Genomic DNA, 57,671 nt, shown 5'->3' with positions numbered 1-57,671 from the left:
GTTTTAGCAGCAGTGTTAATAATTGTAGGTTTTAAATTAGCAAAGCCATCTTTATTTAAAAAGATGTTTAATTTAGGTTGGACACAATTTGTACCTTTTATTGTGACAGTTGCAGTGATTATTTTTACAAATCTATTAATTGGAATTTTTACTGGACTAGCCATTGGTGTAATAGTTATTTTAGTTAAAAGTTATCAGAATTCATTGTTTTTACATAAAAAAGAGTCTGGTGATCATAAAATTATTGAAATGACTTTTGCAGAAGAGATAACTTTCTTAAATAAAGCATCCATTCAGAAAGAGTTATTTAGTATACCAGAAAATTCTCGTTTAGAATTAGATATTAGAAAAACAATTTTTCTTGATTATGATATTGTGGAAATATTAGAAGATTTTGTAATACAGGCAAGGAATAAAAACATTTTTATACATTTAAAATCGGAAAGAGGTGTAGTAGATAACCCTACAAGTTTTATTGAATTTTTTAAACTAAAAAAACAATCTAGATAACTAGATATAAATTTATTAAGTCATGGCAGAATTTTATAAAAAGATAATTGAAAACAATAAAAAATGGGTTGAAGAAAAACTTCAAATAAGCCCAGATTTCTTTAATAATTTAGCTGAAGGTCAAAATCCACCTTTGTTATGGATTGGATGTTCAGATAGTCGTGTTCCTGCAAACGAAATAATAGGAGCTGAACCAGGTGAAGTGTTTGTACATAGAAATATTGCAAATATGGTTGTACATAGCGATATGAACATGTTAAGTGTACTTGATTATGCTGTAAATGCTTTAAAAGTAAAACATGTAATCGTTTGTGGACATTATGGTTGTGGAGGTGTAAAAGCAGCTATGGGAAATAGTTCTATAGGGATAATTGATAATTGGATTAGACACATTAAAGATGTGTATCGATTTCACCATAAAGAATTAGATGCTATAGAAGACGAGAAATTACGTTTTAATAGGTTTGTAGAATTAAATGTTAAAGAACAAGTTCTAGACTTGGCTAAAACATCTATAGTACAATCTGCATGGAAAAACGGTCAAGAATTAAGTATTCATGGATGGGTCTATGGCTTAAATTCAGGTTATGTAACAGATTTAGATGTTAACTTAAGGAATAACAGTGATTTAGATAATGTCTACCAATTAATATTTTAAAAATTAGAAAATTGAAAAAGGGTAGTGTAAATTTATTCTTCTAAGTTTTCATTAAAAGCTGAAGGTAATAATTGTGGAATATATTTTACCAAGATGGGTAATAAAATTCCACCACCAGGAAGTAAGAAAATAGTTAGCGATGGTATTGTTTTACAAATATCTAGTAGCTGTTTTTTTACTTTCTTTTTTTCTTCTTTATCTAACTCCCTTGAGGTTGATTGTGCTAATAGAATCATTAATTCCTTGCTTTCAGATATTTCTTTAACTAATCTTTTTTTATTTCTAGTAATTAGTTTATAAACCGTTTTGTTAGTTTGGTCATAAAAATGTTTCACTGGATTTGAAAAATTAAAGTACGGAATTTCACTTTTATGATTTATGATAAAATTAGTTATAGCACTACTGCTTTCTAATAATTCATCAGAAGAAATAACTAACTTTTCTGCAATTTTGTGTAAAAAAGATATTTCATTTTGTTCTAATTTTTCATCGCTCCATAATGCCATTTCTGTAATATCAAGTAAATATAATTTTTCAACTTCAAAAGTAATTGGAGCTAATGAAATAGTTTCAATAGTTGTTGTTTCTATCTTTTCAAATTTGGTATAACGAAGAGAATTTTCAAATAGTTTAATTAGTAATTCATCATATTTTGATTTTTTCTCTTTAATTTGAAAAGCCAGTGCAACAATCTTTATACAATTTAATTCAAAATCTTTTAGATATTCATTAGATAATTTGCCATTTTGCAAATAGGAGTGAAAAGCTAAAACATCAATAAATAGTAAAGCATTAGTAATTATATGCGAGAAATTTTTGCTAAAAAAATTAGTATTAGTTTGAATTCGATTATCAATTACAGCTTCTAATTTTGAAACATCTGATTCAGAAGGTAAAATTGTTTTAAGAAAATTATAATTTTCCTTTTGTATAGATTTATAAAAACTTTTTGCTTCATCAATAAAAGCTTTAGTATTATTAGTTTTTTTTACTAATCTATAAGTTGAAAATAAAGCATTTAATAAAGCAATTTTAGTAATTTCATCTTGAGATAAACCACCAAAGGAAGTAGGTTCTTTTAGAGGAACAGCAACGGTATAACCATACACAAAACCAGATTGACGCATTTCTTTATAAAATTGTCTATAATTACCTTTGTAATCAATAAAATTAGAGTTGTTTTTATTGAAAAATTTGTCTATCCATCCGTATGTAGAAGGGTTTATCATTTTAAAAAAATATTGGAGTAAAGGTAAAAATTTCTTATTTCTATAATGTTAAATTTACAAAGTATTTATATCTTGCTAAAAAATATTCTTGTATGAATTTTGCTATAATTATAACTATTTCTGTTTTACTTCTGTTAGCCTATGCTTTTACGATAAGCTCTTCAAAAACAAAAATACCTTCAGTTATTTTATTATTACTTTTGGGTTGGGTTGTAAAGCAGATTACAGATGTTTTGAAAATAGTTATACCAGATTTAAATTCTTTATTACCATTTTTGGGAACGCTAGGATTAGTATTAATAGTTTTAGAAGGTTCACTCGAGTTAGAATTGAATCGAACCAAAATACCGTTTGTTGGAAAAACATTGGTAACAGCAGTAATACCTTTATTTGTAACCACTTTTGTAATTGGACATTTTTTTTATTACTTCTTAGATTCGAGTTATAAAGATGGTTTAATTAATGCTGTTCCATTATGTATTATAAGTAGTGCAATTGCAATTTCAAGTGTTGGACACTTGAATGTTTTTAATAAAGAGTTTGCAATATATGAAAGCAGTCTTTCTGATATATTAGGTGTTTTATTTTTTAATTTTTTAGCTTTAAATTCTGTTATTAATTTAGATTCTTTAGGAAGTTTTGGTTTGCAAATTTTATTAATGTTATTAATTTCTTTCATAGCAACGGCTTTTTTAGCTTTTCTATTGAGTAGAATTGACCATCATATTAAGTTTGCTCCAATTGTTCTTCTTATTATATTAATATTTGCTATTTCAGAAATTTATCATTTACCTGCTTTAATATTTATTATGTTATTTGGTCTGTTCATTGGTAATTTTGACGAATTAGAACGATTTAAAGTAATTCAATTCTTAAAACCAAGATCTTTAGACAAAGAGGTTAAAAAATTTAAAGAGTTGATTATTGAAGCTGCTTTTTTAGTACGTTCTTTATTTTTCTTATTATTTGGTTTTTTAATGAAAACAGAAGACATTTTAAACCCAAATACTTTTGAATTAGCAATAGGAATTGTAGTTTTAATTTATTTAGTTAGAGCAATACAATTAAAAGTATTTAAAGTTAAATTTATGCCTTTATTATATATTGCTCCAAGAGGATTAATAACAATTCTATTGTTTTTAAGTATCCCTGAAGAAAGTAAAATACCACTTGTAAGCAAGGCTTTAATTATTCAAGTTATTGTTTTAACAGCTTTAATAATGATGTTTGGGTTAATCTTTAATAAGCAAGATGATAATAAAGTAGAAAAAAAAGAAGATGAAAATCTTACAATAGATATTGATGTTCCTTTATAATAGAACTAATTGTTTCTTTATATGTCAAAAAGAAAAGTTATAATTATTTTCAATAAAAAATCCACTTGTTCACCAAGTGGATTTTTAAACAAACTAAACCAAAAAATCACAAAGGTTTATTAATTAGTAACAATATTTATTTTCACTAATTAATTTTGCTGCAATTTTTTCTCGTAAACCGATAACGTTAGGCATATTGGTATATTTTGTAAACCTTTTTAATCCCATTAACATCATGCGTTGTTCATCACCTTCAGCAAAAGAAACAATTCCTTCTTTTCCTTTTTGGTTAATAATATCAACGGCTTTATATAAATAAAGTTGAGCCATTGCAATTTGTTCTTGCACCTTATCAGCTCCTTCTTTTTTAGCTAGCTTTTCAACTCTTAAAACTGTGCTTTCTGCCATATAAATTTCGATTAAAATATCAGCTGCAGCCATTAATAATTGTTGGTGATCTTCCAATTGAGGTCCAAATTTTTGAACAGCTGCTCCAGAAACCATTAAGAAAACTTTTTTCAGTTTAGCAATCATTTCTTTTTCTTCTGCAAATAATTCAGAATAATCTGGAGTGTCGAAAGATGGAATTCCCATTAATTCTTCACCTACAGCCATCGCTGGTCCTAATAAATCAACGTGACCTTTCATTGCTTTTTTAACCAACATTCCCACAGAAAGCATTCTGTTGATTTCGTTAGTTCCTTCATATATTCTAGAAATACGAGCATCTCTCCAAGCACTTTCCATTGGTGCATCTTCTGAGAATCCCATTCCACCAAAAATTTGAATTCCTTCGTCAGTACAAGCTTGTACATCTTCAGAAACAGCTACTTTTAAAATAGAACATTCGATTGCAAATTCTTCTACACCTTTTAATTCTGCTTCTTGATGTGAATTTCCTTCTTCAACTCTAATATTAATTCTATTTTCAATATCATGTGCGGCTCTATAAGTTGCACTTTCTCCTGCATAAGAATTAGTTGCCATTTCAGCAATTTTAGATTGTATAGCACCAAAACTAGAAATAGGAACATTAAATTGCATTCTTTCATTAGCATATTGAACAGCAGTAGAAATAGTTCTACGTTGCGCTTCTAAACAAGCAGCGGCTAATTTAATACGTCCAACGTTTAAGGCATTCATGGCAATTTTAAATCCTTCACCGCGACCAGCTAACATATTTTCTACTGGCACTTTTGTTTCATTAAAGAAAACTTGTCGAGTAGAAGAGGAGCGAATACCTAATTTGTGCTCTTCATCACCTAATGAAATTCCGTTTGACGGGTCATTTTCTACTATAAAGCCTGTGATATTTTTATCATCACCAATTCTAGCAAAAACAATAAACACTTGACAAAAACCAGCATTTGAAATCCACATTTTTCCACCAGTGATGCTATAATATTTTCCATCTTCTGATAAAACAGCTTTAGTTTTTCCTGAATTGGCATCTGAACCTGCACCAGGCTCGGTTAAGCAGTATGCACCAAACCATTCTCCAGAAGCTAATTTTGGTACATATTTTTGTTTTTGTTCTTCTGTTCCATATAACGTAATTGGCATTGTTCCAATTCCAGTATGAGCACCAAAAGCGGTTGAAAATGATCCTGTTGCTCCAGAAATATAATCACAAACTAAAACTGTATTTGTAAAGCCCATTCCCATTCCACCATAAGCTTCTGGAACAGCTATACTTAGGTAACCTAAATCACCTGCTTTTTTCATTACTTCTTCAGTAAGCGCATAATCTTTCTTTTCAAAGCGTTCTTTGTTTGGCCAAAGTTCTTTGTCTACGAATTCGATAACCGAATCACGCATCATAATTTGCTCTTCATTAAAATCTTCTGGTGTGAAGATGTCTTCGCATTTTGTTTCTTTTACAAGGAATTGTCCTCCTCTGATGATATCTGCCATATTTTATTTTTTTTAGAGAAAAGAAAACAGAGAATAGAAAAGAGACTTTTCAGATTTCTATATTTTCATTTTCGGTTAATCTATACTCTATTTTCTTTGTTCTATATTCTTATTTCAAAAATTCATAAATTCCTGCTGTTCCTTGTCCTGTTCCTACGCACATGGTGACCATTCCGTATTTTGCGTTGCCACGTTTTCTCATTTCGTCAAATAACTGAACTGAAAGTTTTGCTCCAGTACAACCTAGTGGGTGACCTAATGCAATGGCTCCACCATTTACATTAACAATATCAGGATTTAACCCTAATTCACGGATAACAGCTAATGATTGTGATGCAAAAGCTTCGTTAAGTTCGATTAAATCGATATCTGATTGTTTTAAACCAGCTTGCTTTAAGGCTTTTGGAATAGCTTTTACAGGTCCTATTCCCATGATTCTTGGTTCAACACCTGCAGAAGCAAAGTTTACTAAACGTGCAATCGGTTCCAAGTTTAATTCTTTTACCATTTCTTCACTCATAACTAAAACGAATGCAGCACCATCGCTCATTTGCGAAGAGTTACCCGCTGTTACACTACCATCAGCAGCAAATACTGGACGTAAATTTGCTAAAGCGGCAACAGAAGTTCCTGCTCTTGGCCCTTCATCTTTAGTTACAATGTATGAACGAGTTTCTTTTTTACCATTTTCGTTAACGAAAGTTTCTTCTACTGTAATAGGAACAATTTGAGCATCAAATTTACCTTCAGCTTGTGCTTTTAATGCTTTCATGTGTGAATGGTAAGCAAATTCATCTTGATCCTCACGAGAAACATTGAATTGTTTGGCAACTGCTTCAGCTGTTAAACCCATTCCCCAATAGTAATCTTCGTGACCTTCTTTTGATAATTTATAATCAGGAGTTGGTTTGTAACCACCCATTGGAATATAACTCATGCTTTCTGCACCACCAGCGATGATACAATCTGCCATTCCAGCTTGAATTTTTGCTGTTGCCATTCCGATTGTTTCAATTCCTGAAGCACAATATCTGTTTACTGTAACACCAGGTACGTCTTCTACTTTTAATCCCATTAATGAAATTAAACGTGCAACATTTAATCCTTGTTCTGCTTCTGGCATTGCATTACCAACCATGACATCATCGATACGAGTTTTGTCGAAGTTTGGCAATTCTTTCATCATGTGTTCAATGGTTTCAGCAGCCAGTTCATCTGGTCTTTTGAAACGAAAAACGCCTTTTGGTGCTTTGCCAACTGCCGTTCTGTATGCTTTTACTATATATGCTGTTTTACTCATCTTTTTTGTTATTTAGTATATTGTAATTTGTATGATGTATATTGAATTATTTTTTGTCAATTGTATTTTGTAATTTGATAATCATATTTTGAATATGTTGTATTTCAGATTCTAAAAATTTAAAATCACTTTCTAATATATAACCTAAATTTTTACAAATTATAAGCTGTGTTTCAAACTCAAATGCTGAGCCCAATGAAATTCCTAGAAAATTACTAAAATCTTTATCTGTTTTTCTGCCACATCCTTCTGCAATATTTGATGGAATTGATACAGCACATCTTCTAATTTGAGAAGCTAAACCATAAATTTCTTCTTTAGGAAACGATTGTGTTTTAAAATAAATTTCAGTAACTAATTCAATTGCTTTTTGCCAAACTTTCAATTCTTTAAAATAATTCATTACTTGATTTTACATTAAACAATTTACAAAATACATTATACAATTAATTTCTCAACGGTTTCCCTTTAGTTAACATGTGTTGGATTCTTTCTAAAGATTTTTTCTCACCTGTTAGTGATAAAAAGGCTTCTCTTTCTAAGTCTAATAAGTATTGTTCGGTTACTAATGTTGGTTCAGATAAGTCACCACCAGCCATTACATAAGCTAATTTGTTAGCAATTTTCTTATCGTGTTCCGAAATATATTTACCAGCTTCCATACTGTCAGTTCCCACTAGGAACATACCTAAAGCTTGTTTTCCTAAAACTTTGATATCTTTTCTTTTTGGTGCTTGAGTATAGCCTTGTTCAGCCATTTGTAAAGCTACTTGTTTAGCAGTAGCAATTTGACGGTCTTTGTTTACCACAACCATATCTCTTCCTTTTAGAAGTACTCCTGTATCAAAACCTTCATAAGCTGAAGTAGCTACTTTTGCCATACCTACTGTTAAGAAATATTCTTGTAATACGTTTAATTCTACGTCATTTTTACGAAATAAGTCAGATGCTCTTAAAGCCATTTCTTTAGAACCACCACCACCAGGAATTACACCAACTCCAAATTCAACTAAACCAATGTATGTTTCGGCAGCAGCTACAGCTCTATCTGCGTGCATTGTTAATTCACAGCCACCACCAAGTGTCATCCCATGTGGAGCTGCAATTACTGGAATTGCTGAATAACGACAACGCATCATTGTGTCTTGGAACATTTTGATAGCCATGTTTAATTCATCATATTCTTGCTCCACAGCCATCATGAAAATCATCCCTAAATTAGCTCCTACAGAGAAATTAGCTCCTTGATTTCCGATGACTAAACCATTGTATTCTTTTTCTGCAATATCAATTGCTTTGTTGATACCTTGTAAAACACCAGCTCCAATTGAATTCATTTTTGAAGTAAATTCTAAATTGATAATTCCATCACCTAAATCGGTAATAATAGAATCGCTGTTATTCCAAACTTTTTTGCTTTCTCGAATATTGTTTAAGATGATGAATGCATCTTGACCTGGAATTTTTTCTACTTTTTTGTTTGTAATAGAGTAGAAGTAAGTTGCTCCATCTTTTATAGTATAAAAAGAAGTACCACCAGAAGCTACCATTTCATTTACCCATGCTGCTGGTTCATAACCTTCAGCTTTCATTAATTCGATTCCTTTTTCAACTCCGATTGCATCCCAAATTTCGAATGGGCCATTTTCCCAACCGAAACCAGCTTTCATAGCATCGTCAATTTTGTAAAAATCTTCTGTTATTTCTGGAATACGATTTGAACAGTATTGAAACATTGAAGCAAAATTCTTTCTATAGAATTCACCTGCTTTATCTTTTCCTTTTACTAATACTTTAAATCTATCAATTGGTTTATCAATAGTTTTGGTTAACTCTAAAGTTGCAAATGAGGCTTTTTTACCTGTTCTATATTCTAATGTATCTAAATCTAAAGTTAGAATGTCTTTCCCTTCTTTTTTGTAAAATCCTTGTCCCGTTTTGCTTCCTAACCATTTGTTTTCCATCATTTTGTTTACAAATTCTGGAAGTTTGAATAATTCATGAGATTCGTCATTTGGACAATTCTCATAAATTCCGTTAGCAACATGAACTAATGTATCTAATCCAACTACATCAACGGTTCTAAAGGTAGCCGATTTTGGACGACCAATAACTGGACCTGTCAATTTATCTACTTCTTCAACTGTTAATCCCATTTCTTTTACTTGGTGGAATAAACTTTGGATTCCGAAGATTCCAATTCTATTTCCAATAAAAGCGGGTGTATCTTTTGCAACAACTGAAGTTTTTCCTAAGAATTTTTCACCATATCCATTTAAGAAATCTAATACTTCTTGAGATGTTTTTGGACCAGGAATGATTTCGAATAATTTTAAGTAACGAGCAGGGTTGAAGAAATGTGTTCCGCAGAAGTGTTTTTGGAAATCTTCACTTCTACCTTCACTCATGAAATGAATTGGAATACCAGAGGTATTAGAAGTGATTAAAGTTCCTGGTTTTCTGTATTTTTCAACTTGCTCAAAAACTAATTTTTTAATATCAAGTCTTTCTACAACAACTTCTATAATCCAATCTACCTCTGCTATTTTTTTCATATCATCTGTAGTGTTACCAGTAGTAATTCTATTGGCAAAACTTGGGTGATAAATAGGAGATGGTTTCGATTTTAATGCATTCGTTAGATGCTCGTTAACCAAACGATTTCTAACAACTTTACTTTCTAAGGTTAATCCTTTTTTCTGTTCTGCTTCTGTTAATTCTTTTGGAACAATATCTAGAAGTAAGACCTCTACACCAATGTTTGCAAAATGACAAGCAATTCCGCTTCCCATAATTCCAGAACCAATAACAGCAACTTTTTTAATATTACGTTTCATATATCGGGTTATAATTTGTTTTCAAATTCGTTCTCTGTGTAAATTTTTTTATCAGCTATCAATTCATTAATAATTTCAGCAACTTCCATAAAATGAACTAATTTCTCCTCAGAAACATGTTCTTTTATAGTTTCATTAAATTTTAATACCGTGTTTTTTGATAATTCTCTTTTTTCTTGACCGTCTTTGGTTAATTGAATAATGACACCTCTACCATCTGTAGGATTTTTTTTTCGGCTTATTAGTCCTTTTTCCTCCATAGATTTTAAGGTTCTAGTAAGACTTGTTGCTTCCATTCCCATTTTTGGACCAAGCATGGTAGATGGAGTGCCTTTTTCTTTATCTATACTAAGTAAAGTAAACCCTGTAGCCATAGTTGCCCCGTACTTTGAAGCTTCTTCATTATACATTCTTGCGACAGCTTGCCAGGTTGCTCTTAGTATATAATCTATTGTTTTATCTTTCATAAGATGAATATAATTTCAAAGGTAATAAAAAAATACTATGCATGCATAGTATTTTATAAATTTTTTAAACATTTTTTTGTTAAATATGATAATGTATAAAAAAAGCCCACGATTAAGTAGGCTTTTTGATATTATCCGTAAATTTTTGTATATAAATTTCTATATTTCTCAACAATAATTTTTCTTTTTAATTTCATTGTAGGTGTCAAATGACCACCTTCGATAGACCAAATATCTGGTGTTAATTGAAAACGTTTTACTTTTTCCCAGTTTCCAAATTTTTCATTGGCTTCGTCAACTTCTTCTTGAATTCTATCAATTACACTTTGATTTACAGCAATTTCTTCATTTGTATTACCAATTGAAATATTTTTACGATTTGCCCAATCTTTAATAAAATCAAAATTGGGTTGTATAAAAGCAGCAGGCATTTTTTCTCCATCACCTATTACCATTATTTGTTCTATAAATCGGGATTGCTTAAAAGTGTTTTCTAAAATTTGAGGAGCAACATATTTTCCACCTGAGGTTTTAAACATTTCTTTTTTGCGGTCTGTAATTTTTAAGAAACCATCTGCATCTATTTCACCGATGTCTCCTGTATGGAAATAACCATTATTTAATACTTCTTTGGTTTTTTCTTCATCTTTATAATAACCTAGCATTACGTTTGGTCCTTTACAAAGAATTTCTCCATCTTCAGCAATTTTTACATCGATACCTTCTAAAACCTTACCAACACTACCAATCCTAAAACCAAAATTTTTCATGACATTTACGGAAATCACTGGAGATGTTTCTGTTAAACCATATCCTTCCATTACTGGAATATTAGCTGCACAAAAAACTTTTGAAAGCCTAGTTTGTAAAGCTGCACTTCCACATACCAGTAATTCTAATTGTCCACCTAAACCTTCTTGCCATTTGGAAAATATTAATTTTCTAGCTATTTTTAATTTGAATTCATACCAAAATCCGTTTTCTCCATAAGGTTTATAATTCATTCCTAAATCTAAAGCCCAGAAAAATAATTTCTTTTTAATTCCTGTTAAATCAGTTCCTTTAGCATATATTTTATCATATACTTTTTCAAGTAATCTTGGTACTACTGTCATTACATGAGGTTTAACTTCTTTTAAGTTATCACTCATTTTTTCAATACTTTCAGCAAAATAGACTGAGATACCATGATATTGGTATAGATATAAAAGCATTCTTTCGAAAATATGACAAATTGGTAAGAAGCTTAGAGCAATAGAATCACCATCACGTAATGGAACTCTTGGAGAACTCATTAAAACGTTTGATACTATGTTTTCATGTGACAACATAACTCCTTTTGGTCTTCCAGTTGTTCCTGATGTATAAATTATAGTTGCTAAATCTGTAGTTGCAACATTATTTTTTCGATCATCTACAACATCTTGATTGGATTCATCTTTACCTAATTCTAAAATTTCTTTCCAACTTTTACATCCATCTATGTCATTAAAAGAATAAACTTCTTTTAATGTAGGTACGTTTTTTCTAATTGAGTTTAATTTATCAAAAACTTCTTGGTCTGAAACAAAACAATATGAAGATTCTGAATGGTTTAAAATATACTCATAATCTTCTCCAGAAATTGTTGGATAAATAGGAACATTTTGAGCTCCTGTTTGTAAAATACCTATATCACAGATATTCCATTCGGTTCTGTTGTTTGATGAAATAAGGGCAATTTTATCGTTTTTCTGAACTCCTAATCTAATTAAAGCTCTAGAAACTGTATTAGCTTTTTCTAAATATTCTTTAGTAGAAGTCTTAATCCATTCATTACCATATTTGGTAACTAAAGCATCAGATAAATTGTATTTCTCTAATTGATAATATGGGAAATCAAAGAGCCGAGTAATTGTAGACATAAATTTACTTTTTTAATAGTATGCAAATTATAAAATAATTATTAATTAACCAATTATTTATGAATATGTTAAAACTTATTATTAATTATTTGATAATTAATATATTATGCGTGCATAATATATTAATTTTAAGTTTGTATTTTTAAAAAAGCTTGAGAGAAAAGCTTATTTTGCGTGAAGGTTTTGTTTTTTTAGTTGATTTTTATGAAAATAACAGCAATCTTTTTAAATAACAATTGATGGCAAAAAGCAACTTTGAAGTAGAATTTGAATATTTTAATTGATAAAAAATGAAATAGAATGTTAAAAGTTAACTTCCCTTCATATTATTGTTATTTTTGCATAAAAATTAAGAAGGACAAATTAATGAAATCATTTTTTAGATTAGAAGAGTATAAAGTTTTATTATATAGAGTTTTACTGGTTTATTTTTTTTATTTTATTGCTAGAGTTTTATTTTATTTTTATAATTCAGACATAGTTGAAGTTGATTCTGTTTTAGAATTTTTTAAAATCGCTTATCATGGTCTAGCATTCGATACTACGGCTATTTTATATATAAATGGACTTTTTATATTGTTGTCAATTTTGCCATTTTTTGTAAATACTAGAGCTGTTTATCAAAATTTTTTATTTTGGTTTTATTTCATAACTAATTTGATTTTTTACGCATTAAATTTTGTAGATTTTATTTACTATAAGTATAATTTTTCGCGATTAACTTTAGCTGCATGGGATATTATTAAGCATGAAGAATCAAAGGTAGGAATGCTTTTTCGTTTTTTATTGACTTATTGGCATGTATTTTTATTGTATGTTTTAGTTTCTGCTTTATGGATATATTTATATAAAAGTGTAAAAGTTAAACACAACCTAAGAGAAGATTCTCATTTAAAATATATACTGAAATCGGTTATAGGTGTGTTATTGATAGCTACTTTAAGTGTAGGAGGAATAAGAGGAGATTTTAAAAAGAGCACAAGACCTATTAATTTAGTAGATGCAAATAGACATGTAAAAAAAGTCAAACAAGCTGATTTAGTTTTAAATTCTCCCTTTACTTTTTTAAGAACAATTCGAGTAAAATCATTTAAAAAGCAAGAATTTAATATTTCTAAAGAAGTAATTAAAGAAAATTTTAATCCTATTAAGCATTACAGTTCTAATAATCCGTCTAAACCTAATATTGTTTTAATTATAACGGAGAGTATGGGCAGAGAATATTGTGGTGCATTTAATAAAAATGCAGGAATTAAAGATTATGTGAGTTATACTCCTTTTTTAGACTCTTTAGCCCAATATAGTATGATTTATACTAATGCTTATTCAAATGGCTATAAATCGATACATGGAATGTCTTCTATTATTTCAGGAATTCCTTCTTTTAAAGATGCTTTTACATCCTCTCCTTATGCACAGCAACAGATTGAATCTATGGTATCTTGTTTAAATAGTAAAGGGTATGATACGTCTTTCTTTCACGGAGCACCAAATGGTTCCATGGGTTTTTTAGGATATAGTAATATATTAGGTTTCGATCATTATTATGGTAAAACAGAATATGGAAATGATGCTGATTTTGATGGTTCTTGGGGAATTTGGGACGAACCGTTTTTACAATTTATGAATACTACTATTAGTAAAAAACAACAGCCTTTTTTTAGTACAGTTTTTACAGTTACTTCTCATGAACCTTATGTTATACCTAAAGAGTATGAGGGAAAGTTTCCAAAAGGAAATGTTCAAATGCACCAATGTGTAGGTTATACTGATTATGCTTTTAAGAAATTTTTTGAAGCTGCTAAAAAAGAACCTTGGTTTTCTAATACGATTTTTATAATTACTTCTGATCATTGTAATCAGGTAAGTTATAAGGAACATTTCTATGATAATATCATGAATAGAAATGCAATTCCAATCTTAATTTATAAACCTAATAGTGATATAATAGGTGAAAATAATGACATTGCTCAGCACATTGATATTTATCCAACTGTTATGGATATGATTGGATATGATAAACCTTTTAGAAGTTGGGGAAGAAGTTTATTAACTAAGGAAAAAGATATAGAGCCTTATTTAATTAATTATAATTCCAATATCTATTATTTTATGAAAGATAACTATATTTGCCTGTTTGATGGAACAAAAGCAATTGGTTTTTATGATGTTAAAGATGTAACATTATCTCATAATTTAATTGGCAATAGAAATCAAAAAATGAACAATCTGGAACTTCAATGTAAAGGATTTATTCAAGATTATTTTGATCGGATTTTAGATAAAAACCTTACGACAATTAAATAAAAATGAAAAAAAAAATAGTAATAATTGTTATTGTAATAGCTGCCATCTTTGGAGGTAAACATTATTATGATATGAATATCAATCATAATTTTGAAACTATTACTGAAGGAAAGGTCTATAAAAGTGGAGTTATTCCTCCTGAAGAATTACCCGACTATATAAAAGAATATAATATTAAAAGTGTAATTGATTTACGCTTTCCAGGAACTGGTGATGATGTAAACAATCCTGAAATTCCTATTGAATTAACTCAAGAGAAAGAAGCTATAGCTAAATTAAAGGGAGTAAATTATTTTAATAATGGTTCAGATCAAGTGCCACAAGAACATAATTTAAAGATGTTTTTTGAGATTATGGATAATCCTGAAAATTATCCTGTTTTAATCCATTGCTATCATGGTGTTGGAAGAGCAGAAATGTATTCGGCTTTATATAAAATTGAATATGAAGGAATGGATCCAAATGAAGCTAGGCAAAGTACTCGTTTTTTGACTAAGTTTAGTTCGTTTGATCTAGGTAAACCAAAAGGAGATTATCTATTTAATTATAAAAAGAGAAAAGATAGTTTATTTTAAACTATCTTTTCGAAATCTTATTATTGGTAATTTGTCTTTGTAATTTACATTTAAATCTTCCTTCAGAAAAAGAACGTAACTTTTCATGCTTAGTTTTTCTATTAGTGACTCTTTTTCTCCATAATTCATAACTGGAACGTTTTAATTTCTTCCGCATTATTATTTTGGTTTCCATTTCTGAAATTCCAAATTGAAACGAAATAGCTTCAAATGGAGTTCTATCTTCCCAAGCCATTTCAATTACTCTGTCAATTTGTTCAGCTGTTAAACTGTGATCCATAATTAATATTTAAATAGTGTTCTTTTAAACCTAAAACTTTAGTTATAAAGTTGTTATTCTTTTGTACATATTGGTTATTCCTTAATTTGATGAACATACCTTCTGCATGAATACTTAATGTTTCTGATTGAAACAGCACTAATTTATAATAGGGAATAATCCATGAATAACTTTGTAAACCTTTGTTAATATGGAAAATAATTCCTTTAGGCCTTAATTCAATATTAGCATAGTTAATATCTGAATTAGTATTTAATACATTTCTAAAATGTGGACTTACTTCTTGTATCATCATTCTGTGTGAACCAGTTCCTTTCATTTGAATGGCTTTTATAAAAGAGTAGGGTTTACCCAAAATAGAATTGATTTCTCGGGTAACTTCATTATCCACATAAGTTGTATTAAATAACATAATTAGTAATTAAGAAAATTATTTATTTTTATGTCTTTTGCTTTAATATCATGCATTAAGTTATATAGCCCAAAGAAAGTTCTGTTAATATATATAAAGTGTTTAGAACCTCTATTTCCGTTCATGTTTCTTATTTCTGTGCTTTTTGAATAACGTTCTCCAAGTTCGGCTATTTTACCAAAAAACGTTTCATCTGAAAAATCAAAAGCTTCGTTGTGAAATGGTTGGGTAAACAAACTTAACATTTCATGAAATAATTTAGAAAAGAATATTTTTTCTTCTTTTGTATCTTCTGGTTTTAAGATTTCTAATTCGTATAATTTCTCTTCAAAAAATACAGGATTATTAATGTTTTCTTTTTTTGCTAAATCAAAATAAGGTACATAAAAATCATCTGGTACTTCTTTCATACAACCAAAATCTAGTACAATTAATTTGCCTTCATCAGAAACTAAAAAGTTACCAGGATGTGGATCAGCATGCACTTTTTTAATAGTATGCATTTGGTACATATAAAAATCCCATAATCCTTGACCGATTGTGTTTGCTAATTCTTGATTGTTATTTACTGCTGTAAATTCAGATAAATGTTTACCAATCATCCAATCCATTGTAATAATGCGTTCAGATGACCATTCTTCATAGTAATTAGGAAATAATAAATTAGGTAAATGTTTGCAAGCTTGAACTACTTCTTTGCTTTGTTTCACTTCATTTATATAATCAGTTTCTTCAATTAATTTATATTCGACTTCTTTAAAATATTTATCGGAATCTTTCCCTTTAATATTAAACATTTTAATGGCTATTGGTTTAACCAAAGCTAAATCTGAAGAAATACTATCTGCTACACCAGGATATTGAATTTTAACAGCTAGTTTTTTGCCATTTAATTCAGCTTGATGTACTTGACCAATACTTGCAGCATTTATGGATTCTAGATTAAATGTATCAAAAATTTCATTTGGGTTTTTACCAAAATATTTTTTGAAAGTTTTTAGTACTAATGGTGCCGAAAGTGGCGGAACAGAAAATTGTGATAATGAAAATTTTTCTACATAAGCTCTTGGTAAAATACTTTTTTCCATGCTTAACATTTGTGCTACTTTCAAAGCACTACCTTTCATTTGTTTTAAACCATCATAAATATCTTCTGCATTTGATAGGTTTAAGCTTTCTTTTGCTTCTTCTTCTGTTTTAGTAAGCTTATCACCATAATATTTTAAATAATTCACACCCACTTTTGCACCAGTTTGAATTAATTTAGAAGCACGTTGTATTTTAGAGGTAGGAATACTATCAAGTGATTTCATATGTATAATTTTAATAGTATTACATTTTTACTTTTTCATTCCAAAGGAATTTCCCGAAATCAATAATATTTTTTAAAGGAGTCAGATCGATTAAATCGAAACTAGCATGTACTGATTTTTCGATAAACAGATCTGTTTTTTCAAATGAGGGAGAAGTATCATCTATCCAAAATTTTAAAGTCATTAGAAATTGAATCCAAGCCAATTCTGAAATACTTTTTTGTTGGATTTTTTCAATAGTTTCTTGAGGAATTTTTATAGGTTCAATTTCTAGAGAATCGATATAACCTTTAAATAATGTTCTTAAACTACTTAATTTTTTAAGGTTTTTTAATTGATTTTTGTCTTCATGAAGTAAATGAATTACAAAGCTTCTATTTGCAGTCATTTGTTCAAAGAAAGTGAAGTAAAAACTTAGTATTTGTGTTTTTGCATCATAAGTTGGATATTCTTCACTTTGTGAAAGTAATTTTACAGTATTTTCGAAGAAAGTGGTAAAAACACTTGCTTCAATTTGTTCAAAACTACTGAAATATTGATAAAATTCAGTTTCTCCTACTTTTATATGTTGACAAAAAGCGTAGATTGAATTAGGTTTTTTTCCTTCAGTTAGTACAAATTTTGAATATTCTGAAAGGATAACTTCTTTATTGAGATTTATTTTCTTTGCCATAGCAACTTATTTTATCTCAAAGATACTGATTATTTGTTTAGGTAATTTTTAAAATTAGTTAAACAAAATATAATTTTTAGATATTGAATTTTAAAAAAAACTCTGAGTAGTTTCTCAGAGTTTTTAGTATATATGAATTAATTCTATTCTGCACTTTCTTGCATTGTGTGATATACATTCATCACATCATCATCTTCTTCAATTTTTTCAAGTAATTTTTCAACATCAGCAGCTTCTGCTTCCGTTAATTCTTTAGTAACTTGAGGTATTCTTTCAAAACCAGATGAAAGAATCTCTAAACCTCTATTTTCTAATTCTTTTTGAATAGCGCCAAAGCTTTCGAAAGGAGCATACATTAAAATACCATCATCATCTGCAAAAATTTCTTCAACACCAAAATCAATCATCTCTAATTCTAGTTCTTCTACATCTTGACCTTCAGCTGGAATTCTAAAATTACATGTGTGATCAAACATAAACTCAACTGAGCCTTGTGTTCCCATTGTTCCATTGCATTTATTAAAATAACTTCTAATGTTAGCAACGGTTCTATTGTTATTATCGGTAGCTGTTTCAATAAGGATTGCTATTCCGTGAGGAGCATATCCTTCAAATAAAACTTCTTTATAGTTTGCTGTATCTTTATCAGATGCTTTTTTAATGGCACGTTCTACATTGTCTTTAGGCATATTTGCAGCCTTAGCATTTTGTATTACAGCTCTTAATCGTGCATTAGATTCAGGATTTGGGCCACCTTCTTTAACAGCAATAACAATATCTTTTCCTATTCTAGTAAACGTTTTAGCCATTGCGGACCAACGTTTCATTTTACGTGCTTTTCTAAATTCAAATGCTCTTCCCATTTCTATATTTTTAACTCAAAATTATTTGCAAAAATAAGGTTTCTAAACAATTATTCAAATTGTTATTAATCATTTGGAACATGTTTGGAAATAAATTTTTCTGAGGCATTGTTCCATTCAATTATAGACTTATTTTTTTCGTTTATAAAATTAATATTTAAAGTATTAAAATCGTTAATTTTTACATTTACTTCTTTAACCATTTTATTGAAATTATCTACATCTTCTTTTGTTCTCTCCTTTGCAGATTTTCTATCCATAGCTGTTTTTGTTTCTTCAAATTTAGTATTAAACATATAGAAATCGATTACTTTTGGTGCATATTCTTCACCTACTTTTTTATATATTTCTAATGTTTTAATTGTATTGCTTTTTAATGAGTTATCATTTTTATAAGCTGCTATAGTCTTTAATTTATTTAAACCTTCTTCTGTGTAAGCTATCAATGAACTTGCATTTTGCTGAATTGCAGCAATGTCTTTGTTTTGTACTGAAGTTGAAAGTAATGCATCAGTTATATTACATTTGAAAAATATAAGATAGATTTCATTTTGATATTGAAAGACTTCGTTTGAAAGTTTCATTTTTTTAGCTAAATCTGACTCAGAATCTTGAAGGCTAATATGATATTTTAAAGCAAAACTTTTTTGTGCTACAGTAACTTTGTCATATTCGTCGGCCATTTTTTTGTTGACCAAATCTTTTGTCATAATATATGCTTCCATAAAATCATAAGATTGTTCCGCAACTTCTTGCATGTCTACAATTTTGCTATAATCTTGGCTCACCATATTTTCAGAAAAAGATAAATAATTAATAACTTCATCTTTGTATTCGACATCTCCTTTATAGCCTTCTTTTAAATTTGAAATATTTTTTTTAGCAGATTGTATCGATTTAATTAAATTTTTTCGAGTGGCATCTATTTTTCGAGCACTTTTAGAATGAGCTATAGATTTTGTGTATTTCCACATGTTTTTAGTAATATCTTGTTGCTCTTTAGATATATATGATAAGTAATCTACTGGTGTACTAAATTCTTGCGAAAATAAATGTAATGTAAAAATGAAGAATACAATAAAAAGTGCTTTTCTATTTTTCATGAATTATTTAATTAAACTGTTTAGTATTTCTAATGCTTCAAAAATAATGGCACTAGATTGAATTTCTTCTTTTTGTTTTTGCGAATATTTTTCGGAATAACTATCAATAGGAATATTTTCAATATCATAGGTGTTTTTTTCTACTGAAAAATTAAACTTTTCATTGGAAAGTTCATTTACTTTATTGAAAATGGAGGAAGTTTCATTAATTTCTTTAAAAACACCTTCAAATGTTAAAAGTACAATTCTATCTTTTTTATTATTTATAAAGGAATCAATGTCTTTGTTAATTGTTAGAATTTTTTTGAAATAAATATTAGTGTTTATCCTATTTTTACTAGATTCTATGATTGCTGAGAAATCGTTTTCATAGATTTTGTAACGTGTATTTGTGGTAATTTCATCATTACTTAAAACAGTTTTATAACTACTTTCTTTAGGAACAATATGTTCAAATAAATAGGGTAATTCTATATCAGGAATTATGCCAGTTGCTTGATGGCTTTTTCCTGTAATTCGATAGAACTTTTGTATCGTTAAATTTATAAAATCTTTATTTAAATTAGAATTTTCGACAGGAATAATACTTTGCATTGTTGCTTTTCCATAGGAAGGATTTCCAATAATAATGGCTCTTTTATAGTCTTGTAAAGCATTTGCAAATAATTCGCTAGCAGAAGCCGACAATCCATTAACTAAAATAATGATTGGTTCGCTAAATATTGTACCTCTATTATAATCTTTTAAAATAGTTTGATTTTTTTCATTATCGACTGCAACTGCAATAGGACCAACATCAATAAACATTCCAGCTAATTTTATGGCTTCATCTACATTTCCACCACCATTAAATTGCAAGTCTATTATTAATCCTTTTATTTTATCTTCTTTTAATTTTATGATTTCTTTGGCTACATCATTAGATAATGTATTTAAACCATTTTCGGCAGAATAGAAACTTGGGATTTTAATATATCCAAAATTATTTTCTTGACTTAAAACATAACTGTAAGCCGAGTTTTCAATTGCTTTTATTATTTTTTTTTCAATGAGAGTATTAAAAATTTCTCCATTTTTTTTTCGAAAAGTAATTTCAAGTTCTTTGTAATTATCTGATGTAATAAAATTTGATATTTGGTCTATCGAGCTACAACTTACCGAGTATTCATTTTCTTTATATTTGATTTTAAGAATTTGGTCTCCAGTTTCAATTTTTTCATTTTCAAATGCTGAACCACCTGGAATAATTTCACTTACAAAAATCTCATCATTTTCATTAGCCTCAAATGTGAGCCCTAATGAACTATTACTTGAATTTACATTTGATAGAAAACTTGACTTATCATCATAAGAAAAATAATCTGTATGTGGGTCAAAGTAATTGCAAAATGATTTGAAAAAGGTGTTTTTAATACTTTCTTCAAATGATTTTTCATCCTTTAGAAGATTTAGAATTTTACATTTGTAAGTATCAAATGTTTTTATTTTAGCTTGTTTGGATAATTCATTAAAATGTGTTTTTAATGAATCTTTATTTTTACTGATGAGAGCAACTCCTTTTAAAGTTTCATAAGTGATTAGCTTTTTTAGAATGCGTTTAATTCCTTTTTCATCTTTATAAAAATTATTTTCACGTTTAGTAAAAAATAAAGTGTCTTTTGTGGTAAGAGGAATGTTTTCTTTTTCTAAAATTTCTATAGTTTTAAGCTTTCTTTCTAATCCTTTTCTATAATAAATGACTATTTCGTCTAAAAAATCACATTTCTTATCTAGTATATAGTTATCGATACTGTATTTGTGTTTGGATAGAATGTCATATTCAGCTTGTAAAAAAACATTTTTTTCTCTATCTAATTTTTCAATAATTGCATTAAAAACATATAAAGAAAGACTATCATCTACTAACTTTGGTTGGCAATGATAGTCTTGTATGAGTGCATTTATTTTAAAAATGGTTGTACAGTTTTCTTGTTTATTTTGAGAAAAAATAAAATGTATAAAGAACAAGAAAAAATACAACTGTAATTTCATTTTAAAATTATTTCTTGTAGAATGGTAATTTTACCACTTTTGCTTTAACATCTTTGTTTCTAATTCTAATATAAATTTCAGAATCTATAGTAGATAAAGCTGTTGGTACATAACCTAAACCTATTGCAATTCCTAAAGAAGGAGATTGTGTTCCAGAAGTTACAATTCCTACTATGTTTCCATCAGCATTAGCTATTTCATAATCATGACGTGGAATTCCTCTTTCAATCATTTCAAAAGCAACTAATTTTCGAGATACACCAGCTTCTTTTTGTTTTTTTAAATTTTCAGAATTGGTAAACTCTTTTGTAAATTTAGTAATCCAACCTAAACCAGCTTCTAATGGAGAAGTTGTATCGTTAATATCATTACCATATAAACAGAATCCCATTTCTAAACGTAATGTATCACGAGCTGCTAAACCAATTGGCTTAATGCCAAAAGAAGCTCCTGCTTCAAATACTTTATTCCAAATTTGTTCTACTTCATTGTTTTTGCAATAAATTTCAAATCCACCTGAACCAGTGTAACCTGTTGCAGAAATAATAACATGTTCAATTCCAGCGAAATCAGCTACTTCAAAATGATAATATTTAATAGCAGATAAATCAATTGAAGTTAAAGATTGCATTGCTTCAACAGCTTTTGGACCTTGAATAGCTAATAAGGAATACTCTTCAGATAAATTTTTCATTTCAACATCTAAATCATTGTGAGAAGAAATCCAATTCCAATCTTTTTCAATGTTTGAAGCATTTACTACTAATAAATATTGCTCTTCTTTAATTCTATATATAATTAAATCATCTACAATTCCACCATCATTATTTGGTAAACATGAATATTGAGCTCGTCCAATTTCTAAAACAGAGGCGTCATTTGAGGTTACTTTTTGTATTAAAGCTAATGCATTTTCTCCAGTTAATAAAAATTCTCCCATATGCGAAACATCAAAAACACCTACACCGTTTCTTACGGTTTCATGTTCTATATTTACTCCTTCATATTGAACAGGCATATTGTATCCTGCAAAAGGAACCATTTTTGCTCCTAAACTTTCGTGAATGTGTGATAAAGCTGTATTTTTCATCATTTAAATTTTGTGGTGCTAAATTAATTAAAATTACTAGATATAAAAATGCTTAATAGAACAATATATTCTATTAAGCATTTAAAAAATGATGAGCAAATTTTTCTTTTTACTTAGTATTCTGTATTAGCTTTTATTTGCATTATATTTATCTCTTATTTTTTCTTCTTTTTTAATTTCATTAATATGAGGTATAATTATTTTTTCTAATTCGTCTTCGGAAAATTTTAATGCATTTGGGTTGGTTTTTAATGATAACCAAGGTTTGGGTGCCTTAAAGTCATATTTTCCAAATATTATGACAGGTGTTCCTTTTATTTTAACAGAATCTTCATTTTCTAAAACCCATTGTTCTGCAAAATTATAAAGCATTTTAGCGTCTTTTTCTGTTAAACGCATGCAGGAATGAGATGCAGGATAACCAGGTAATTCATACTGGTGGAAACCAACTCCTAGACCATTTGCAATATTAAAATTCCATTTTAAAATCCATTCGTCATTTACAGTACTAATTGTTTTTTTAGCTTTCCAGTTGGTAAAGAATAATCCAGTAGGAGTCATTGCAGTTTCTTTACCCATATTTGTTGGTCCAACATGGGTTAAAATACCATATTCATAAGTAGCAAATGTTTCACTTTGATAAGAAAAAAAGATTATTTTTTTTATAGAGTCTAATTTTTTTACTTCAAAAGGATAAGGCATATAATATGCTATGTCTCCAGATAAATCTGTTGGAACTAAAATAGAGTCGGTTTTTTTTAAATTGACTTTATCCATTCTGTTTACTCCTAGAATAATATCTAACTCACTTTCTTTAAGTGAGTCTAATTTAAATTCTTTTGAATTTATGTAAGAGTAAGTAAAGCTTTTAGGTTGTTTTCTTTCTGGAAAATCTCTTTTAAACTTTGCGATTGAGTTTGTTTCATTATTACATGATATTAAAATGAATGTCAGTAACATTAATAAGCCAGTAATTCCTTTCATATTTTATTTTTTTTGCAAAAGTGTTTTAAACTAAAAACTATTGCTTTATTAGTTTTGTAAAATTGAAAAAAATACTGGCTTCTAGCATTATATCATTTTTGGAAAAGATTATAGAATTATTAGAATTGCAGTTGTATTCGCTATTTTGAAAGATATTCCTTGAGTTCATTATATGTTTTGATTTTAATACTCTTTTGTTCTTTATTCAAAACACTTTCAATTTGAGTTGGAATATCTAACTTTATTCCTAATATAGGTTCTACGACATCTAAAAATTTAATTGGGTGAGCCGTTTCTAAGAAGAAGCCAATATTTTCTGGATAATTTTTTAATTCTTTCTTTAATCCTAGATATCCTACAGCTCCATGAGGTTCTGTAATGTAATTAAATTTTGAATAAATATCTTTCATGATACTTTTTGTTTCTTCATCAGTATATGTATAAGAAGAGAAATCATTGCTAAATTCTTTTAAATCATTATTATACATTTCTTGTATGCGTACAAAATTGCTTGGATTGCCTACATCCATTGCATTCGAAATGGTGGCAATGGAAGGTTTAGGTTCATATTTCCCATTTTCTAGGAATCTTGGAACTGTATCATTAGCATTAGTTGTAGCAACAAAATGTTGAATGGGTAATCCCATTTTTTTAGCAATAATTCCTGCGCAAATGTTCCCAAAATTACCACTTGGACAAGAAGTTACTAAAGGCTTATTATGCTTTTTTAATTCTTTATAGGCAAAAAAGAAATAAAACATTTGAGGTAACCAACGTGCAATGTTTATAGAATTAGCAGAAGTTAGGTTTTTATACTTTAAATCATCATCTAAAAAAGCTTTTTTAACCATATCCTGACAATCATCGAAAACACCATCCACTTGAAGTGCAGTAATATTTTGCCCTAATGTGGTGAGTTGTTTTTCTTGTATATCGCTTACCTTTCCAGAAGGGTAGAGGATTACTACTTCAACTCCCTTTACACCTAAAAAACCACTTGCGACTGCACCACCTGTGTCACCAGAAGTAGCTACTAAGACAACATTTTTTTGATTTTTCTCTCTATTAAAATAGGCAATGCAACGCGACATAAATCGGGCACCTACATCTTTAAAAGCCATAGTTGGTCCATGAAATAATTCTAATGAAAAAACATTTTCTTCTATTTTTACTAATGGAAATTTAAAAGATAAGGTTTCAGAAACGATTTGCTTTAATTCTTTTTCTGGTATTTCGTTTCCAACGAAAGGTTTTATGATTTCAAAAGCAATTTCTGTATTAGATAAACTTTCGATGGAATTAAAAAATGATTGTGGCAGTTTTGGAATTTCGATTGGAAAATACAACCCTTTATCTGGAGCTAATCCATTGGTAACTGCTTCTTCAAAAGAAACTTGGTGGCTTTTATTGTTTAAACTGTAATATTTCATTGCAAACTGTATAAAGTATTTTGTAAAATGGTTATTGTTTAATAAAATTAGTATTTTAAATTATTTTGACTCCTTCATCGTTTATTTTAGAAATATAAACATCAAAAGAAATATTGGTTTTTAAATATGTTTCTCTCATTGCACTAGCTACTTTATTAGCAGTATTTTCTCCTTTACATAAAGCAAAAATAGAAGGACCAGCACCAGAAATCCCTGAACCTAAAGCACCATTTTGTATAGCTATATTTTTTACATCGTCAAAATTTGGGATTAGATGTTTTCGAAATGGTTCTATTACCACATCTTGCAAGGAGCGACTAATTAATTCATAATCATTGGTATACAACCCTGAGATTAAGCCACCTAAATTTCCCCATTGTGTAATTGCATTTTGAAAAGGAATTGTAGGCTCAAGTACAGCACGAGCATCTGCTGTTTTTATTTCAATATGCGGGTGCAAAACAACAGCATATAATTCGTTAGGAGCATCAATTTTAATTACATCTAGTGGATTATAACCTCTTATTAGGGTAAAACCACCTAGTAGACAAGGAGCTACATTATCTGCATGTTCGCTACCACTAGCAATTGCTTCTCCTTTCATTGCAAAATAGACTAATTGATTTCGAGAAAAAGGGTTGCCTAATAATTCATTGATTCCAAAAACTGCTCCAGCAGCACTTGCAGAAGAACTACCAATTCCACTACCAGCTTTAATTTTTTTATGAATTTCTATTTCAAATCCGAAATCTAAATCTAAATTTTCAATAAGTGCTAAAGCAGCAACTCCAGCTACATTTTTAGTTGCTTCAAATGGTAAATTAGCACCAGTTATTTTGGTAATTTGAATTCCCTTTACTGCTGATTTTCTAAAAATCATTTCATCACCAATAGTTTCTAGGCACAAACCCATGACATCAAACCCACAATTTAAATTGGCTATTGTTGCTGGGCAGAATATTTTAATAGTAGTCATAAAATTTTAAAGTTATAAATGTCATAAAGTAAAAAATAAAAACTTAGATGGTTGTTGAACGCTTCTGTTTTTTCTTTTCCCACTTTCAACCCAATTATACATTTCCTATTCGAATTACATCTGCAAAAATTCCTGAAGCTGTTACATCTGCACCAGCACCAGCACCTTTTATTAATAAAGGTTGGTCTACATATCTGTCTGTGTAAAACTGGACGATATTATCTTTTCCTTCCAAGTTGTAAAAAGGACTGTTTGGAGGAATGAATTCTAAACCAACACTGGCTTTACCGTTTTCAAATGTGGCTACAAATTTTAATCTACTATTTTTTTCTTTGGCTTGAACCAATAAATTTTCAAAATGGGAAGCATGTTTTATTAAAGAAGTAAAGAAATCGTCATTATTTGTAGTATTCATACATTCTTCAGGAAGAAATGAATTGTTTTTAATGTCTTCAATTTCCATTTCATAACCACTTTCTCTAATAAGGATTAGTATTTTTCGAGCTACATCAATTCCACTTAAATCAATTTTTGGATCTGGTTCAGTGAAACCTTGTACTCCAGCTTCTTTTACTACATCATGAAACGAATAGGTTTCACTAAAATTATTGAAAATAAAGTTCAGACTTCCAGATAAAACGGCTTGAATCTTATGTACTTTATCTCCAGAAACAATAAGATGTTTTAAGGTGTCTATTATTGGTAAACCTGCACCAACATTAGTCTCAAATAAAAAAGGAGCATTAAATTTACGCGATAAATACTTTAAGTTTTTATAATTATCATATTGAGAAGATGCTGCAATTTTATTACAAGTAACAACTGCTATATTCTCTTTTAAAAACTGATCATAAATAGTAGCTACCTCATTATTAGCAGTGATATCGACAAAAATACTATTACGATAATTAAATGCTTTTGTTTTAGTGATAAATTCTTCTTTATTTGCCGTTTCTCCTTCTACTAATAATTTTTTCCAATCTTTTAATGAAATCCCATCTTCATCAAAGTACATTTTTTTAGAGTTGGACAAAGCGATGACTCTTAAGTTTAATTTTAAATTTTCTTTTAAGAATTTCTTTTGTTGGTAAATTTGATTAATGAATTTTTCTCCTACATTACCAACTCCCATAACAAATAAATTTAATTGTTTAGTATTTTCCTCAAAAAAGCGTTCATGTAGTGTATTTAATGCTTTTTGGACATCTTTTTTAGCAATTACTACTGAAATATTTCGTTCAGAAGCACCTTGAGCAATTGCTCTAATATTAACATTATTTTTTCCTAATGTACTAAACATTTTGCCGCTTAAGCCTTGATGATTCTTCATTTTTTCACCTACTAAAGCAACAATACATAAATCTTCTTCTACAACACAAGCATCAATTTTATTTTGCGTTATTTCAATCTCAAAAGTTGTATCTATTGCTGATTTTGCTGCCTCGGCATCTTGATTTTGTATACCAATGCAAATTGAATGTTCAGATGAGGCTTGAGTGATGAAAATGACATTAATATTATGATTTGATAAAGTTTCAAACAAACGTTTTGAAGACCCTGAAACACCAATTATACCAGAACCTTCAACGGTTATTAATGCAATAGATTCTATGTGTGAAATTCCTTTAATAGGATTTCCATTGGTTTTAGAATCATTTGAAATTAATGTACCAAAAGCTTCTGGTTCAAAAGTATTTTTAATCCAAATAGGAATATTTGAATTTAGAACAGGTTGTATTGTTGGTGGATATAAGACTTTAGCTCCAAAATGAGACAACTCCATAGCTTCTTGATAGGAAATAGAAGCAATAGGTTGGGCTTGTTTCACAATTTTTGGATTGGCAGTAAACATTCCATTCACATCGGTCCAAATTTCTAAAGAATTAGCATTCAAAGCAGAAGCTAAAATAGCAGCAGTATAATCGGAACCACCACGACCTAGAGTAGTTGTGTTGCCATTTATTGATGAGGCTATAAAACCTGGAAATAGAACTACAGATGCGTCTACACTTTTAAAATAATTTTGAATTAATTCGTTTGTTATTTTAAAATCGACTGCTGCTTTACCAAAGTTTGCATTTGTTTTTATTATTTCTCTACTATCTTTAAAAAGAGAGCGAGTAATTTTTTTCTCCAGAGCAACAGCAATAATTTGTGATGATAATAGCTCTCCAAAACTCAAAATTATATCGAGAGTACGTGGAGTTAATTCGCCTAATAAAAAACAACCATCTAATAAAGTTTTTAATTGTTCTAGTTCTTTGTCTAAAATAACAATTAAATCATTTTTTTTATCTAAAGTAAGTAAAGTTTCAACGACTTCTAAATGTTTTGCCTTTATTAAATTTAATTGCTCGTTATAGTTTTTGTCTTTTTTTGCGGCAGTATTAGATGCTGAAAGCAATAAATCTGTAATGCCACTTAAGGCTGATACTACAACTATTAGTTTGTCTTCTTGTGATTTTTTTGTAATTATTTCAATTACTTTTGAGATATTTTGTGCATTGGCAACAGATGTTCCACCAAATTTTAATACGTTCATGATTGTTTATTTAATAAAATATAATTAGAAGTTTATCTTTCGAATGAAAAATATATAATATGGGATTATATGTAAAAGAGTATACCCCTAAGGGGTAATAATTGTTGTTATAACAAAAGAGCCAACCGAAGTGTCGGTTGAAAAGGTAGTTTTATATATTTCTTTGTTATTTAACATTATTCAAATATAGAATATATTTTTTGGGTAAAAAATAAGTAATGCATTTTTACGAATACCATACTTTATAATGTTTTAAATTATAGAAAAAATGATTTTGATAAATTTGATACTATATGATTATCAATATGATAATAAAATAGTAGTTAAAATTGTTGTTTTTTAACAATTGTTTGCGGAATTTTGGGCTTTTAATTACTGAAAATGGAAACAATACATTATATAAGTTCTGATTTACTTTCGATTGATCAAATAGAGAAAATTATTTTACAAAATTTAAAATTAGAATTATCTGAAGAAGCTAGAGCTAATATTGTTAAATGTAGGACTTATTTGAATGATAAATTAAAATCCAATGAGAGGCCAATTTATGGGATTAATACAGGATTTGGTTCCTTATGTAATGTAAAAATTTCAAATGAAAATTTGTCAAAATTACAGGAAAATCTGGTAAAATCTCATGCCTGTGGTACAGGTGAAGAAGTTCCACAAGAGATTGTAAAAATAATGTTATTATTAAAAATACAATCTTTAAGTTACGGTCATTCGGGAGTTCAACTTGAAACAGTTGAGCGTTTGATTGATTTTTACAATAATGATATAGTACCAGTTATTTATAATCAAGGTTCACTTGGCGCAAGTGGTGATTTAGCACCTTTAGCACATTTATCACTACCTTTAATTGGTGAAGGAGAAGTATATCAAGATGGATTTAGACAACCAGCATCTAAAGTACTTGATAAAATGGATTGGAAGCCTATCGTTTTACAATCTAAAGAAGGTTTAGCGTTATTAAATGGAACTCAGTTTATGAGTGCTTATGGTGTTTATATTTTAATTAAATCTTGTAAACTGTCTTATTTGGCAGATGTTATTGGTGCAATTTCTTTAGAAGGTTTTGATGGTAGACTAGAACCATTTACCGATTTAATCCATCTAGTTCGTCCACATAAAGGTCAAGTACAAACAGCTGAACGCTTTAGAGAATTATTAGAAGGAAGTGAAATTATTGGACAAGAAAAAAAGCATGTTCAAGATCCTTATTCTTTTAGATGTATTCCGCAAGTTCATGGAGCTAGCAAAGACACTATCGACTATGTGAAGCGAGTATTTCGTACTGAGATTAATTCGGTTACTGATAATCCAAATATTTTTGTAGACGAAGATCTTATTGTCTCAGGTGGAAATTTTCACGGACAGCCTTTAGCTTTAGCTTTAGACTTTTTGGGAATTGCTTTAGCTGAATTTGGAAGTATATCTGAAAGAAGAACCTATCAATTAATCTCTGGGTTAAGAGATTTACCTGCTTTTTTAGTAAATGATCCAGGTTTGAATTCTGGTTTTATGATACCTCAATATACTGCAGCAAGTATTGTTAGCCAAAATAAACAATTAGCTACACCAGCAAGTATTGATAGTATAGTTTCTAGTAATGGTCAAGAAGACCATGTAAGTATGGGAGCAAATGCAGCAACAAAAACATTGCGTATTATAGATAATTTAGAACGTGTTTTAGCTATTGAATTGTTAAATGCTTCACAAGCAATCGAATTTAGAAGACCTTTAAAATCAAGTGAGTTTATAGAAATGTTTTTGAAATCCTATAGAGAAGAAGTATCTTTTGTTGATGAGGATAGAATTTTACATTATGATATTGAAAAAACAATTGCTTTTTTACAAAGTTTTCAAATAGATAAGGAATAATTGTAATACACATAAAAAAATGGCTTATCAATTTTTAATTCGATAAGCCATTTTTTATTTCTATTATCTGAATTAAAAAAATAAACTTGCTAATCCTAAAATTGCAGGAACTCCTTGTACAAAAAATATTCTTTTTGAAGCAGAATAAGAACCGTAAAGTCCAGCTACTAAAACGCACATTAAAAAGAAAACAGCTACATTTTTTGACCAAGCAATATCTGAAATAAATAAAGACCAAACTAATCCGGCTGCAAGAAAACCGTTATATAAACCTTGATTAGCGGCCATTACTTTTGTCTTTTCAAACAAATCAGAGGGTATCGTTTTAAAAACTTTTCTACCACGAGTTGTCCAAACAAACATCTCTAGCCATAAAATATAGAAGTGTAATAAAGCAATAAATGCAACCAAAATTTGAGAAAGTAGATTCATTTTTTAATATTTATTTTAATGTTCAATAGATTTTTCAATTCTTTTATCTGGAATAATCCACATAATTGCTACAAATATATATAAAATTGGAGCTATCCAAGAAACCAATTGTAATGATGCAATTGCTAATGCATAGATTATTACAGATGCTTTGCCTTTTAAATCTATACCGATTGCTTTTGCTAAAATTGAATTATCTCCTTCAGCGGCTATAATTCTATTACTTAGTATCCAATAAGAAATTCCAGCCATCAATAAATTAAAACCATATAATGACATTGGATCACAATGTTGAATATTTTCACCAACCCATGAAGTTGTAAAAGGAATTAGTGATAGCCAAAATAAGAGATTCATGTTTGCCCACAATATTCCTGATGTAACCTTATTGACAGTATGCATCAAATGGTGATGATTATTCCAATATATTCCAATATAAATAAAGCTCAAGATATAACTTAAAAACTTAGGAGCTAATACTTTTAAATCAATAAATTCAAAACCTTCAGGAACTTTAAGCTCAAGTACCATGATGGTAATTACAATAGCTAAAACACCATCACTAAATGCTTCAAGTCTATTTTTTTTCATTATTTTTTAGGTTTTAAAATAATTCGAATAACTATAAATATAGCTAATATTTCAGAAATCATTCCAAAAATTAATAGTAGATTACTATATGGCCAATGCATAATTTTAAATAGACTTCCAATAATTGTAATAACCATTCCAAATAGAAATAATACTAAAGGAATTTTATATTGTTCTTTCATTTTTAAAAAGTTTATTAAATTACTTCCATTTAAAATTCTTTTCAATAGCTTTAATCATTTCACCTGCGATGTCTTTATTTGTAGCACCTTCAATTCCTTCTAAACCTGGAGACGAATTTACTTCTAATAATAAAGGTCCTTTACTTGATCGTATAATATCGACTCCAGCAACTTTTAAATCCATTGCTTTAGCAGCTTTTATTGCAATTTTCTTTTCCTCAGGAGTAACTTTTACAATTGAAGCAGAACCTCCCATATGAATATTTGCTCTAAATTCTCCAGGAGCAGCTTCTCTTTGCATTGCAGCCACAACTTTTCCATCTACTACAAATAGTCTTAAATCTTTACCATTTGCTTCTTTGATAAATTCTTGAACTAATATATTGGCATTTAAGCTTTTAAATGCATTAATTACAGATTCCGCAGCTTTTTTAGTTTCCGCTAAAACAACTCCTTTACCTTGAGTTCCTTCAAGAAGTTTAACAATTAAAGGTGAGCCACCTACCATTTTAATTAAGTCATCTGTATCTAAAGGGGAATTTGCAAAACCAGTTGTTGGAATGTCTATTCCGCTGTTTAAAAGTAGTTGTAATGAAAATAATTTATCTCTAGATTGCGTAATGGCAGCAGCATTGTTTAATGCAAATACTTTTAGGGCTTCAAATTGTCGTGTTAAAGCACAACCATAATAAGTCATACTTGGTCTTATTCTTGGTATTACTGCATCAAAATCATTTAAAATCTTGCCACCTCTGTAATGTATTTCAGGATTATCTGCATCTAATTTCATGTAGCAATACTTCAAATTAAGAAAATGCATTTCATGTCCTCTCAATTCACCAGCTTCAATTATACGCTTGTTGCTATATAATTCTGGATTACTAGCTAAAAGACCAATTCGTAAGCCTTTTTTCTCAATTGAATTATCAAAATAAAATTCTTTTAATTTTTCATTTGTTGGTTGTCCTAATAAGTATTTTTTTTCTGGATCAACTAATATTCTTCCAGACATAGCTTCTCTACCTAATAACATTCTAAACCCCATAGAATCTCTATTAGTAAGAGTAAGCTCAACTTCCCATTTTTTGCCACCTATTTCTAAATTTGTTTTTATAACAAATCTTCTTTCTCTATAACCACTAGAACTTTTTACAATCCTCTGATCTACTAATTGAGCCTCGCAATGAATTATTGTTTTGGCATTATTTTGAATTGGGTTAATGTCAAATTTTACCCAATCGATTCCATCTTTTTGAAATGTTTTTAAGTTGGTAGCATGTAAAGCAGATGTTTTTGCTCCTGAATCTACTCTCGCTTTTATGGTGGGAATACCTAGAGTAGGAAAGGAACACCATTCTTCACTACCAACAATTACTTTGTCTTGCATTATGATTTTAATTTACTTCTAAAGTAGTATTTTTTTTTGAAATATAATTTTTTGTATTTAAAAAAAACCTACTATTTAGTAGGTTTTTCAGATTTCTTAATTTTTATGGTGAGCTCATTACTTGTTTCATCTAGATCCATAAAAATTTGGTCACCTTCATGAATTTTAGAAGTTATAATTTCTTCTGCAAGAGCATCTTCTACATATTTTTGAATAGCTCTTTTCAAAGGTCTTGCTCCAAACTGCTTGTCAAATCCTTTTTCTGCGATATAATCTTTTGCTTTTTCAGACAATTTTAAATCATAACCTAAATCTTTAATTCTAAGATATAATTTATCCATTTCAATATCAATAATCAAATCGATATCTGTTTTTTCTAATGCATTAAATACTATTACATCATCAATACGATTTAAGAATTCTGGAGCAAAAGCTTTTTTCAATGCATTTTCAATAATTCCTTTTGAATGATCATCTGCTTGAAGTGTTTTTGCTGAAGTTCCAAAACCAACTCCTTGACCAAAATCCTTTAATTGACGAGCACCTACATTAGATGTCATGATGATTATAGTGTTTCTGAAATCTATTTTACGACCAAGACTATCTGTTAAATGACCATCATCTAATACTTGAAGCATCATATTAAAAACATCTGGGTGTGCTTTTTCAATTTCATCAAGAAGTACTACACAATATGGTTTTCTTCTTACTTTTTCCGTTAATTGTCCACCTTCTTCATAACCTACATAACCAGGAGGAGCACCAACTAATCTAGATATTGCAAATTTTTCCATGTATTCACTCATGTCAATACGAATTAATGCATCTTCAGAGTCAAATAATTCTTTTGCTAATACTTTTGCTAATTGGGTTTTACCTACACCAGTTTGTCCTAGAAAGATGAAAGAACCAATAGGTTTGTTAGGGTCTTTTAATCCAGCTCTATTTCTCTGAATGGCTTTTGCTATTTTTTCAACAGCGTCATTTTGACCAATTACTTTTCCTTTTATTAATTCTGGAAGTTTTGCTAATTTATTACTTTCTGTTTGAGCAATTCTATTAACAGGTATTCCTGTCATCATAGAAACTACATCTGCCACATTGTCTTCTGTTACTGTAACACGATTTGTTTTAGCATCTTCTTCCCATTGTTCTTGAGCAATGGCTAATTCTTTTTCAATACGCTTTTCATCATCTCTTAATTTAGCAGCTTCTTCATACTTTTGTTTTTTAACAACAGTATTCTTAAGTTCTCTCACATCTTCTAATTGCTTTTCTAATTCCAAAATTTGTTTTGGAACATCAATATTTATAATGTGAACTCTTGAACCAGCTTCATCTAATGCATCAATTGCTTTGTCTGGTAGAAAACGATCAGTCATATATCTATTAGTAAGTTTAACACATGCTTCAATAGCTTCATCTGTGTAAGTTACATTATGATGATCTTCATACTTGCCTTTGATGTTGTGTAAAATTGTTAATGTTTCATCTACAGAAGTTGGTTCTACAATAACTTTTTGAAAACGTCTTTCTAATGCACCATCTTTTTCAATATATTGACGATATTCATCAAGAGTAGTTGCACCTACACATTGAATCTCACCTCTAGCTAAAGCTGGTTTAAACATATTTGAAGCATCTAGTGAACCTGTTGCTCCACCTGCACCAACAATTGTATGTATCTCATCAATGAATAGAATTATATCGTCATTTTTTTCTAATTCATTCATGACTGCTTTCATTCTTTCTTCAAACTGACCACGATATTTTGTTCCAGCAACTAAACTTGCTAAATCTAAAGTGACTACTCTTTTATTAAATAAAATTCTAGAAACTTTTTTCTTAACAATTCTAAGTGCTAATCCTTCTGCAATTGCTGATTTTCCCACACCAGGCTCACCAATTAATAAAGGGTTATTTTTCTTTCTTCTACTTAATATTTGTGAGACTCTTTCTATCTCTTTTTCACGACCAACTACAGGGTCTAGTTTTCCTTCTTCTGCCATTTCTGTTAAGTCACGACCAAAATTATCTAAAACTGGAGTTTTAGATTTTTTATTGGTTTTGCTCCCAGAGGTTGGGTTATTAAAACCACTGTCTCTAGCACCTTCCTCTTGCCCAGAATCTTCATTAAATTCTGCCTTAGGTAAGTCTTCTGTATAATCGTTTTCGTTTGTTATCATAGCGGTGTATTGATCTTTAATCAATTCATAATCTAGTTTTAATTTATTTAATAATTTAGTTGTTGGGTCATTTTCATTACGCAAAATACACAACAACAAATGAGCAGTACTAATAGTTGCACTATTATATAACTTGGCTTCTAAAAAAGTAGTTTTTAAGGCTCTTTCTGCTTGACGGGTAAGATGAAGATTTTTTTTATCATTATTTTGAACCGGCACAGAATTAGTAGGACTTAATATTTCAACTTTTTTTCTTAGATAATCAAAATCTACTGCAAGATTATTTAAGATAGCCATTGCTTTCCCTTGTCCTTCTCTAAGTAAACCAAGTATAAGATGTTCAGTGCCAATAAAGTCGTGACCTAATCGTAAGGCTTCCTCTTTACTGAATGAAATAACATCTTTAACTCTTGGTGAAAAATTATCGTCCATATGTAAAAATTGTAAATGTAAATATACTAAGATATCAGCTAATAAGCAAAAAATATGCCTTTTATAGAATGAATAGCTAATTGACAAAAAAAAAATGACAAAAAAAAATTCTTGTCAGTTCTTTTAATATGTTTTTTTAAGAATAGATTGTTAATAAATCGTTTAAATTTATCGTTTAAATTAAGGGGTAAAAAGTTTAAAAGCCGTATATTGGCACGTTTAAGAAAAAATATAATTTTAATATAAATACTTATGTCTGAAGGAGAAAAATTAATTCCTATTAACATTGAAGATGAAATGAAATCAGCTTACATTGATTATTCAATGTCAGTTATTGTATCGAGAGCGCTTCCAGATGTTAGAGATGGTTTAAAACCTGTACATCGAAGAGTATTATTTGGTATGCATGAATTAGGAATTAGGTCTAATAGTGCTTATAAGAAATCAGCAAGAATTGTTGGAGAAGTTTTAGGTAAGTACCACCCTCATGGAGATACATCTGTATATGATGCTATGGTTCGTATGGCTCAAGAATGGAGTTTACGATATTTAATGGTAGATGGTCAAGGTAACTTTGGTTCAGTAGATGGAGATAGTCCGGCTGCAATGCGTTATACAGAAGCAAGAATGCGTAAGATATCTGAAGATATGTTGGCAGATATTGAAAAAGAAACAGTAGATTTTCAATTGAATTTTGATGATTCATTAGAAGAACCAAAAGTATTGCCAACAAAAGTTCCTACGTTGCTAATTAACGGAGCTTCGGGTATTGCTGTAGGTATGGCAACCAATATGCCTCCTCATAATATTTCTGAAGTTATAGATGGTACTTTGGCTTACATTGATAATAATGATATTGAAATTGATGAATTAATGCAATATGTAAAAGCACCAGATTTTCCTACAGGTGGTATTATATATGGATATGAAGGAGTAAGAGAGGCTTTTAAAACTGGAAGAGGTCGTATTGTCATGCGTGCTAAGGCAGGTTTTGAAGAATCTAATAATAGAGAAGCTATTATTGTTACTGAAATTCCTTATCAAGTGAATAAAGCCGATATGATTAAAAAAACGGCTGACTTAGTAAATGATAAAAAAATAGAAGGAATAGCTACCATTAGAGATGAGTCGGATAGAAACGGTATGCGTATCGTGTATGAATTAAAAAGAGATGCTGTTCCTAACGTTGTTTTAAATACATTATATAAGTATACCCAACTTCAGTCTTCATTTAGTGTGAATAATATTGCATTAGTAAAAGGAAGACCAGAAATGTTGAATCTTAAAGATTTAATCCACTATTTCGTTGAACATAGACATGAAGTTGTTGTTCGTAGAGCAGAATATGAATTAAGAAAAGCTGAAGAAAGGGCTCATATATTAGAAGGATTAATCATAGCTTCTGATAATATTGATGAAGTAATTGCGTTAATACGTTCATCGAAAGATGGGGAAGAAGCTAGAAATAAATTAATTGAGCGATTCAAATTATCTGAAATTCAAGCGCGTGCAATTGTAGAAATGCGTTTACGTCAGTTAACGGGTCTTGAGCAAGATAAATTGCGTGCAGAATATGAGGATATTATGAAGTTAATTAATGGTTTGAAAGAATTATTAGCAAGTAAAGAATTGCGAATGGAGCTTATCAAAACGGAATTAGCTGAGATGAAAGAGAAGTATGGTGATGAGAGACGTTCTGTAATTGAATATGCTGGTGGAGATGTAAGTATTGAAGATTTAATAGCTGATGAACAAGTTGTAATTACAATTTCTCATGCTGGTTATATCAAAAGAACATCTTTAACAGAGTATAAAACACAAAATAGAGGTGGAGTTGGTCAAAAAAGTGCAGCAACAAGAGATCAAGATTTCTTAGAGCATTTATTTGTAGCAACAAATCATCAATATTTGATGTATTTTACACAAAAAGGAAAATGTTATTGGATGCGTGTTTTTGAAATTCCTGAAGGAACAAAAGCAAGCAAAGGTAGAGCTATTCAAAATCTTATTAATATTGAGCCAGATGATAAAGTTAAAGCTTTCATTTGTACACAAGATTTAAAAGATGAAGAATATATCAACAGTCATTTTGTCATTATGGCTACTAAAAAAGGTCAAGTTAAGAAAACACCTTTGGAACAGTATTCACGTCCTCGTCAAAATGGAATTAATGCAATAACGATTAAGGAAGATGATGAGTTATTAGAAGCAAAATTGACTACTGGAAATAGCCAAGTTTTAATAGCAGTAAAATCTGGTAAATTAGTTCGTTTTGAAGAAAGTAAGACTCGACCTATGGGAAGAACAGCTTCTGGAGTTAGAGGAATTACTTTAGCAAATGATAAAGATGAGGTTATTGGAATGGTTTCTGTGGAAGGAAAAGATGTAAATGACTCTCAAATTTTAGTAGTAACAGAAAATGGTTACGGAAAACGTACTAAGCTCGAAGAAGATGGTGAGGCAATTTATAGAATAACAAATAGAGGAGGTAAAGGAGTTAAAACTTTAAATATCACTGAAAAAACAGGAGCTTTAGTTTCTATAAATAATGTAACTGATGCAGATGATTTAATGATAATTAATAAATCTGGATTAACTATTAGAATGGAAATTTCAGATTTGCGTGTAATGGGTAGGGCAACTCAAGGTGTTCGTCTAATTAATCTAAAAGGTAAAGATTCTATTGCAGCTGTTACAAAAGTATTGCGAGAAGATGAATCCGAAATTGAGGCAGAGATAGACGATCCTGAAAATTCTGGTACAGAATTTGATTCAACAGAGAACAATGAAACAAATGAATAAAAATATAAAGCCCAAAATTAATTTTGGGCTTTATATTGAAAATTAAACTATAAAAAAGAATAGAAAAATGAAACAATTATTTTTAGGCGTTGCTGCCTTAATCTCAATGACAGTTTTTAGCCAGAAAGATGAGTTAAAAGTGTTAAAAAAGATTTACAACAAAGATGTAATTTCTAGTGAAGATTTAAAAAATTACAAAGAAGCATCTGATAAGCTGAATACTATTGCTTCATCAGAATCTGATAAAGTGTATGCTAAATTATTTAAAGTAATGTATCCTGCAGTTGAGTTTGAATCAAAGGGAGCAAGTGCTACTATGCAAGATAAAGCTAAATTATTTAATCCAGATTTTTTAGCTGAATATGGATCTGTAATTGATAAAACAATTACTTTTGAAGAAAAATCTGGAAAAAAAATATATTCAGACGATTTGATTAAAGAAAAATATGAGTTTAGAGATTTTATTTATGGTACAGCTACAAAACTTTTTCAAGAGGCAAGTTATAGAGAAGCATCTTTAATGTTCCATAACTTATATGTTTTTGATCCTAAAAATGAAGGAATTGCACTTAATAATTCTGCAGAATTGGCTGTTCAAGCTCAAGACTATCTTTTAGCTGAAAAATTTTATGAAGACTTGAAAGAAAGTGATTATTTAAAAAATGGTATTAATTATTATGCTACTCCAAAAACAAATGGAAAAGAAGCTTTATATGCTAATAAGGAAGATAGAGATAAACAAGTTCAATTAGGTGTTGCAGACAACCCAAGAGAAGAAAAAATGTCATCTAAAAAGCCTGAGGTGTATAAAATGCTTGCTTTGATAGCATTACAAAATAAAAATATAGAAAAGACTAAAAAAACACTAGAAGAAGCTAAAGCTTTGAATCCTAATGATTCAGAATTAATTGATGCTGAGTTTCAGTTGTATTTTACATTGGGTTATGATTACTTAAAAAATGATAGCCAATTAGTTGATGAAATTAATAAGAATGTTGCAGATAAAGCTAAATATGATGAGTTAATGGAGAAAAGAAAGAAAACTTTTAAATCATCTTTACCTTATCTTGAAAAAGCATATGAGTTAAAATCTTCAGACAATAATACTAAAATTTTATTACGATCTGCTTATGAAATTCTTGATATGAAAGACAAGGCAGCAACGATTAATTAATTGAATTACTTCTTAAATTTAATAATAAAAGACCTCAATATGAGGTCTTTTATTATTTATTATTATTTTATATTATTTTTTTAATTACTCTTAATTTATGAGTATGACGATTTATTTCAGCATTGTAAATGCCTAAGTGGTCTAGTCTATCTATTCTTACCTTACCAGATGCATGTATAATGTAGTTGTCGTCCATCATAATGCCTACATGAATAATGTTGCCTTCTTCATTGTCAAAAAAAGCAAGATCACCTGGTTCACTTTCTTCAATAAAACTTAATGGGTCTCCTTGTGTGGCTTGTTGAGAAGCATCTCGTAAAATTTTATAACCATTTAATTTGTACACCATTTGTGTAAAACCAGAACAGTCAATACCAAAAGGTGTTTTTCCACCCCAAAGATAAGGAGTGTTTAAATACATAAAAGCGGTTTTAATTAAGTTTGATTTGTCTTTTATTCCACATACTTTAATACCATCAAAAACATAATTAGAAGTGTTTATTTGCTCATTATCTAAAAAAGAAAGACAACTTCCTAAAGGAATTGGAATTAATTGGTTGTTTGGAGCGGTTATATATTCAATTAAATCTCCATTTAAAACAGTCGGAGATTGTTCAATAGAAATAAATTGTTTTTCATTGAGTATTCGGAACTGTTTGTTGTCAATCCAACCTACATATTGATCAAATGCTGACTCTATTTGTGTCCATTTTTCTAATTTTTCTAAGATTCTGAAATGTTCACCAAATAATAATTGAGAAACTTGTTCGCTTCTATCTGACGGTTCTAATCTTAGAGGTATAATGGCTAGATTACAAATTCCAAACATTGATTTGTTACTAATAGTGAAATGAATTATGAGTTAGGACAAAATTACAATTCCAAACTCATAATTCATAATTTAATTTATGCTCTTTCAATTACAATTGCAGATGCACCACCACCACCATTACAAATAGCAGCAGCACCTAATTTTGCATCGTTTTGCTTTAATACATTTATCAAAGTAACAATAATTCTAGCTCCTGAACAACCTAATGGGTGTCCTAAAGAAACGGCACCACCATTAACATTAATATTGTCTTCTTTTAAACCAAGAATTTTAGCATTAGCTAAGCCTACAACAGCGAAAGCTTCATTAAATTCAAAGAAATCAATATCGCTAATAGCTATTCCAGCTTTATCAAGTGCTTTTGGAAGAGCTTTAGCAGGTGCAGTTGTAAACCATTTTGGCTCTTGTGCGGCATCCGCATACGATTTTATATATGCTAAAGGTTTTAATCCTAATGCATTTGCTTTTTCTTCACTCATTAAAACTAATGCAGCCGCTCCATCATTAATTGTTGATGCATTCGCTGCAGTAACAGTTCCGTCTTTTGTAAATACGGGTGAAAGACCTGGTATTTTGTCTAATTTTACATTAGTAAATTCTTCATCCTTAGAAACTATTAGGGCGTCACCACGTCTTTGTGGAACTTCTACAGGTACAATCTCTGAATCAAATTTTCCTGCTTCCCAAGCATCTGCTGAACGTTGGTAAGATTGTATAGTAAAATTATCTTGATCTTCTCTAGAAATATTGTATTCAGTTGCGCATAAGTCTGCACATACACCCATTGCATTGTTGTCATAAGCATCAACTAGGCCATCTTTTTGCATTCCGTCAACAAGTGATGTTGGTCCAAATTTAACACCATTTCTCATGTGAACGTAATGTGGAATTAAACTCATGTTTTCCATCCCACCAGCAACAACAACATCTGCATCACCAGTCATAATTGCTTGTGCACCTTGCATAACCGCTTTCATACCGCTTGCACAAACTTTATTTATAGTAGTACAAGGAACAGTATCGGGAATACCAGCAAAAATAGCAGCTTGTCTAGCAGGAGCTTGTCCATTACCAGCTTGAACTACATTACCCATTAATACTTCATCAACATATTTAGGGTCTAGATTGATTTTATTTAAGGCTCCTTTTATAGCAGTTGCTCCTAATTTAGTAGCAGGTACTGAAGACAAAGCACCCATAAAACTTCCTATAGGTGTTCTAACTGCAGAAACTATAACAACTTTTTTCATGATATGGTTTTTTAAATTGAATTGCGAATTTACTATTTTTATTGATAAAAATTGCATTTTTTATAATTTAGGAACTAAAAAAAATAGTTTGCATGAGAATTATTTATCTGGTTTGAAAAATAAATTAATTTGTATCTATTTGAATTATAGTTGCTTTGAGGAAATAAGAAAAAAAAGTAAAAAAAAACTAAGATAAATGTTGTAAATTAAGATAGGAAGACATACATTTGCAACCGCAAAAAAGGTCAGTTCTTTGTGAGATTATTGGAGAGGTGCCGGAGTGGTAACGGAGCAGATTGCTAATCTGTCATCGGGTAACCGATGCCAGGGTTCGAGTCCCTGTCTCTCCGCTTTTTTTGTCTTCGGGGTGTAGCGTAGCCCGGTTATCGCGCCTGCTTTGGGAGCAGGAGGTCGCAGGTTCGAATCCTGCCACCCCGACTTTATGGCCCAGTAGCTCAGCTGGATAGAGCAACTGCCTTCTAAGCAGTAGGTCTCAGGTTCGAATCCTGACTGGGTCACAATTACTCAATTGAGTAAAGTTATAGTAAGTACACAAACATAGGTGAGAGCTGATGTAGTGTACTTTTTTTGTTTAATTCTAAAACTATAACTTTATGTTTTTCCAGACTTCTGAACGCATTTTTGACACGCTAGCTGACACGCAACAAAAAAGAGTGTCAATGATTAAAACAAATTTTTCAATTAGAAGGGATATTACCGTACGTGGTGAGCATCCAATTTATCTAAACATTAGCCGAAATGGCTATAAACGGGAGAGAATACATCTTCAAGTCTATTTAAAACCTGTAAATTGGATTGCTGACACGGAAGAAATTCGCGTGACAAGCGATGAAATTTATGATAAGAAACTGATATTGGACAATATCAAAAAAAAATTAACGGATATTAAAACAGTTTATAGACTTTCCGATTTAAATTTAACTCCTGAAATACTTAGGCAGGAATATGAAGATAGATTAAGCCGGGTTAATTTTATTTCCTTTTTCTCTGAAGCTCTCAAGCTGGAGAAGTCTAAAATAAAAGGAGGAACATACAACCGATATTTTTCGGTTTATGCTAAAATAAAAGAGTACCAAGAATATGTACCATTCAATACACTGAACTTAGCCTGGTTCAATAAGTATAGAAATTATCTGAAATTTAAGAAACATAACAGAGAAACAACAATCAATTCAAATTTTGCCACAATAAAGAAGATTTTAAATATCGCCAAGAAAAACAATATTAAATTAATGTTTGATGTCGAGGATATCAAAGTAGGCAGAACTGATGGAGAAAAAACGTACCTATCTAAAGAGGAACTCAAGAAATGCATGGACTATTATTTTTCAGGTTTTATTAATAGATCTAATAGATTAATTCTAGGCTATTTTTTATTTAGTTGCATGACTGGATTAAGAATATCGAATGTTATGCGTTTAAATCGAAATCAATTATTAGGGAATGATTTTTCTCTAGTAATAGTGAAAGGAGATAAGGACAAAACAATTTCTTTGAATCAAAAAGCAAAAGATATAATTAATCATACTGAAGAGTTATTCATCAAGAAATATTCTGACCAACATATTAATGATGAATTAAAAACTATTATGAAATCGCTAGGCATCACTAAAAATGTAAAATTTCACAGCGCTAGACACACATTTGCTACGCTTTTCATTAAAATGGGTGGAAAAGTAGAGCTCCTACAAATGCTATTGGGACATTCTAAACTATCCCAAACGATGCACTATGTTGACATAGTTCAAGCGGATGCAAACGAACAAATATTTCTCCTGGATAATTTATTTGTAGATTAAAAAAAAAGCGGACAATCGTCCGCTTTTTTTTATAGTTCTGCTTCAGTTTCAATATCTATTTCAAACTCATCTTCTGAAACTTCAGTACGTGTAATAGATCTCACTATATGATTATTCATATAAGCAAATACCTTGCTTTTGTTTTTCAAGTTTGCAATATCTTCATAATGTGCTTTGAAAGACCATTGAAAGCCTTGGGAATTAATTCTAAAATTTAGCCAGTCTTTCCAATACTTCTCATGAACCTGTGGAATTAATAGTTCGTAAGGATCTTTTGATAAATTTAAATCATCGGTATTTAAACCATCATATAGGACTGCATATATTTTAGATTCATCCGTATCAAATGCATGTGCGGTTTGAATGCCATTACGAAATAATAAGGGTAGAGGCAAAGCATCTACAGTTATCTCATTGGTCTTGTCATCAGTTTTATAATTTGCAGTTACGAATCCATCTTTATTATGAAAAACTGGTAAAAAAGTATAATCTTTTGTTTCAACATCTTGGAATTTCAATAGGTAAGAGTTACCTCTGGTGAATTTTCGAAGAGGTGTTTTAACTTCAAAAATGGTCAAATCAATAGGTTCTTTACGTTTTTTTTCATCCTGAATGAAGTTCATGTGAATTTCATTACCTCTCTGATCAAGGTCTAGATTAAACCAATTTTTAAACCGATTTACAAATTCTCCAAAGGTTATTTTTGGAACAGCTCGTGTTAAATCCACTTCATTTTGATTGATAATAGTAGGTATTGCCATTCCTGAAGTATCATGCAAACGAATAGGATTAATAGCTAAATCAATAATAATTCTATCTTCTCTTCGACCACCGTAAACTTCAACAGTAATGTTATTAAGGCTTAAATCGGATAACGTTTCAAAAATCACATTCACATTTACAGTAAGCGCACTTCCATACATATATATTTGTTGAGTTGCCAAGACAACATCTCTATATTTAATTTTGAAATAACTGGTACTAAATCTTAAACCTACTAATAAAATAGTTCCTATAATTCTGTATTTCCCTGGTGTCGTAATTTCAATATCTGAAAAATATTTATAAAACAATACAGTAGGATTAATTGTAGGAGCAGACCAAGAAAATGGACCTGGAAAAGTTCCTTGTATTACTTGACTTCCAGCCTCGACATAATCAGCTGACATTTTTAAAATATTATATGATTCTAATTCATAAGTAGTCCAGTAATCTGTATCGGTGTAGATGCATAATTTTTTAATAGTTTCATCTTCCAAAATATCACCCATTAGTATTTTTCCTGCATCTTCAAAACCCTTTTTCAAAATATGCAATGCGTAAGGTGTTGGTTGCATGATATTTCTATTATAGGTGATATCATCAACACCAACTTCATTAATTAAAAAAGCGCCATCTTTATAATTATTAATGATCATTTCGAAATCTAGCCAAGGATCTTCGCTATTATCTATTTTGTCAATGTGAATTTGAGGAAAATTATAATTAACAGCTGGCCAAGTTTGAGGAATTATAGTTGCTGCATGTGCATAGATGTCGACCACTTCAAATTTATCTAAAGGCAATTCGGATAATTTTTTATTGAAGTTTGGAAACTCATCAAAACCATAGCCAAAACTCATTGAAATTTTGTCGGTGACTTCATCTATTTCTAAGATGGCATCTTCCATGACATCTCTATGAACGTATTTACCCTCATAAATTGTGGTATGCGAATTTGCATTGAACCAGGACAAAAAACCAAAGTTAATATCATTTTCTTCGGTTAGATCCATTTCGAATGGAAAAGTAAATTTCACAAAAAACTTGTTTGAAAACCAAGAGTTTTCCAAAATGTCTGCCACTTTCAATTTGGACAAATCGATTTCGAAATTAGAAGTTATAAATTTCCTCATTTGATGTTCTGTTTATGATGAATTCTAAATTATAAGAGTTGAGTTCGCGACTGCTATCTATATTAATCATTGATTTAGTTTGCGGAATTAATTCGATATTTTGATTCTCCAGAACTAACCAAGCTCTACGTGATCTGACTAAACTTTCAACTAAAATTTGTTCTGATTTTAAAATAAAACCAGTGTTTAAAGAAAGTTTTATTTCTTTATCAGTCTTAATGTTTTCAACGATTTCAACTAAATCTTTATACTTTTTAAAGGTTCGAATATCAAAGTCTGAAATAACTTTATAATCGCCTGTAAACTGCAGCGAACTAATGAGCTTGTACTCATCTTCCCAAACTACTCTTAGACTTTCTACATTATCTGGAAAAACATAAAATGTCTTAGATAAATAATTGACAAGAGTAGTGTATAGCCTGTATTCAATTACATCTCCTGGCTTAATTTCTAAGCTTGAAAAGTCTATTTGATCCATTATAACATTATAATCTTGACCACTCACACTATAGGTCATCGACATAGTATTATTTACAATTATCTGAACCACATAACTACCAGCTTTTATTAATAGATTAATAGTTTGAATTGAATCTACTAAAACGCGAGTTGGTCCATCGTAAATTGATAGAATTGCCATTCCATCAATTATAGATTTTGGTGAAATTCCAGCGATAAATTTCACTTTTTCTAAAGTGAAATCTCTCTGAACTTCTTTTGTTTCCAAATCTTTTTCCTCCACAGTAATATCTACTTCGCAAGTTTTGTAAATTTTTTGTGATGAAAAATCTAATTCTAAAATTCGTTTCATTACTCGATGAATTTTTAAACCTATATTTTCTTTTTGACGATTTCTTAACAAAACAATTTTCAGAGGAATAATAAAAATAGTTTCTAAGCCTGTAAAGAAATCAAAAACCTTGATATTCATTAGCATATCGAAGAAGGTATTTTCCAAATCGGAATAAAAAGAAACAAATTTATTGTCCAATGTAAAATTGAATTCTGTAGTGCTATATGGTAAAATGATAAAACCATCAACAATATAAGTTATTGGAATTAAGAATTGCTGAATGCCATTTCCATTATCATAACTAACAATTATATTTCCTGTATATGTTCCTGCATCTATAGCATCTGAAGGGACAACACCTACATCTATATCGTTAGAACCAACAACTCCAGAAGTAACTGAAGGAACTGCCCAAATAGGAAATTCTAAAGTAAAATCATAAAGTGCTTGAATGTTTAGAGCCTGAATAGGCGCTTCTAAAATAGTTTTTATTGCATAGAATGAAAGCGCTGCAGGAGTAGCTAAGATATCGATAGGTTCTAAAATATCGATCGTTAAATTTGAAATAAAATTATACCAGTCGGGATTAAATCCAAATGAAATAACATCACTAAAACTTCCAACTGTTAAGCTGTCTAAATAAACCTGTGAAGGTCTAATTTCGAATACTCCAGAGCCATTACCACTAATTTTTTTTGTAGTAGAGCCATAAATAGTCAACACTTCTACCAATAGATCACCAGAGATGACATTGACTTCATATCGATCTGAAGTACCAGGTAAAAAAATACCCCAACTACCTATTGCATCTACATTCATTTCCTGAAAATCAGGAACTAAAGTTTGATGGTAATGAGTGAATGGTAATAAATAAGGAGTTAATATCGGTTGTTCGTATGCATAAACATTTAAGTAGATGTTTAGTAAACTAAAAGATAATATCGTTCGAGTACCATTAGTGATATCTTCAGGTGATTTTCCTGTAACTTGTAATATGTATGATGCATATTTCTGGCTAGAATTGAAAGTATTAATCAATGAAGTTGGTTGCAAACTGATGTTACCTGTCATTCCTGTAGTCGAAATAGGATAGTAAGTGCCAGTTGTAAAATCTCCAGATAAAGTTAACCAAGAGGCACTTCCAAATATTCTAAATTCAAAATCTGTATAACCAACAGCTTCAGGTTCGCCAATGATATCTCTTATTTTTAATAAAAAATTGATGCTCGATGGAATTGAAGTTGTTTTTCTCCAATTAAATTCTATTTTTTGCGGGTGATCCCAATCTTGAAAAGGCATAATTTATACGTTATTTCGGTTTCTTAAATCTTCATATCTCTTTAATCCTTCCTTTAATTCTTTCATTGACTTCATATCTCTTGAAGAAATGTAAGCGATTAATGGATTATCTAATAAACTATTCATCGCAGCTGTGTTGTTAGAAATTATAGTCAATGCCATTTTTAGCATATCACTATCAGAGCTGTTGTTTTGATTCGAATTATTTTCTTTAGGAACTTCATATCTTTTAGATAGGTTATCGTAATAGCCATTTTCGAAACCTTTAATACCTCGAAGCTCATTGAAGAGTGCATTTTTTGTCTCTGGTGAAATTTGTGCAAATGCTCTTTTATCGATTACCATTTCAGGCATATCACCTGGCCCTTCTCCAACAAGTATTCTTGGTTTTGAAAACAAACCAGTTTGCATCTTAGATGTTCCTTCAGCTTTGAAAATCTTACCATCTTGTTCTCTCTTTACATACTCAGGGTAAAGCCCTTCTTCAAGACCTTTTGCAGGTAATGGAGTTTTTAAAATTGTTGCTAATTGTAAAGCTCCTAAAGCTCCAACCACCCCCGACATAATTCCTGCAGTTACTCCAAAATCAACTTTAGGAAATTGAGCCCAAATGCCTATAATTGCTTGAGCTGTACTTTGAATCACATTTGCAATTGCCATTAATCGTTGACGTTTTGCTTGTTTGTATTCTATTTCAGCTTTTTTCTTATCTAAATCTTTGTCAATTTCTTCAACACCTTGTTTATATTGGCGTTGATTGATAACACCACTGTCTAATTGCTCCTTTAATTTTTTCTTTCGAGCATCTTGATTTTTTTCATACTTTTTTAATTGGGCATTTTCGCTGGCAGTTTGATAATTTCCAAACTCCTGCCAAAGATTTTTCATTAATCCAACAGCCATTTGCATGGTTTGAATTCCAACAGTTCCATTTTCTATATTCTGGAAAAATTTATCCCACTGGTCTTGTGTAAAACCTAAGATATCCGTATCACCTGTAATGCCTAGATCTATTTCCTTGTCGGAATCATTTTTACCCGATTGTGCTTCTTTTATTTTTGCTAAAGCGGCTTGAATTTTTGCTAAATCTTCGGCTAATTTATCCTTTTGTTCTTCAGTTAATAAATTGAACTGAACACCATCTACATTGATTTCTGAAAGAATGTCTTTATATCTTTCAATTTGCTTATTGAGAAATTCTTCCTGAAGCTTTAATTCATCTTGTTGGAATTGCTCTTTTCTTTTTTTCCTTTCTTCTTCAGTAAGATTAAGCGTAGCTAATTCGTTAAGGAAATTAGTTTCACGAACTAATGCCGCCTGATCATACTCATCTTTGAGATTGTCTATTGATTCTTTGCCCGCTTTTTCTTGAATAGTACCCACTTTAAGCAAATGCATTTGCTCCTGGTACTCAATTTGACTATCTAATTCGGTTTGCTTCTTCAGAAGCAAACCTTTCATGTTGTTTATGGAAGCTACTTTTTTCGTATCTCCAGCTTTTTGAGCTTCAATTAAATCTTTATCTAACTCCTCCTGAAGCTTTTTAATATCGTCTGAAGCTTCTTGATAGTTTTGTAATTTGGCTTGATGTTTAGCCACTTCCATAGATAGTTCCTTAGCATAGCCATCGCCAAGAAGTGCAATTCTTTCTTCCTCTGTTTTTTGCGTAAGATCTAGTAACTCTTTACGCATTTTCTCTTCTTCCTTTAAATAGGAATCATCGTATTTTTTCTCCTTCTTGTCTTTTGCATCAGTAAGATCTAAACCGCTTGGCGGTTTTTTATCATCGGATATTAGTTCTGGAATTAAATTAGGATTATCCTCTAAATATTTCTTCATTTGAGTTTCTGTCAGTCCTAATTCATCTTGTAATTTTTTCAAAGCTTTAGTCCTTCTTTCAACAGAAGTCATTAATAGATCATTAGTAGCTAAAGCATAATTTCCACCATTTTTAAAAGTAGCCCACAATTTATCATACCACGCAACTTCATCCTCTAGAGAAGATTGATTTTTTTTATCAATTTCCTCCATTATTCTTTTTTGTCGTGCCATTAATATTTCAAGCTCATGTTTTTTTCTTAAACTTAAAATATAACTATCTAGAATCTTTTTACCTTCAGCAGTTTTAATATTTTCGAGTGTTAAATTGCCTAGATATTCTGGAGAAATTTTATTAATTGCTTCAATTGCTTTCTTCCTAGCCTCTTTTGATGCGGTTTCATCTTTAGCTATTTTTAATAACACATTCAAATTAGCCGTTTCTTTTTTAATGATAGCATCAGCCTCTTGCATTGTTTCATTAATTATAGACTGCTGAGTAGCTGCTTCTTTAGCATTTTCTTTAAAAGCTTGATAAGCAACTACGATAGCTGCAATTGCAGCTAAAACAAATCCCCATGGAGAAGTTTTTAAAACGGTATTCATTACCCTAAGAGCTTGAGTAGCTCCTTTGATATTTCCTGAAAGCAACATTTGAGCGGCTGCAAAAGCTTGAGTAGCTACAATTCCAATAGCATCTGCTACAGCACGAGCTTTACTTGCTATAATGTATAAGATATTCGCTTTTGTGTTTTCTCCAGCCCATAAGGCTACGAGTTTTTGCCAGGCTACATTTGTAACCATAGCAGCTGTAACGATTGCAATTATTTTAGCAGCAAATATTAAAGTGTTTTTCCAAGCGGTTACTTTTCCGTCTGAATCTTCAGTAGCTCCAATGAATTTGGCTATCCAGTTGACAACATCTTCCAACCATTGGACAAAGCCTTCAGGTGTTACCCAGCCAATGATTTTCTTTTGTACTTTTTCTAAAGTGGCAGCTAAATTGGTATTCTTAATGTTGTATTCGTCTATTAATGAAGTTCCTTCAGAAAAGGATTTATTTGATAAATCAACTAATTCTCTAAATCTACCTACGTTATTTCCTGCAGCTCCAACAATTTTATTTACACCGTCGGCTCCTAGTCCTAATATCTCAAGAGCTTTAGCCATTTCGACACCATTCTTAGCATTTTTCGATAGATGCTCCGAAAATTTAAGGAAGAATTCCAAAGGATCCTCATTAATCATTTTCTCCACTTCTTTTTGCGAGATGCCCATAATTTTGGCAAACTTTCCAGTTTCTGTAGAGGCTTGCTTCAGGAAGATAGAGTAGGCACGTGCTGAAACTTCTGATTGAATCCCACTTTCCTCGAATGCAGCACCTAAAGCGAACGTTTCGGCTATTGTAGGCTTCATTACATCGGATAAAGCACCAATTCGTAAAGTAAAATCGGCTATATTTCGTTCGGTTGCAGCTCCATTTGCGCCTAATTCATTAATAGCAGAACCTATTGAGTTGTAAGCTTTATCCACTCCTAAATCTTTGGTCTCCTGGAATAGAAATTTAATTTTTCCTAGTGAAGACGATACTTCTTCTACACCTCCAGTGAAAGAATCCCCCAGTGCTACATTGGCTTTATTCATGACTTCGACAAACGAGCCAATTTCTTCTTTGACAATTCCTATTCGGCCACCTTCTTCAGCTATTTTAAGAAGGTCGATGCGAGAGGTTCTAGTTTCTAGCATGCCGAATGACTTCGTTAACTCATCGACTTCTTTTTTATTCATTTTAGTAGTCTTCATAACGTCTGCTTGAGCGTCTGAAAGTTTACCAGAGATGTCGATAATCTTTTGAATGGAAAGAACCATACCTGCACCCATTGCGATAATTGAAGCGCCAAGTGCTGCATAACGATTAAATGAATCAGCAATTGATCCTAATGAGAACTTCGCTAATTTAGCTTTGCCGTTTAGCTCTGAAATGCGAGCCGAAACTTGTTTTAATTCCGCTTCATATCGTTTATAATCGGAAGAACCTGGTATTAAATTTGCGAGTGTAAGTTTGAGTATATTCGCCTTACTTCTCAATTGAGCCATGGTAAGGCCAGTAATACCTATTTGCGTTTGCAACTGCTTCATAGTTGCTTTATTGTTATCTATGGCAGCGGTATTGCTTTTTATTGTAGCTGTAAGGTTTTTGTACTCCTGGCTTTCTTTTTTTCCTGCAGCTTCCAATCTTTTCTTCTCGAGATGCAACGATTTATTTTCCTCAGTAAGCTTACGAGTAGCTTTTTCAAGGTCTAAAAGTTGTTTTTGTGCCGAATTTCCATTGATAATAATAGAAAGTTTTATTTGTTCATCTGTTATAGTCCGTGCCATTTCTTAGGAATTTATTCAAAGCTCCTAAAATGGAATAAGAATCGATGTAACGTGAAAAATGGCCTAAAATAAAAACCCCCTTGATAAAGGGGGTTCATCTGTTGTAAGCACAGAATTCAAAAGGAAGGCTTGAGTGTTCAATTAAAGCTTATCTCCCTTTGTATATTAATCTTTTTTAAAAGTATCAGGCATTCTAAATGTCAAAAATACTTTAAAATAGGAGTTACCATTTTCTTGGTGAATTTCATTAGATTCATGATCTGTTAAAGTATATCCTTTTTCTGTATTTTCTTTAATTACTATATCAATTTTTCTGATATCGTAAGTATTAATTTCTAAAAACATTTTGGTTATATTTATCATAATTTAATTTAAAGCGGGATTTTCACCCGCTTAGTTTTTTGGTTTAAATATCGTTTAATTACCAGAGACTATTCTTATTTATTTCATCTCGAATACTATCTAATTCTTTTATTATTGTGCTTTTAAAGTTGTATAACCATAAAGGATCAGACAAAACATAAAGAATAGGCCAAACCAGAACTAATAATAAAACGAGGAATGTCATTGCTACAAGTTTTAACCTTGGTATAGTATGCTTTATGTATTTGTTCATTTTTAAAAGCGGGATTTTCACCCGCTTAATTTTTTGGTTTAAATATCGTTCAATTGAAAAAGAAGATTTTTTATTTGTTCATCGGTGATTTTCAGTTTTCTATTTTCTTCCTTTAGAAATAACTGGTTATTTTCAACTGATATGAATCTATCTGAAGTGAAACTTATTGTTACCAGTTTTTTACTTTTGCCTATTTCAACGTGGCATGTAACGGTTTTTACTTTTTCGATACTCTTTTCTTCTTGAATTTGTCTACCGTGTGTTTTTCTTACACATTCAACTTCAATGATTAAAATGCTAGCCTGTGGAGTTTCATCTTTAATCGAATCAACCTTGTAGGTTCTATTTACATTTACAACTTGATAACCTGTGTTTTTAAATGTAAATTCTGTACCTATTTGCGGTACATCATCAGTTTGAATGTCAAACAGGATCTTTTCTTCTTTTGGATCATGCCAAGATTTTTCTTGGTTCGTGAAAAATATATTCATAATGTCAATGATTTAAAGAAAACAACTTCATTGTTGTTTCATTTCTACCCTACGAAGATACAAAACATATATTAAGTATGCAATAGCATACTTAATAAAATCGATGAACTACACTAAATTTTAACATTTAGGAGTAACAAATTTAGTTTTGAGAAGTTTTATCTAAGTCTAAATTTGATTTTTCAGATAGATCATGGAATTCTATATGAACTCCGATTAAAGATAAGACCTTTAAAAATGTAGTAATGGAATAGTCTGGGCGAGGAGTTTTACCCATTCTTAGAACTGAATATAATTGTTGTTTTTCAATGCTTATATTATTCTCTTTTGCTTTTTTAAGAAGTCCATAAGCGGTTAATTTTTTATCTATCATTATCTCTTTAAGATAATTTGCAATAACAGTAGTTGCAATTTGCGTACGTTGGTCCATAATGGTATATTTGTATATAATTTAATTGTTTTAACAAAACGATTTTGTTGTACATTTCTACAAATGTAAAGCCTCTCTTTCGAGAGGCTTTTTTTATTAATCAATAAAATGAATACTTCTTGCAACAATCTGAACAGCGTTAGTGGTATTGTTTTCCCAAAACTCAAAACTAACATTAGCATAAGCGTTGCTTTTTGATGTAGCGAATGTTTTTATAGTTTTATAAAAAGAGCCACCTTCTAATCTGATTACTTCTAAAGTAACTTCATAATTACCTTCTTTATATTCATTAAATTTATTTTCAGCATCTGCTTTAGCTTTTTCTTTTCTTGAATTAACAATTTCATTGTGCGATTCTAAAGTTTCAGCCAACGCATTATATACCATAATTCTGTTTGGTCCGCATCCAGTAGTTGCGATTTCATTTAAGGGATAAGAATTTGTTCCCGCGAAGAAATTATCTAAATTGTTGATTGTTGATTCATTAGCTGATATTCCACCACCTAATGAATTGATAAAAGCAACAGCTTCTTGAGTGTTAGCAACTAAAGCTGATTTTTTGAAGTAATTTAAAACGATAGTTTTCATAATTTAAAATTTAATTGTTAGTATTTCATTTCTACCCTACAAATATACATCTTTATTTTAAGTATGCAATAGCACACTTAATAAAATCGATGAACTACATTAAATTTTAACATTTAAACTAAAAAAGCACTCAAATGAGTGCTTTTTTTATCAGATAATATCGATGATCAGAATATTAAAATCGAATGCTCCGCTGGTGGAACTGACGGTTATTTCGACATAGTTAGGTGAAACAGCATCGTAGGATAGATTTCTGTTTTTGCCCATTCCTAATATTATATAGTCGTTATCGACCATAGGAGTGGAAAAAAATACTCTGTATTTGCCGCTGCCAAGATTAACGACTGAACTAACATTCAATTGTTTTAGAATGTCTCCAGGCTTATCGATAACTACAAAGGCAAATACTCTATATTCTAACGAAAATAGATTGCCCTGAGCATCACTTTGTACAGTTCCTTCAGTTAAAGTTCGTACACGAACACCACCATTAATATCGAAATCATTTGTTGGTGTTGTGGTGTTTATCCCAACCTGAGCTATGATCAGGAAGGGAAATAATAAGGCTATAAGTAATTTTTTCATACTAAATTACTTTTTTGAAAGCGTTTAGATCTATTTCGGATTCGAAACAGCCATTGGAATCAATTAAAACTAACTTATTATTGATTTCTTTCCAAAGTGAGTTTTCATCTATTGTAAAGTGCTCACTTATTGCTACATCGACAGTATTTCTATATAAGGCTTTGCACTGGCAATTTTCAACGAGCTCTGGTAAACTCATTTCTTCTGAAGAGATGAATGTATTAATGATATTGTCATCGTAATAGAAAAGCATACCCGATTGCGTTCTAAAAGCTATAGGTGAAAAATCTTTGAATTTCATATCCTTTTGCACCTGGAGACAATGTCTAAGATTATCTCCAGTAATTAGTGAGGTAGCATCGTCACCATTATAAAAAAGTACTTTAAACATTTTTTACCTCGCTTCCTTTTTTAAATCCCATAAGCTCCAAAGCTTCATTGAATTGCTTGTCTAGTTCCTTTTGGTCCATTTTGCTTGTGACAGATGCTAAGTCATCGACAATGCACATAAAATCGAACCATGATTCTCGATCTGTTTTCTCGTCCATGAAGTGCGTGGACATGATGAAAGGAGTAATGTCGTTGAATTTAGCCTGGAGCGTTTCGAAAAACCTTTTATCGTGGCTAATAAGTTGGCCTAAAAATGAAAAGGCAAAGTTTTCTTTGTAGCTAGCACCAGCAAGAGTGGTGATTGCTTCTTGATTGTTGTTGTTTCGCATAATATTGAATATAAAAACCTACCCATTAGCTGCGAAACAACAACATCACTGAAGGTTATACCGTTTCTCTCGGTACTTCTAATGGGATAGGCTGGATTTTTTACTGTAGAATACATATGATATTATTGTTTCGCACAGCAAACATACAAAAATAATTAATATGTGACAAAAATTGACAAAAAAAATATGTGCGTTTGCACATATTTAATTTTTAAAGTAAGAAACTATTCCTGCAAATAGCAAAGCAATTAGCATTACAAGCCACCAATATGGATCATTTAATTTTTTACTGTAGTGGTTCATTTTTTAGATTCTTCAAGAAAACAATTTAAAGTTTCTAACATTTTTTTATATTTTTTTTCTTTAACATCAAAATCTTTAAAACCATCCATTGTATTAATTCTTATTTTAACAACTCCTTGTTTTAAATGTTTAATTAATTCATCGTTTAAATCAAAGAAAAATTCAAAATCGGTACTACTCATTAAACCACCATTACCTTTTAATTTCCCAGATTGTAAATCTTCTATTTTTAAATCTATAACTGATTTATCCGTTAATAGTAAAGAAATTTTTTGATTTTCATTTATTAAAATTACATCATGTCCTGCAAATGATATCTTCATAGACATTAAATTTGTTTTGAATTTAGAAAATGTTAATCCAATCGAGTTTTCATAAAAATCAAAACATATTATTTTATTTTCAGTCAATAGTCTTTTCTCCTTAGTAAAATCATCAATTTCATTCTTTTTGAATTTACAATTTTGAGCTTCACACATAAAAGACAATAAAATAAATAAGTAAAATAGTTTCTTCATAATTAAAAATATTTATTTGTTAGAATTCAAATATAACAAAAAAAATTACTCCTTTTGGGAGTAATCTTTAAGGGTTTTTAATGCATTTTGAAATTCATTTCGGTCATTTACATCGTTCATTAAATCGGTTGAAAGGAGAACTTTTTGCCAAAATTTCAAAACTTTAAGAGCTTTTTTAACGGATTTTTTAACAATAAGGGTATCATCCATAAAGAAAAGTTTTAAGTAATTATAACTTATTTTTTTGTAAGTTATTGTTTACCTTCTAAACTTTTTATTTCATTTTTAGCCGCTTCGGTGTAACCGAAAGCTAATTCACGCACTAGGAAATTGTATTGTCCCCAAATTATCTTATTATGCACAATTCTTGCTTTTTTAGGTTGTTTTGTACCGTTTTTTGAAGTTCTGGTACGCATATCTACAAATCTATTACGCTTATCGTGTTTATAGGTCAGTTCTCCATTAGAAACGCTAAAAGTTCTGTCGTTCCAAAAGGATGATTTAAAGGAAGACATGGTTTGGTCTTGCGTTTTTTGAATTTCACGGCTAGTTTCTTCCATTTTTTTTTGAATGAATCTACCCTGGAGAATTTCTTCAGCTCTATTGCTTCTATTTTGCAAAACACTCATTATCGTTTGGTTTTCATTTGAAATATAATTTCATATCCTCGACATTGTAGACCATCCCAAAATAGTTTTATTTCGACCGTTTCTTCATCGAAGAATTGGAAAAGGCCACAATCGTAATTGCTTTCAATTTCACCTGATTTAATACCTAATATTAAATCGATAAACTCCTTAGTGATGCCTTGCAATTTGTCGTATAAATCGAGTTTTGCATCGTGCTTCAGGTCTTTTTCAGTGGATTTGTCGATTATGAAAAACTGCAAATAATTAAGATACATGGATCTGTCTTCTTGGCCCATTAAACCATGATCTGGTGCAACAGCAAAAAGCAATGTATTTTCGGAGGTTTTTCTTTCCTCAAGAAACTTCACGAATTCTTTGTCTGAAGTAATTACTTGAGAAAAATTTATATCTGAAATAAACGTGTCTTTGACATCGTTTACAAAGGTTCTAAGTGTTTGTATCTTTAGCATTGTCGTACTGTTTTTTAAGTTTCAATTCATTTATCCTGGCATCATACATTTTGATCATAATCACCCAAAATGAGGTATTTTGCACTTTTTCGAAATTACCAAACGCTCCACTCTCAGCCATTGCGAAAGCCACAGAATCTAAACCTATATCTGAAGCTTCAATTTCTACTTTTTTACCATCTCCTTTAAACAAAATGGATAGATCTAGAACTTTATCGCCCCAAGGAACTGAAGCCGAAGAGACGAAGAGCTGCATACTTGCAAAATAGAGGTAAACTCCGTAAATAAAGCCAATAGGCAGTTTTTTAAAAGTGTCGATTCTTTCCTGAAGATGGTGTATGCTATACGGTTCTCGAATGTCACCGTCATAGGATGACAATCTTTTTTTTATCCAATGGAATCTTTTTTTAGGACGATAAAGGACAGCTGCCAATTCATATAATAGATTGAAATCG

51 protein-coding genes and 3 tRNA genes (2 of these 54 cut by a window edge) are annotated in these 57,671 nt (G+C 30.2%); 12 read left to right on the top strand and 42 right to left on the bottom strand.

Annotated elements, in window-relative coordinates; genetic code table 11:
- On the top strand, positions 1 to 510 hold the 3' end of the coding sequence (locus tag ACULEV_RS09770) for a SulP family inorganic anion transporter (protein ID WP_445458485.1). It extends 1,071 nt beyond the left edge of the window; only the last 510 of its 1,581 coding nucleotides appear in the window; its start codon lies off the left edge, out of view; it ends in the stop codon at positions 508 to 510.
- Between the two features lie 22 nt (positions 511 to 532).
- Positions 533 to 1,168 (top strand): carbonate dehydratase, encoded by a 636-nt coding sequence (gene can, locus ACULEV_RS09765; protein WP_445458484.1) that lies wholly within the window; start codon positions 533 to 535, stop codon positions 1,166 to 1,168.
- A gap of 32 nt (positions 1,169 to 1,200) precedes the next feature.
- Here can and ACULEV_RS09760 read toward each other — a convergent pair whose 3' ends face one another.
- Positions 1,201 to 2,397 (bottom strand): LETM1-related biofilm-associated protein, encoded by a 1,197-nt coding sequence (locus tag ACULEV_RS09760; RefSeq protein WP_445458483.1) that lies wholly within the window; start codon positions 2,395 to 2,397, stop codon positions 1,201 to 1,203.
- A gap of 92 nt (positions 2,398 to 2,489) precedes the next feature.
- Here ACULEV_RS09760 and ACULEV_RS09755 point away from each other — a divergent pair, with 92 nt between their 5' ends.
- A complete protein-coding gene (locus tag ACULEV_RS09755) occupies positions 2,490 to 3,713 on the top strand; it encodes a sodium:proton antiporter (RefSeq protein ID WP_445458482.1) in 1,224 nt (407 codons plus the stop codon).
- Between the two features lie 123 nt (positions 3,714 to 3,836).
- On the opposite strand, the gene ACULEV_RS09750 is transcribed toward ACULEV_RS09755, so the two are convergent.
- The 6 genes from ACULEV_RS09750 to ACULEV_RS09725 form a co-directional block, all read right to left on the bottom strand.
- Positions 3,837 to 5,627: an acyl-CoA dehydrogenase family protein gene (locus ACULEV_RS09750; protein ID WP_445458481.1), complete on the bottom strand. Its 1,791-nt coding sequence runs from the start codon at positions 5,625 to 5,627 to the stop codon at positions 3,837 to 3,839.
- A gap of 109 nt (positions 5,628 to 5,736) precedes the next feature.
- The gene (locus tag ACULEV_RS09745; RefSeq protein WP_445458480.1) at positions 5,737 to 6,927 is read right to left on the bottom strand and encodes an acetyl-CoA C-acyltransferase; all 1,191 of its coding nucleotides are present in this window, start codon (positions 6,925 to 6,927) and stop codon (positions 5,737 to 5,739) included.
- A 46-nt stretch (positions 6,928 to 6,973) separates the two neighbouring features.
- On the bottom strand, positions 6,974 to 7,330 hold the full coding sequence (locus tag ACULEV_RS09740; RefSeq protein WP_445458479.1) for a four helix bundle protein: 357 nt from the start codon (positions 7,328 to 7,330) through the stop codon (positions 6,974 to 6,976).
- Positions 7,331 to 7,373: 43 nt separating this feature from the next.
- Positions 7,374 to 9,764 (bottom strand): 3-hydroxyacyl-CoA dehydrogenase NAD-binding domain-containing protein, encoded by a 2,391-nt coding sequence (locus tag ACULEV_RS09735; RefSeq protein ID WP_445458478.1) that lies wholly within the window; start codon positions 9,762 to 9,764, stop codon positions 7,374 to 7,376.
- A gap of 8 nt (positions 9,765 to 9,772) precedes the next feature.
- Positions 9,773 to 10,231: a MarR family winged helix-turn-helix transcriptional regulator gene (locus ACULEV_RS09730; protein WP_445458477.1), complete on the bottom strand. Its 459-nt coding sequence runs from the start codon at positions 10,229 to 10,231 to the stop codon at positions 9,773 to 9,775.
- Between the two features lie 131 nt (positions 10,232 to 10,362).
- On the bottom strand, positions 10,363 to 12,135 hold the full coding sequence (locus tag ACULEV_RS09725) for an AMP-dependent synthetase/ligase (RefSeq protein ID WP_445458476.1): 1,773 nt from the start codon (positions 12,133 to 12,135) through the stop codon (positions 10,363 to 10,365).
- 366 nt (positions 12,136 to 12,501) lie between these two features.
- On the opposite strand from ACULEV_RS09725, the gene ACULEV_RS09720 reads away from it, so the two are divergent.
- Positions 12,502 to 14,442 carry an LTA synthase family protein gene (locus ACULEV_RS09720; RefSeq protein WP_445458475.1) on the top strand — a complete coding sequence of 647 codons (1,941 nt, stop codon included), beginning with the start codon at positions 12,502 to 12,504 and terminating at the stop codon, positions 14,440 to 14,442.
- Between the two features lie 2 nt (positions 14,443 to 14,444).
- The gene (locus ACULEV_RS09715; protein ID WP_445458474.1) at positions 14,445 to 15,017 is read left to right on the top strand and encodes a dual specificity protein phosphatase family protein; all 573 of its coding nucleotides are present in this window, start codon (positions 14,445 to 14,447) and stop codon (positions 15,015 to 15,017) included.
- Between the two features lies 1 nt (position 15,018).
- Here ACULEV_RS09715 and ACULEV_RS09710 read toward each other — a convergent pair whose 3' ends face one another.
- The 12 genes from ACULEV_RS09710 to thrA all read right to left on the bottom strand — a co-directional run bounded on the left by ACULEV_RS09710 (position 15,019) and on the right by thrA (position 28,714).
- The gene (locus ACULEV_RS09710) at positions 15,019 to 15,297 is read right to left on the bottom strand and encodes a TIGR03643 family protein (RefSeq protein WP_445458473.1); all 279 of its coding nucleotides are present in this window, start codon (positions 15,295 to 15,297) and stop codon (positions 15,019 to 15,021) included.
- Complete coding sequence (locus ACULEV_RS09705) at positions 15,275 to 15,709, bottom strand: hypothetical protein (protein WP_445458472.1); 435 nt, start codon at positions 15,707 to 15,709, stop codon at positions 15,275 to 15,277. The genes ACULEV_RS09710 and ACULEV_RS09705 overlap by 23 nt, the downstream gene beginning before the upstream one ends.
- 2 nt (positions 15,710 to 15,711) lie before the next feature.
- The gene (locus tag ACULEV_RS09700) at positions 15,712 to 17,022 is read right to left on the bottom strand and encodes an ABC1 kinase family protein (RefSeq protein ID WP_445458471.1); all 1,311 of its coding nucleotides are present in this window, start codon (positions 17,020 to 17,022) and stop codon (positions 15,712 to 15,714) included.
- A 19-nt stretch (positions 17,023 to 17,041) separates the two neighbouring features.
- The gene (locus tag ACULEV_RS09695) at positions 17,042 to 17,695 is read right to left on the bottom strand and encodes a TetR family transcriptional regulator C-terminal domain-containing protein (RefSeq protein WP_445458470.1); all 654 of its coding nucleotides are present in this window, start codon (positions 17,693 to 17,695) and stop codon (positions 17,042 to 17,044) included.
- A 143-nt stretch (positions 17,696 to 17,838) separates the two neighbouring features.
- Positions 17,839 to 18,558 (bottom strand): YebC/PmpR family DNA-binding transcriptional regulator, encoded by a 720-nt coding sequence (locus ACULEV_RS09690; RefSeq protein ID WP_445458469.1) that lies wholly within the window; start codon positions 18,556 to 18,558, stop codon positions 17,839 to 17,841.
- A gap of 65 nt (positions 18,559 to 18,623) precedes the next feature.
- Positions 18,624 to 19,661, bottom strand: coding sequence for an LIC11966 family surface protein (locus ACULEV_RS09685; protein WP_445458468.1), 1,038 nt, complete (start codon positions 19,659 to 19,661; stop codon positions 18,624 to 18,626).
- Between the two features lie 3 nt (positions 19,662 to 19,664).
- Positions 19,665 to 21,692, bottom strand: coding sequence for a S41 family peptidase (locus ACULEV_RS09680; RefSeq protein WP_445458467.1), 2,028 nt, complete (start codon positions 21,690 to 21,692; stop codon positions 19,665 to 19,667).
- 7 nt (positions 21,693 to 21,699) lie between these two features.
- Positions 21,700 to 22,782 (bottom strand): glycine cleavage system aminomethyltransferase GcvT, encoded by a 1,083-nt coding sequence (gcvT, locus tag ACULEV_RS09675; RefSeq protein ID WP_445458536.1) that lies wholly within the window; start codon positions 22,780 to 22,782, stop codon positions 21,700 to 21,702.
- 126 nt (positions 22,783 to 22,908) lie between these two features.
- A complete protein-coding gene (locus tag ACULEV_RS09670) occupies positions 22,909 to 23,766 on the bottom strand; it encodes a L,D-transpeptidase (protein ID WP_445458466.1) in 858 nt (285 codons plus the stop codon).
- 140 nt (positions 23,767 to 23,906) lie between these two features.
- A complete protein-coding gene (gene thrC, locus ACULEV_RS09665; protein WP_445458465.1) occupies positions 23,907 to 25,196 on the bottom strand; it encodes a threonine synthase in 1,290 nt (429 codons plus the stop codon).
- A gap of 55 nt (positions 25,197 to 25,251) precedes the next feature.
- On the bottom strand, positions 25,252 to 26,172 hold the full coding sequence (locus ACULEV_RS09660; protein ID WP_445458464.1) for a homoserine kinase: 921 nt from the start codon (positions 26,170 to 26,172) through the stop codon (positions 25,252 to 25,254).
- Positions 26,173 to 26,266: 94 nt separating this feature from the next.
- Positions 26,267 to 28,714, bottom strand: coding sequence for a bifunctional aspartate kinase/homoserine dehydrogenase I (gene thrA, locus ACULEV_RS09655; protein ID WP_445458463.1), 2,448 nt, complete (start codon positions 28,712 to 28,714; stop codon positions 26,267 to 26,269).
- A 381-nt stretch (positions 28,715 to 29,095) separates the two neighbouring features.
- Between thrA and hutH the strand changes: the two genes are divergently transcribed.
- Positions 29,096 to 30,595 (top strand): histidine ammonia-lyase, encoded by a 1,500-nt coding sequence (gene hutH, locus ACULEV_RS09650; protein WP_445458462.1) that lies wholly within the window; start codon positions 29,096 to 29,098, stop codon positions 30,593 to 30,595.
- Positions 30,596 to 30,667: 72 nt separating this feature from the next.
- Here hutH and ACULEV_RS09645 read toward each other — a convergent pair whose 3' ends face one another.
- From ACULEV_RS09645 to ACULEV_RS09625, 5 genes are all read right to left on the bottom strand, one after another.
- Complete coding sequence (locus tag ACULEV_RS09645) at positions 30,668 to 31,027, bottom strand: DUF1304 domain-containing protein (RefSeq protein ID WP_445458461.1); 360 nt, start codon at positions 31,025 to 31,027, stop codon at positions 30,668 to 30,670.
- 15 nt (positions 31,028 to 31,042) lie between these two features.
- Entirely contained in the window at positions 31,043 to 31,618 is a 576-nt protein-coding gene (locus ACULEV_RS09640; protein ID WP_445458460.1) for a TMEM175 family protein, read from the bottom strand.
- Positions 31,618 to 31,800 (bottom strand): GldL-related protein, encoded by a 183-nt coding sequence (locus tag ACULEV_RS09635; protein ID WP_445458459.1) that lies wholly within the window; start codon positions 31,798 to 31,800, stop codon positions 31,618 to 31,620. Before ACULEV_RS09635 ends, ACULEV_RS09640 begins: the two co-directional genes overlap by 1 nt.
- Before the next feature lie 19 nt (positions 31,801 to 31,819).
- The gene (gene rimK, locus ACULEV_RS09630) at positions 31,820 to 33,187 is read right to left on the bottom strand and encodes a 30S ribosomal protein S6--L-glutamate ligase (RefSeq protein WP_445458458.1); all 1,368 of its coding nucleotides are present in this window, start codon (positions 33,185 to 33,187) and stop codon (positions 31,820 to 31,822) included.
- Positions 33,188 to 33,258: 71 nt separating this feature from the next.
- Positions 33,259 to 35,805 carry an ATP-dependent Clp protease ATP-binding subunit gene (locus ACULEV_RS09625; RefSeq protein ID WP_445458457.1) on the bottom strand — a complete coding sequence of 849 codons (2,547 nt, stop codon included), beginning with the start codon at positions 35,803 to 35,805 and terminating at the stop codon, positions 33,259 to 33,261.
- 252 nt (positions 35,806 to 36,057) lie between these two features.
- Here ACULEV_RS09625 and gyrA point away from each other — a divergent pair, with 252 nt between their 5' ends.
- Both gyrA and ACULEV_RS09615 read left to right on the top strand, forming a co-directional pair.
- Positions 36,058 to 38,607 (top strand): DNA gyrase subunit A, encoded by a 2,550-nt coding sequence (gene gyrA, locus ACULEV_RS09620; RefSeq protein WP_445458456.1) that lies wholly within the window; start codon positions 36,058 to 36,060, stop codon positions 38,605 to 38,607.
- A 67-nt stretch (positions 38,608 to 38,674) separates the two neighbouring features.
- Positions 38,675 to 39,781: a hypothetical protein gene (locus tag ACULEV_RS09615; RefSeq protein WP_445458455.1), complete on the top strand. Its 1,107-nt coding sequence runs from the start codon at positions 38,675 to 38,677 to the stop codon at positions 39,779 to 39,781.
- Between the two features lie 67 nt (positions 39,782 to 39,848).
- Here ACULEV_RS09615 and ACULEV_RS09610 read toward each other — a convergent pair whose 3' ends face one another.
- Positions 39,849 to 40,610 (bottom strand): C40 family peptidase, encoded by a 762-nt coding sequence (locus ACULEV_RS09610; protein ID WP_445458454.1) that lies wholly within the window; start codon positions 40,608 to 40,610, stop codon positions 39,849 to 39,851.
- A gap of 77 nt (positions 40,611 to 40,687) precedes the next feature.
- Complete coding sequence (locus ACULEV_RS09605; protein ID WP_445458535.1) at positions 40,688 to 41,866, bottom strand: acetyl-CoA C-acyltransferase; 1,179 nt, start codon at positions 41,864 to 41,866, stop codon at positions 40,688 to 40,690.
- 263 nt (positions 41,867 to 42,129) lie between these two features.
- On the opposite strand from ACULEV_RS09605, the gene ACULEV_RS09600 reads away from it, so the two are divergent.
- The 4 genes from ACULEV_RS09600 to ACULEV_RS09585 all read left to right on the top strand — a co-directional run bounded on the left by ACULEV_RS09600 (position 42,130) and on the right by ACULEV_RS09585 (position 43,683).
- Positions 42,130 to 42,213, top strand: a tRNA-Ser gene (locus tag ACULEV_RS09600).
- Between the two features lie 13 nt (positions 42,214 to 42,226).
- Positions 42,227 to 42,301: transfer RNA gene (locus ACULEV_RS09595), tRNA-Pro, on the top strand.
- A 6-nt stretch (positions 42,302 to 42,307) separates the two neighbouring features.
- Positions 42,308 to 42,381: transfer RNA gene (locus ACULEV_RS09590), tRNA-Arg, on the top strand.
- A gap of 96 nt (positions 42,382 to 42,477) precedes the next feature.
- A complete protein-coding gene (locus ACULEV_RS09585) occupies positions 42,478 to 43,683 on the top strand; it encodes a tyrosine-type recombinase/integrase (protein ID WP_445458453.1) in 1,206 nt (401 codons plus the stop codon).
- 29 nt (positions 43,684 to 43,712) lie between these two features.
- Here the strand turns inward: ACULEV_RS09585 and ACULEV_RS09580 are convergent, their stop codons facing one another.
- The 16 genes from ACULEV_RS09580 to ACULEV_RS09505 form a co-directional block, all read right to left on the bottom strand.
- A complete protein-coding gene (locus ACULEV_RS09580; protein WP_445458452.1) occupies positions 43,713 to 45,578 on the bottom strand; it encodes a hypothetical protein in 1,866 nt (621 codons plus the stop codon).
- Positions 45,556 to 47,670 carry a hypothetical protein gene (locus tag ACULEV_RS09575; RefSeq protein ID WP_445458451.1) on the bottom strand — a complete coding sequence of 705 codons (2,115 nt, stop codon included), beginning with the start codon at positions 47,668 to 47,670 and terminating at the stop codon, positions 45,556 to 45,558. Before ACULEV_RS09575 ends, ACULEV_RS09580 begins: the two co-directional genes overlap by 23 nt.
- A 3-nt stretch (positions 47,671 to 47,673) precedes the next feature.
- The gene (locus ACULEV_RS09570; RefSeq protein ID WP_445458450.1) at positions 47,674 to 51,867 is read right to left on the bottom strand and encodes a phage tail tape measure protein; all 4,194 of its coding nucleotides are present in this window, start codon (positions 51,865 to 51,867) and stop codon (positions 47,674 to 47,676) included.
- Positions 51,868 to 52,032: 165 nt separating this feature from the next.
- Positions 52,033 to 52,230, bottom strand: coding sequence for a hypothetical protein (locus tag ACULEV_RS09565; RefSeq protein WP_445458449.1), 198 nt, complete (start codon positions 52,228 to 52,230; stop codon positions 52,033 to 52,035).
- A 58-nt stretch (positions 52,231 to 52,288) separates the two neighbouring features.
- The gene (locus ACULEV_RS09560) at positions 52,289 to 52,483 is read right to left on the bottom strand and encodes a hypothetical protein (RefSeq protein WP_445458448.1); all 195 of its coding nucleotides are present in this window, start codon (positions 52,481 to 52,483) and stop codon (positions 52,289 to 52,291) included.
- 38 nt (positions 52,484 to 52,521) lie between these two features.
- Positions 52,522 to 52,974, bottom strand: a complete 453-nt coding sequence (locus tag ACULEV_RS09555) for a hypothetical protein (protein ID WP_445458447.1) — start codon at positions 52,972 to 52,974, stop codon at positions 52,522 to 52,524.
- Positions 52,975 to 53,116: 142 nt separating this feature from the next.
- Positions 53,117 to 53,404 (bottom strand): hypothetical protein, encoded by a 288-nt coding sequence (locus ACULEV_RS09550; protein WP_445458446.1) that lies wholly within the window; start codon positions 53,402 to 53,404, stop codon positions 53,117 to 53,119.
- A gap of 96 nt (positions 53,405 to 53,500) precedes the next feature.
- Positions 53,501 to 53,992 carry a hypothetical protein gene (locus tag ACULEV_RS09545; protein ID WP_445458445.1) on the bottom strand — a complete coding sequence of 164 codons (492 nt, stop codon included), beginning with the start codon at positions 53,990 to 53,992 and terminating at the stop codon, positions 53,501 to 53,503.
- Between the two features lie 150 nt (positions 53,993 to 54,142).
- Positions 54,143 to 54,577: a hypothetical protein gene (locus ACULEV_RS09540; RefSeq protein WP_445458444.1), complete on the bottom strand. Its 435-nt coding sequence runs from the start codon at positions 54,575 to 54,577 to the stop codon at positions 54,143 to 54,145.
- A 1-nt stretch (position 54,578) separates the two neighbouring features.
- Positions 54,579 to 54,968 carry a hypothetical protein gene (locus tag ACULEV_RS09535; RefSeq protein WP_445458443.1) on the bottom strand — a complete coding sequence of 130 codons (390 nt, stop codon included), beginning with the start codon at positions 54,966 to 54,968 and terminating at the stop codon, positions 54,579 to 54,581.
- Positions 54,961 to 55,296, bottom strand: a complete 336-nt coding sequence (locus ACULEV_RS09530; RefSeq protein WP_445458442.1) for a hypothetical protein — start codon at positions 55,294 to 55,296, stop codon at positions 54,961 to 54,963. The genes ACULEV_RS09535 and ACULEV_RS09530 overlap by 8 nt, the downstream gene beginning before the upstream one ends.
- Before the next feature lie 299 nt (positions 55,297 to 55,595).
- On the bottom strand, positions 55,596 to 56,117 hold the full coding sequence (locus tag ACULEV_RS09525; RefSeq protein ID WP_445458441.1) for a hypothetical protein: 522 nt from the start codon (positions 56,115 to 56,117) through the stop codon (positions 55,596 to 55,598).
- Positions 56,118 to 56,162: 45 nt separating this feature from the next.
- Positions 56,163 to 56,327, bottom strand: a complete 165-nt coding sequence (locus tag ACULEV_RS09520) for a hypothetical protein (RefSeq protein WP_445458440.1) — start codon at positions 56,325 to 56,327, stop codon at positions 56,163 to 56,165.
- Positions 56,328 to 56,368: 41 nt separating this feature from the next.
- Positions 56,369 to 56,746, bottom strand: coding sequence for a hypothetical protein (locus ACULEV_RS09515; protein WP_445458439.1), 378 nt, complete (start codon positions 56,744 to 56,746; stop codon positions 56,369 to 56,371).
- Positions 56,746 to 57,216: a hypothetical protein gene (locus tag ACULEV_RS09510; RefSeq protein WP_445458438.1), complete on the bottom strand. Its 471-nt coding sequence runs from the start codon at positions 57,214 to 57,216 to the stop codon at positions 56,746 to 56,748. Before ACULEV_RS09510 ends, ACULEV_RS09515 begins: the two co-directional genes overlap by 1 nt.
- On the bottom strand, positions 57,194 to 57,671 hold the 3' portion of the coding sequence (locus ACULEV_RS09505) for a hypothetical protein (protein ID WP_445458437.1). 431 nt of this gene lie beyond the right edge of the window; only the last 478 of its 909 coding nucleotides appear in the window; its start codon lies beyond the right edge, outside the window; it ends in the stop codon at positions 57,194 to 57,196. The genes ACULEV_RS09510 and ACULEV_RS09505 overlap by 23 nt, the downstream gene beginning before the upstream one ends.

The organism is Flavobacterium sp. HNIBRBA15423, assembly GCF_052655965.1.
The sequence above is the reverse complement of the archived record's forward strand: the minus strand, read 5'-3'. Positions and strand labels throughout refer to the sequence as shown.

Coding starts and splice junctions, on each gene's coding strand:
- can (WP_445458484.1), top strand. CDS start 533: ATGGCAGAATTTTATAAAAAGATAATTGAAAACAATAAAAAATGGGTT.
- ACULEV_RS09760 (WP_445458483.1), bottom strand. CDS start 2,397: ATGATAAACCCTTCTACATACGGATGGATAGACAAATTTTTCAATAAA.
- ACULEV_RS09755 (WP_445458482.1), top strand. CDS start 2,490: ATGAATTTTGCTATAATTATAACTATTTCTGTTTTACTTCTGTTAGCC.
- ACULEV_RS09750 (WP_445458481.1), bottom strand. CDS start 5,627: ATGGCAGATATCATCAGAGGAGGACAATTCCTTGTAAAAGAAACAAAA.
- ACULEV_RS09745 (WP_445458480.1), bottom strand. CDS start 6,927: ATGAGTAAAACAGCATATATAGTAAAAGCATACAGAACGGCAGTTGGC.
- ACULEV_RS09740 (WP_445458479.1), bottom strand. CDS start 7,330: ATGAATTATTTTAAAGAATTGAAAGTTTGGCAAAAAGCAATTGAATTA.
- ACULEV_RS09735 (WP_445458478.1), bottom strand. CDS start 9,764: ATGAAACGTAATATTAAAAAAGTTGCTGTTATTGGTTCTGGAATTATG.
- ACULEV_RS09730 (WP_445458477.1), bottom strand. CDS start 10,231: ATGAAAGATAAAACAATAGATTATATACTAAGAGCAACCTGGCAAGCT.
- ACULEV_RS09725 (WP_445458476.1), bottom strand. CDS start 12,135: ATGTCTACAATTACTCGGCTCTTTGATTTCCCATATTATCAATTAGAG.
- ACULEV_RS09720 (WP_445458475.1), top strand. CDS start 12,502: ATGAAATCATTTTTTAGATTAGAAGAGTATAAAGTTTTATTATATAGA.
- ACULEV_RS09715 (WP_445458474.1), top strand. CDS start 14,445: ATGAAAAAAAAAATAGTAATAATTGTTATTGTAATAGCTGCCATCTTT.
- ACULEV_RS09710 (WP_445458473.1), bottom strand. CDS start 15,297: ATGGATCACAGTTTAACAGCTGAACAAATTGACAGAGTAATTGAAATG.
- ACULEV_RS09705 (WP_445458472.1), bottom strand. CDS start 15,709: ATGTTATTTAATACAACTTATGTGGATAATGAAGTTACCCGAGAAATC.
- ACULEV_RS09700 (WP_445458471.1), bottom strand. CDS start 17,022: ATGAAATCACTTGATAGTATTCCTACCTCTAAAATACAACGTGCTTCT.
- ACULEV_RS09695 (WP_445458470.1), bottom strand. CDS start 17,695: ATGGCAAAGAAAATAAATCTCAATAAAGAAGTTATCCTTTCAGAATAT.
- ACULEV_RS09690 (WP_445458469.1), bottom strand. CDS start 18,558: ATGGGAAGAGCATTTGAATTTAGAAAAGCACGTAAAATGAAACGTTGG.
- ACULEV_RS09685 (WP_445458468.1), bottom strand. CDS start 19,661: ATGAAAAATAGAAAAGCACTTTTTATTGTATTCTTCATTTTTACATTA.
- ACULEV_RS09680 (WP_445458467.1), bottom strand. CDS start 21,692: ATGAAATTACAGTTGTATTTTTTCTTGTTCTTTATACATTTTATTTTT.
- gcvT (WP_445458536.1), bottom strand. CDS start 22,782: ATGAAAAATACAGCTTTATCACACATTCACGAAAGTTTAGGAGCAAAA.
- ACULEV_RS09670 (WP_445458466.1), bottom strand. CDS start 23,766: ATGAAAGGAATTACTGGCTTATTAATGTTACTGACATTCATTTTAATA.
- thrC (WP_445458465.1), bottom strand. CDS start 25,196: ATGAAATATTACAGTTTAAACAATAAAAGCCACCAAGTTTCTTTTGAA.
- ACULEV_RS09660 (WP_445458464.1), bottom strand. CDS start 26,172: ATGACTACTATTAAAATATTCTGCCCAGCAACAATAGCCAATTTAAAT.
- thrA (WP_445458463.1), bottom strand. CDS start 28,714: ATGAACGTATTAAAATTTGGTGGAACATCTGTTGCCAATGCACAAAAT.
- hutH (WP_445458462.1), top strand. CDS start 29,096: ATGGAAACAATACATTATATAAGTTCTGATTTACTTTCGATTGATCAA.
- ACULEV_RS09645 (WP_445458461.1), bottom strand. CDS start 31,027: ATGAATCTACTTTCTCAAATTTTGGTTGCATTTATTGCTTTATTACAC.
- ACULEV_RS09640 (WP_445458460.1), bottom strand. CDS start 31,618: ATGAAAAAAAATAGACTTGAAGCATTTAGTGATGGTGTTTTAGCTATT.
- ACULEV_RS09635 (WP_445458459.1), bottom strand. CDS start 31,800: ATGAAAGAACAATATAAAATTCCTTTAGTATTATTTCTATTTGGAATG.
- rimK (WP_445458458.1), bottom strand. CDS start 33,187: ATGCAAGACAAAGTAATTGTTGGTAGTGAAGAATGGTGTTCCTTTCCT.
- ACULEV_RS09625 (WP_445458457.1), bottom strand. CDS start 35,805: ATGGACGATAATTTTTCACCAAGAGTTAAAGATGTTATTTCATTCAGT.
- gyrA (WP_445458456.1), top strand. CDS start 36,058: ATGTCTGAAGGAGAAAAATTAATTCCTATTAACATTGAAGATGAAATG.
- ACULEV_RS09615 (WP_445458455.1), top strand. CDS start 38,675: ATGAAACAATTATTTTTAGGCGTTGCTGCCTTAATCTCAATGACAGTT.
- ACULEV_RS09610 (WP_445458454.1), bottom strand. CDS start 40,610: ATGTTTGGAATTTGTAATCTAGCCATTATACCTCTAAGATTAGAACCG.
- ACULEV_RS09585 (WP_445458453.1), top strand. CDS start 42,478: ATGTTTTTCCAGACTTCTGAACGCATTTTTGACACGCTAGCTGACACG.
- ACULEV_RS09580 (WP_445458452.1), bottom strand. CDS start 45,578: ATGAGGAAATTTATAACTTCTAATTTCGAAATCGATTTGTCCAAATTG.
- ACULEV_RS09575 (WP_445458451.1), bottom strand. CDS start 47,670: ATGCCTTTTCAAGATTGGGATCACCCGCAAAAAATAGAATTTAATTGG.
- ACULEV_RS09570 (WP_445458450.1), bottom strand. CDS start 51,867: ATGGCACGGACTATAACAGATGAACAAATAAAACTTTCTATTATTATC.
- ACULEV_RS09565 (WP_445458449.1), bottom strand. CDS start 52,230: ATGATAAATATAACCAAAATGTTTTTAGAAATTAATACTTACGATATC.
- ACULEV_RS09560 (WP_445458448.1), bottom strand. CDS start 52,483: ATGAACAAATACATAAAGCATACTATACCAAGGTTAAAACTTGTAGCA.
- ACULEV_RS09555 (WP_445458447.1), bottom strand. CDS start 52,974: ATGAATATATTTTTCACGAACCAAGAAAAATCTTGGCATGATCCAAAA.
- ACULEV_RS09550 (WP_445458446.1), bottom strand. CDS start 53,404: ATGGACCAACGTACGCAAATTGCAACTACTGTTATTGCAAATTATCTT.
- ACULEV_RS09545 (WP_445458445.1), bottom strand. CDS start 53,992: ATGAAAACTATCGTTTTAAATTACTTCAAAAAATCAGCTTTAGTTGCT.
- ACULEV_RS09540 (WP_445458444.1), bottom strand. CDS start 54,577: ATGAAAAAATTACTTATAGCCTTATTATTTCCCTTCCTGATCATAGCT.
- ACULEV_RS09535 (WP_445458443.1), bottom strand. CDS start 54,968: ATGTTTAAAGTACTTTTTTATAATGGTGACGATGCTACCTCACTAATT.
- ACULEV_RS09530 (WP_445458442.1), bottom strand. CDS start 55,296: ATGCGAAACAACAACAATCAAGAAGCAATCACCACTCTTGCTGGTGCT.
- ACULEV_RS09525 (WP_445458441.1), bottom strand. CDS start 56,117: ATGAAGAAACTATTTTACTTATTTATTTTATTGTCTTTTATGTGTGAA.
- ACULEV_RS09520 (WP_445458440.1), bottom strand. CDS start 56,327: ATGGATGATACCCTTATTGTTAAAAAATCCGTTAAAAAAGCTCTTAAA.
- ACULEV_RS09515 (WP_445458439.1), bottom strand. CDS start 56,746: ATGAGTGTTTTGCAAAATAGAAGCAATAGAGCTGAAGAAATTCTCCAG.
- ACULEV_RS09510 (WP_445458438.1), bottom strand. CDS start 57,216: ATGCTAAAGATACAAACACTTAGAACCTTTGTAAACGATGTCAAAGAC.